We start from the raw sequence: 57221 nt of genomic DNA, 5'->3' as shown, positions 1-57221 counted from the left end.
CGGCGTGATCATCTCCCCGGTCACAGACGTGGAGCCCGAGCTGGCCCGGCTGCGGCGACGCGGCATGGCCAGCGTCCTGTGCGCCCACCGGGCCCGCAGCGCCGAACAGGCCTCGGTGTCGGTCGACCACGTCGCCGGCGGCAGGGTCGCCGCCGAGCACCTCCTGTCGACCGGGCGGCAGCGCCTGGCGTTCGTGACCGACACCCTCGAGCTGCCCCAGCTCGCCGACCGCTTCGAGGGCGCCACCCGCGCGGTGCGCGCGTGGCCCGGGGCGACGGTGGAGGTGGTGCGGGCGCCCGAGCGGTCGGTCGCCGGCGGGGAGGCCGCTGCCCGCCAGCTGCTGCGACGCCCGGCGTCCGATGTGCCGGACGGGCTCCTGGGCGCCAACGACCTGGTCGCGCTCGGGCTCTGCTCCGGACTGCGCGCCGACGTGCGGGTCCCGGACGACGTCGCGGTCATGGGCTACGACGACATCGAGTTCGCCCGGCTCGCAGCCGTCCCGCTCAGCACCATCAGGACACCGCAGGAGCAGCTGGGCGCAACGGCAGCCACCCTCCTCCTCGGCGAGATCGCCGCGACCGCGAGCGGCGGCCACGGCCAGCCCCGCCCGCAGGTCGAGCTGCAACCGCAGCTGGTGGTCCGGCACTCCACCGACGGCGCGGAGCCGGCATGATCCGCCCTGCAGGGCACGACCTGCCCCGTCGTCGGTCCCGGTGAGCGCCGGCGCCGGGGCCCCGCCGGTCGTCGCCGACGCCGGGGCCGCACGGCGTACGACGCGGCTCGCCCTGGTCGCGGGGATGGCCTCACTGCTCGACAGCGCGGCGATCGTCTCCGTCGGCTCCGCACTGCCGCTGTGGAGGTCGCACCTGGGGCTCGACGACTGGAGCGTGGGCCTCGTCAGCTCGTCGATGACCCTGTCGATCGCCGCCGGGGCCCTGCTCGGTGGGCGACTCGCCGACCGGCTCGGTCGGCGCCGGGTCTTCTCGGCCACCGTGGGCCTGTACGCCGTCGGGGCGGCGTGGGTGGCTGCCGCCCAGACGCTGGAGCAGCTGGTGGCCGGCGTGGTCGTGCTCGGAGCCGCGTCCGGTGCTGACCTCCCGGCCTCCATCGCGCTGGTCGCGGAGCGGACGCCCGCCGAGGTGCGCGGCCGGATGGTCGCGCTCACCCACGTCCTCTGGACCGTCGGCATCGTGACCGCGACCGCGATGGCCGTGGTGGCGTCCCCGGCCGGCCTGGCCGGTGCGAGAGCCGCGTTCGTCGTGCTCGCCCTCGGCGCGCTGGGAACCCTCGTGGCCAGGCGGCGCGCCGTGCTGGCGGCCCCGCGGAGCGAGAGGCTGGACAGCGGGCCGGCGCCGCCGGCGGCCGGCGGCCGCTCCGGCCTCAGCCGGCGGCTCCTGCTGATCGCGGCCTTCTACGTCGTCTACACCCTGGTCGCCAACACGTTCGGCAGCTTCCGCACCTACTTCCTCGTCGTCGAGGGCGGCGCGACGCAGACCGGTGCCACCGTCATCTCGTTCGCCGTGACGCTGCTCGGCCTCGCCGGCACGGTCGTGTTCAGCGCCATCGCCGACACCCGGTGGCGCCGGCGCGTCTACCCCGCGGCCGGGGCCCTGCTGGTGGGGGCCCAGGTGCTGGTCGCCGCATCCGGGGCGGGGTCGTTGGGGCTCGTCGTCGCCGCGCTCGTCGCCTACAGCCTCGCCTACCCCTACGCGGGGGAGGGGCTCTACAAGGTGTGGGCGCAGGAGTCCGTGCGACCCGACCTCCGGGCCACCTTCCAGGGCGCCACCATCGCCGCCGCAAGGGCGGCGGCAGCGCTCTTCGCCCTGGTCACGCCCTCCCTCATGTCCTGGAGCCCGGCCGGCCTGTTCTGGGTGCTCGCGGCCTGCGCAGCGACCGCGATGGCGATCGGCGCCCTCGTGCAGCGGCGCTGAAACGCTCCACAAACTGCCCCGGTCGGCCGCCGGCCCGGGCCTTCTGCGACAGGAGCCGTTGGCGTGTGACTCCCGCGGCTGGAGGCGGCGTACCGCTCCCGGCGTGGCCGATTTCGGTCACCTCCCCAACGAAGGTGGCGTGCCTCCCGATCCTTGTGAAACGGTTCAACCACGCCTGTGGCTGTCGTCACAGCGCGCCGATCCAGAGTCCGAGGAGCGATCGTGGGACGAAACACCGTGCGGGCAGGCACCGGGCTCGGCCTGGTCCTTGCCCTGCTTGCAACACCAGGGGAGGAGCGCCGCCGGCGGCGGCCGCGCCCGACCCGACGTTCGAGGTCGAGGTCGTCGACCTGAGCGTCAACGGCAGGTACGACGAGCCGCTCGACATCGGGGGACGCCACCCCGACGCTGTCGTGGCGGATGACCGGGGACAGCGACGGGGCGAACGCCTGCTACGACGCCTCCGTTCCTGGCGCCTGCCCGCTCGACGAGCAGACCGCCTACGAGATCGAGGCTGCATCCTCGGTGGACGCGCTCGAGGCGGGCGACCTGATCTGGGACAGCGGTCGGGTCCGCCGGTCGGCGAACCAGGCCGAGCTCGGGGTCGAGCTGGACTCCCGCGCCGCCGTCGTCTGGCGGGTCCGCGTGTGGGACGCGACGCAGCAGATCAGCGCCTGGAGCGAGCCGTCGACGTTCACCGTCGGGCTGCTCGACCAGGACGACTGGGGCGACGCGCAGTGGATCGACCAGCCCGGCCGCACCGAGGCCGACCCGCTGCCGATCTTCGCGCGGGCCTTCGAGGTGCCCGACGGCAAGGGAGCTCGCCGACGCGCGCCTCTACCTCTCCGGGGTCGGCCTGCACCACGCGACCGTGAACGGTGAGGAGATCACCGACGAGGTGCTGGCGCCCGGCAACACCAACTACCAGCTGTCGACCGAGTACCGCACCTACGACATCGACGAGGTGCTCGAGGCCGGCGACAACACCGTCGGCGTCGAGCTCGGCACCGGCACGGCGTACGTCCGCCGGTCGGTCCACAACCCGGCGGTCGGCCGCACGTCGCCGTACGCGTGGTGGCAGAGCCAGCTCAAGGGCAGCGGCACCCTCGCTGCCGACGTCGCCGCCGGCGCCACGACCGTCCGGGTCAGCGACGTCAGCAACTACCACGTCGGCGGCACGATCAACATCGACACCGGTGACGGCGGTGGCCGCCTCGAGTCGCGGGTGATCACCGAGATCGGAACCGCCGGCGCCGACGGGACGGGGATCTCCTTCGAGCCGGCCCTCGACGCCGACCACGCCGCAGGGGCGCTGGTCACCGGCTCGGGCAACAACATCGCGGCGAGCGACCCGAGTGCGGGTGCCGCGGTGACGCCGCGGATGATCGCGCGGATCGAGCTCGACTACACCGACGGCACGTCCGAGGCGATCGTCAGCGACCGCGAGTGGCGCGTCGCGTCCGGCCCCACCACCACGACCGCGTGGTACGCCGGGGGAGGACTACGACGCGCTCCGCGAGCAGGCCGGGTGGAACGAGCCGGGCGCGGACCTGACGGCGGAGGCCAAGCGCCGCGACGGGTCGGCGATGGACTGGACCGCGGCCGGCATCGCGCCGCCGCCGAACCTGGCGACGAGGCTGGTGTCCCGGGAGGCCGAGGTGATGCGCGAGATGCAGACCTTCGAGCCGGAGGCGGTCACCAACCCGGCTCCCGGCACCTGGGTCTTCGACTTCGGGCAGAACTTCGCCGGGTGGCCGGAGCTCCACCTCCCCGAGGTCCCCGCGGGCACCCTCGTGAAGATGTTCCCCGCCGAGGGCCTCAGGCCTGACGGCACCGTCGACCAGTCGTCGCTCGGACCGGGCGGTCGTGGCACCGACCTGTTCAACTCCTACATCGCGCGCGGTGCCGAGGGTGGTGAGACCTGGAAGCCGAAGTTCAACTACTTCGGCATGCAGTACGTCCAGGTCACCGGCCTCCCCGAGGGCTACACCCCCGACGCCTCGCTCGTCACCGGTCACGAGATCCACGCCGACATCCCGCACGTGACGGGTGCCTTCCGCACCTCGAACGCGCGGATGAACCGCATCCACCGGATGATCCGGTACTCGTTCACCTCGAACATGATGTCGACGTTCACCGACTGCCCGGGGCGGGAGAAGCAGTCGTACCCTGCCGACTACACGGCGCCGATGGGCGGGCTGCTGTCCAACTTCGACCTGCGGGCCTACCTGCGGACCGCGATGCACCACCTGGTGGAGGGACAGTCGCGGGCCGACACCCCGATGTTCGGCAACGTCGCGCTCAAGACCCCCGTGCACGACTGGGGCTACACGGGCCGCTTCGGCGACGAGATCAACTGGGGCAACGGGATCGTCCTCGTGCCGTGGTTCCTCTACAAGCACTACGGCGACGTCGAGACCATGGACCGCTACTGGGACAACATGGTCGACTTCGTGGACTACATCCGCCGCGAGAAGGCCGGGACCGGTGAGGACGAGCACATCGTCAACGCCGCCCTGTCGGACTGGGTGTCGGTCGACAACACCGACGGCCGCATCACCGGCACGTGGGGCTACTACCTCACGATCCACCACATGGCCGAGATGGCAGGACTGACCGGTCGCCCGGCCGCGGCGCGGGAGTACCGACGCCTCGCCGACGACATCCGGATCGCCTTCAACGAGCACTTCCTCAACGAGGAGGGCGGCTACTACAGCCCGGACGGCGAGACGGAGGCCGGAGCAACCCAGGCCGCGCAGGCGTTCGCGCTCGACGCCGACCTGGTGCCTGCCGAGCACCGCGACGCGGTGCTCGACCACCTGGTCGACCACATCTACGGGTTCGACCCGGCGGGTGAGGGCGGGCCGCACATCCAGGCGGGCCACATCGGCCTCGCTCCGGTCGTGCGGGTGCTCCGCGACGCCGACCGGGCGGACGTGCTGTGGGACCTCGTCCAGCAGGACAGCTACCCGAGCTATGGCCACTTCCTGGAGTCGACCCCCCGCAACCCCGAAGGCTTCACGACCATCGGGGAGCGCTGGGACCGAGGCAGCTCGAGCAACCACATGATCCTCGTGCAGATCGAGGAGTGGTTCCAGGGCGGCGTCGCGGGCCTGAAGGAGGCCGCGGACGCGGTCGGCGGCGACAAGCTGGTCTTCAAGCCGCAGCCGGTGGGCAACCTCCGGTACGCCGAGACCAGCCGCCTCCTGCCCAACGGCACCGCCACGGTGCACTGGGAGAAGACCGACCGCCGGTTCACGATGTCGGTCGAGGTCCCGGCGGGCACCACCGCCGAGGTCTGGGTGCCCACCGAGGGACGCCGGGCGCTGACCACCCCGACGCGCGCGACGTTCGAGCGGGTCGACGGCGACCACGCCGTCTACAGCGTCGGCGCCGGCTCGTTCGAGTTCACCTCCGCCCGGGTCTCCTACGAGGACGTCCTGGAGCAGGTCGGCTCCTACGAGGACAACGGGGCGTTGGGCTCCGACGCGGCCGCGGCGCTGCGCAACCACGTGGTGGCCGCGATGGAGTACGCCACCGACGGCTGGGTCGACCAGGCCCTGGAGTCGACGGAGGCGTACCTGGCTGCGGTCGACGAGCTCGGCGACGACGTGCCGCGCTACGTCCGCACCGACCTCGCCGAGCTGGGCGAGGCGCTCCGCGACGAGCTCGAGCGCGCCACCGGCGTCCCGAGCGAGGGCGAGGCACCGGCGAACACGGCCCCGCCGACCGTGCGCGGCACGGCGGCCGTCGGCCGGACGCTGACGGCGGACCCGGGCGAGTGGGACGCCGACGGGCTGGAGTTCGACTACCAGTGGAACCGCGACGGCACGCCGATCGCGGCCGCGACCGGGCCGACGTACCGGCCCACGGCCCGGGACGTCGGACACCAGCTCACCGTCACGGTGACCGCGACGGACGGTGACGCCCCGCCGGGCATCGCCACCTCCGAGCCCGTCGGACCGGTCGTCGCCGCCACGACGACCACCAGGGTGAAGGCGCCGGCCCGGACTGCGGCCCGGAAGCCGTTCGCGGTCGCGGTGCGGGTCACTGCACCCGGGGTGACGCCGGCCGGCCGGGTCGAGGTGCGGGTGGACGGCACGGTGCGCCGCCGCGCCAAGCTCACCGACGGCCGGGCGCAGGTCCGGCTGCGGCTGCCGGTCGGCAACCACCGCGTGCGCGTGGTGTACGTCGGGACGAAGGCCTTCGGGCGCTCGGCCGACGTAGCGCGAGTGAGGGTGGTGCGCTGACCACCGACTGAGCGGCACGACGGCGGCCCCGGAGCGGAAGCTCCGGGGCCGCTGGCGTCTGTCGGCGGTGCGGCGGAGACGCGGTGGGTCACGGCAGGCGCAGATTCATCAAGGTATGTCGCCGGATCGTCGCTTCCCACGGCGTGCCCGCCGTGGGGAGCGCGGGTTCGTCTGCATACCTTGATGAATCTGCGTCGGCTGTGGCGACCCCGCTGCCCCGCACATCGAGAAGGCATGCGTCACCACTCAGATGAGACCCCGTCGCACAGCGACGACGACCGCGGCGATGGTGCTCGCGGCGCCGAGCTGGGCCCGGATCGCGGAGATCCTCCGCTCCACGGTGCGTACCGAGATGCCGAGATCGGACGCGACGGTCTCGCTGCGTCGCCCCTCGGACAGGGAGCGCAGGATCTGGAGGTCGAGGTCGGCGAGGTCGTCCTCGCGGCGTCGCGTGATCATGGGGGAAGGGCCTCCCGCGCTGCTGTGTCCCTGCACGTCGGCCACAGCATCGCCAGCGCCACCGGCGAGCACATCGTGCGAGTGACGTGCATCGGCGTACGTCGTTCGACGTACGCCGGCGGTGGTGCGGGACGGGGCTCGCTCGCGGGGGATCGAGGCCGTCCGCCCGCGCGTCTGCTGCTGTCATCATGGAGCCGTGGTGGACGCGACCGAGCCGGCGAAGGACACGGCCGCCCGGTGGCTGTCGGCAGCGCCGAGCGTCGGCCTCGTCGCCGCCGTGTGGTGGATCAATTTCGTCGGACCGGACGTCGACCCGGTCACCTGGGCCGACGTCGTCGTGGCGTCGCTGACGTCGGCCGGTCTGCTGCTGCGGCACCGGAGCCCGCTGGCGGCTCTCCTCCTGTGCACCGGCTGCGACCTGGCGGCCTCGCTCCTGGCCCTGCAGGGGTTCGGCTACCACTTCGCCGCGTGGGTGGCGATCTACTTCTTCTCGGTGCGGCACCCGATCGGACGAGCGCTCACGTGGGTTCTGCCCACGATGGGCGCGGTGGTCGTCGCCGAGACCGCCGAGAAGGACTGGCGTTGGCTCGCCTTCGGCACGACGCTGGTCGCGGGAGGCGCGCTGGTAGCCCTGGCGTTCGGCCAGGTCACCCGGCTGCGGGAGCAGCTCCTCGTCGCCCTGCGCGAGCGGGCGGAGAGCGCGGAGCGCTCCCGGGAGTCCGAGGCGGCGTCGCGGATCGCCGACGACCGGCTCCGCACCGCGCGCGAGGTCCACGACGTGGTCGCGCACCGGATGGCGATCATCCACCTGCGCGCCGCGGTCTCGCTCCGCACCGACGCGGACATCTCGCCGGCAGGGCGGCAGGCACTGCAGGAGATCGACGACGCCGCCACGGCGGCGCTGGCCGACATCGACCAGCTGCTCGCCGACCTCAGGGCAGGGGACGCCCCCGGGCGGTCCGGTGCGGACGGTCTCGACCTGAGCGACCTCGTTGCGGAGTTCCGTGGCCACGGGCTCGACGTCGTCCTCACCCGCAGCGGTGACCTCTCGACCGTCACCACCCCCGTCGCCAAGGTCGTGCGGCGCGCCGCGCTCGAAGGGCTGACCAACGGGCTCAAGCACGGCGGGGGCGCGCCGGTCAGGGTCGCGCTCGACGTGTCCGACCGGACGGTCACGATGACCGTCCGCAACAGGTCGGCGGACGGCCCCGCCGAGGTCCGGAGCGGCTGGGGGGCTGCGCGGGGTGCGGGAACGCGTCGACGAGGTCGGCGGCGACGTGTGGTTCGGACGCGAAAGCGGCGACTTCGTGCTCGGCGTCTCCGCCCCCGTCGGAGGTGCCGGGTGATCAGAGTGGTCGTCGCGGACGACCACGACCTGATCCGCAAGGCGCTGCGGGACCTGATCGAGAGCGAGCCGGGGTTCGAGGTGGTCGGCGAGGCAGCGGACGGGCTCAGCGTCGAACGGCTCGCCCAGGACCTGATGCCGGACGTGGTCGTCATGGACGTCCGGATGCCCGGGGTCGACGGGGTCCAGGCGACGCGGCGGATCGTCGCGGACCCTCGCACCAGAGACGTCAAGGTGCTGGTCCTGACGACCTTCGAGCAGGACGAGAACGTGCTGCGGAGCATCCGGGCGGGGGCCAGCGGCTTCCTCGGGAAGGGAGCAGATGCCGACGCCCTCCTCGAGGCGATCCGCGTCGTCCACGACGGCGGCAGCCTCCTCTCGCCGAAGGCGACCAGGGCGCTGATCACCCACCTCGTCGAGCCGTCCGGGCCCGACGCCAGCTACCCCGGGCTCGAGACGTTGACGGCGCGCGAGCGGGAGGTGCTCGGGCTGATCGGGCAAGGCCTCTCCAACGACCAGGTCGCCGCGACGCTGCAGGTGTCTGTCGCTACCGCCCGGACGCACGTCGGCCGGCTGCTGGTCAAGCTCGGCGCCCACAGCCGGGCGCAGCTGGTCGTCGTGGCCTACGAGAGCGGGATCCGCGTACCAGGGGCGGTGCGTCCGGACTTCGGGTGACCGGTCAGCCGGTCGTCGTACGACGTCCCCGCACGGGTGGCGGATACCGGTCAGTCCTCTTGTGACGACCGCCACTCGCTCTTACGGTGCTCGCACTTGAAACGAATCAATCAAGGGGCTCACATGAGACACAAGAAGCTGTCCAGCCTGGCAGTGCTGGGCTTGGCGCTGGCAGTAGGGCCGACGGCCGGGTTCGTGCCGCCGGCATCGGCCTCGGCGCCGGCCGCGGTGGCTGCGGCACCGGACGCCGAGGCATCGGTCGTCGACCTCGACGTCAACCACCTGACCGAGCCGATGGGGATCGACGACGCCAGGCCCGTCTTCGCCTGGCGGATGGACTCCAACGTCGTCGGGGCGAAGCAGCACAGCTACCGGATCGAGGTCGCCCGGGACCGGGCCTTCGACAAGGTCGTCTGGGACAGCGGCACGGTCCCGTCCGACGAGTCGACGGACGTCCGTTACGGCAGCACCGGCGAGGCCGAGCGGTTGCGGCCGGAGACCGACTACTGGTGGCGCGTGACGGTGGTCGACGACCGCGAGGAGGAGTCGGTCTCGGACGTCGCCACGTTCTCGACCGGGTTGATGAGCGGCAAGATCGGCGCCTGGGACGGCGCGCAGTGGATCGGCAGCGACGACACGCGGCTGGACGCGGACTCCGCGCTGATGTTCGACATCAACGCGAAGTTCACCATCAACAGCGGTGACAACGTGTCCTTCGTCTTCGGCGCGAACGACCCGCGGTTCACCAGCGAGTTCCGCAACGTGTTCGGTGCTCCGGGCGGGGAGAACTTCATCCGCTTCGAGCTGGACCTGTCGGGGGTGACCGACGACGCCGACAACACCGGCGGTGTCGTCAACATCTACCGCAAGGGCTACCACGCGACCGACGACGCCGACGGCGACCCGAACGTCCACCCCTACAAGTCGGTCCGGCTCGTCGACAGCACGCAGGCCGCCGTACGGAACCTGTTCACGCCGGCGAACAAGAACCAGGAGCACACCCTCCGCATCGTCGGCAACGCCAGCGCGATGACCTACACCGTCGACGGCGTCAACCTGACCGGGTTCAACGCCGACACGATGACGGTGAGCCCCGACCGGCCGGCGGACACCCGCAACCTCAACGTCTCGCCGAACTCGACGATCGACGACGACGGCGTGCACTCGTTCGTCACCGGCAACAACTACAACACGTTCCCCCACCTCAACGAGGTCGGCTTCTCGGTCGCCGACGTGGGCGACGACGTCACGATCACCGACTACCGGATGGTCGACGTCGGACAGAGCGCCAAGCGCACGCTCTTCGACTCCACGACACCGGCGAACTACGGGATCTTCACCTCGCTGCCGAGCTCGGGCATCACGACCGACGGCGACCAGATCCGGGTGCACCCGACCTCCGCGGAGGAGCTGGGCCCGAAGTACGCCGACCCCAGCCACGGCGCGCAGACGCACCTGCGCACGGAGTTCCGCACCGACCCGGCCAAGGACATCGCCAAGGCCCGCATGTACGTCACGGCGCAGGGCGCGTACGAGATGTTCATCAACGGGGAGCGGATGAGCGACGACTACATGAACCCCGGCATGTCGACGTTCGCCAAGACGCTGACCTACCACACCTACGACGTCACCGACCTCCTGTCGAACGGGACCAATGCCGTGGGTGCGTTGCTCGGACCCGGGTTCTGGACCGGCAACATGACGTTCTCGCCCAACAACTACAACATGTTCGGCGACAACGAGGCGCTGCTCGCGAAGATGGTGATCACCTACGCCGACGGCAGCACGGAGACCGTGGTGACCGACCCCGCCTCCTGGAAGGCCTTCACCGACGGCCCCAACCGCTACGCCGACAACTTCCAGGGCGTCCGCTACGACGCGTCCAAGGAGCCGAGCATCGCGGGCTGGACCGAGCGCACCTACAAGAACGCGCTGCTCCGCAGGTGGACCACCCCTGACGTGATCACCATGAAGCCGGAGCTGGCCCCCGACTTCATGGCCCGCCAGGACGAGCCGGTCCGCGAGGTCGAGCGGCTGACAGCCCAGCGGGTGCTGCAGACGCACAGCGACGACGACCTGACCTGGACCTACGACATGGGCGTCAACATGGTCGGCGTCCCCAGCGTCACCATCCCCGCGGGCACCCTCGAGGCCGGTGACGAGGTCTACTTCCGGTTCGGCGAGGACATCTACCCGGGCAACAGCGACTCCCAGAACGAGACCTGGCCCGGTCCGGACCCGCGGGTCCACGAGCCCAAGCCGTACTCGGAGCTGTACGGACCCGAAGGGAGCTACCGCCCCGGCGTGGCCGGCAGGGTGCTGACCGACACCTACCGGGGCGCACTCGCGATGGACACCTACGTCGCGTCGGCCGCCGACGCGGACCGGGACGTGGTGATCACACCCGCCTTCACCTTCCGCGGCTACCGCTACATCGAGATCACGGTGCCCGGTCGGACGGAGCCGCTCGCCCTGGAGGACGTCGAGGGCATCGTCCTGTCCTCTATCGACATGCCCGAGGGCACCTACGAGGCGACCACGAGCGACGACAACTACACCGGTGAGCTGGCCACGCAGTTCTTCGAGAACGTCCAGCGCAGCCAGGTCGGCAACTTCTTCTCCCTGCCGACCGACTGCCCGCAGCGCAACGAGCGGATGGGCTGGACCGGTGACCTGCAGGCCTACGCCCGGTCGGCGACGTACAACTCCACCGACACGCAGGCGTTCCTCCGCCAGTGGATGGTCGCGCTGCGCGACGCCCAGGGCGCCAACGGCAGCGTCGGCACCACGGTGCCGATCATCAGCCTGACGGGTGACAGCGGCAACGCCATGCCACAGACGCCGACCTGGGAGGGCGCGGTGGCGCAGGCGCCGTGGCAGTTGTACCAGCAGTACGGCGACACGCAGGTCATCGAGGAGAACTTCGCGACCATCAGGAAGTGGCTCAAGGGGTACTTCGACCAGCCGCTCTCGGAGGATTACCCGGGCCTGACCGCGGGGACCGGCAGCCACGCCGACCACATCAGCATGGACGCCAACACCGGGCCGCACATGGTGAACCAGGCGATGCACCTGCACTTCGTCCAGGTGTCGGCACGGATGGCCCGCGTGATCGGTGAGGACGCCTACGCCGAGATGCTCGAGCAGCGCTTCGAGCAGGGCAGGGAGAGCTTCAACCGGCTCTACGTGGACCCGCAGACCGGCTTCACGCTGAACGCGACGCCGGGCGCGGACCTCGTCGAGGGCCGGACCCTGCAGGACTCGCAGGCCTCCTACGCCACCCCGCTCAACCTCGACCTGTTCAGCGACGAGATGACGGTCCAGGCCGGCCCGAACGAGGGGCTGACCTACCGGGACTTCGCCACCAAGCGGCTCCGCGAGCTGATCGAGGACCCGGCCCAGAGCAACAACGGGAACGGTCCGCGCGCCGGGTCGGGCTTGTTCTCCGGCGGCCAGGCGAGCAACAAGCCCTACACGATCACGACCGGGTTCAACGGCACGCCGAACATCCTGCCGGCGCTGACGAAGAACGGTGAGGTGGAGACGGCGTACAAGCTGTTCAGCAGCGACGAGTACACCAGCTGGCTCTACCCGGTCACCCTGGGCGCCACGTCGATGTGGGAGCTGTGGAACTCCTACGAGCGCGGCTTCGCCCAGGGCGGTCACAGCGCGATGAACTCGCAGAACCACTTCGCGCTCGGTGCCTCGCAGCAGTGGATGTACGAGTACCAGCTCGGCATCACCTCGGCCGGGGGCAAGGGCTACAAGGATTACGTCCTGCAGCCCGTCGCCGGCGGCGAGTTCACCTCCGTTGAGGGCAGCATGGAGTCCAGCTACGGCCTCATCGAGTCCGCCTGGGAGGCCACCGAGGGTGACATCACCTCCTACGCGACGACGGTCCCGGCCAACACGACGGCCACGCTCTATCTCCCGGTGAGCGAGGAGGTGGCGGAGTTCGAGGACGTCCCGGGCGTCTCGTTCGAAGGCATGGACGAGCGCAACGGACTGGACGTCGCGACCTTCGAGCTGGGCGCGGGTGCCTACGAGTTCGACGTCGACGGCGGCAGCGTGACGGCCGCCGTCGACGGCGACTACGTCGTCGACGAGGAGCCCGCCGAGGACACCGTCTCGGCCGACGACGCCACCGGGACCTACGGCCGACCCACCACCGTGGTCGCCACGGTGGAGGGCGAGGAGCCGACAGGCACCGTCAGCCTCACCGACGGCGGCACCGAGCTGGGCAGCGCCGAGGTCGTCGACGGGGTCGCGGAGATCGAAGTCGGCCGGACCGCGCTCGACGCGGGCAGGCACGACCTGGACCTGGCCTACAGCGGTGACGACGCCAACGCCGCCGCGACGGGCACCGTGCGCGTCCGCATCGCTAAGGCCGCGACCGCCGTCAGGGCGGTGGTGAGGCCGAGGAAGCCGAAGCACGGCACCCGCCCGCAGGTGGCGGTCGCCGTCACGGCACGGGGCGCGATCCCCGACGGCCTGGTGCGGATCCAGCGGGCCGGCAAGGTGCTCGGGAAGGGCGTCGTCAACGCCAAGGGCAAGGTCAGGATCAGGCTGACCAAGCAGAAGGCGGGCGTCCGCAGCCTGCGCGTCGTCTACGTCGGCAGCAGCAACTTCAAGAGGTCGGCCGAGGTGGTCACGCTGCGGGTCCGCCGCTGAACCAGAGATGAAGCGCTGAGGGGCCAGGCCGATCCGGTCTGGCCCCTTGGCTGTTTCCGGCGTCTCGCCGCGTGGTCGGCCCGCGAGCGGACGACCTGGCGCCGGCTACCAGTGCCACCGCCGACGGCCGGCCCGTCAGTCGTCCAGGTCCTCGCCGACGACCTCGCACGCGTCGTGGCCGTCGTCGGCGTGGGCGCAGGCGGCCTTGGACAGCAGGGCGCGGAGGTGGTCGCGCTCGCGCTGGTCGAGGCCGCCGAGCAGGTCGCACTCGGCCTGGTAGACCTGCTCGCACGCGGCGGCGACGAGCGCGCGGCCGCGGTCGGTGGCGACGACCCGGCGCTGCCGCCGGTCGCGCGGGTTGGGCCGGCGCTCGACCAGGCCGGCGTCGACCAGGTCGTCGACGAGGTAGGTCATGACGGTTCGGTCGATGCCGAGCCGGTTGGCCAGCGCCAGCTGGCTCGGCTGCCGGTCCCGGACCACCTCCTGCAGCACCTGGTAGCCGCGGGCGCCGTGGGGGGAGCTCCTCCAGGACCGGCCCGACCCGCTCGCGGTAGGCGCGCAGCAGCAGGCCGAGGGTCCAGCCGAGGTCCTCGGTGCCGGCGGTCTCCCCGGGGCGCGGTGCTCACGGGAACATCCTACCCACCTCCGTGGTTGCACCGATCGTCTGTAATCCATACGATCTGTGCGAACGACGAAAGTGAGAGAGATGAGCATCGAGCTCGGCATCGGCCTAGCCCTCGACGCCGCGGCCTCCGACGAGCTGGCCGCGCTCGCCCGGGAGGCGGAGGCGGGCGGCCTGGACCTCGTCGTCCTCTCCGCCGACCCGACGGCCGACGCAACCGCGGCCTCCCTGGACCCGTGGACGACGGCGACCTGGTTGGCCGGCCGCACCACCCGGATCCAGGTGGGCGTGGCCGAGGAACCGGCGCACGGCGCGGGTCCCGCGGACCCGGAGGCGCCCCTTCCCCGGGTCGCCGACAAGGCGGCCCCTGAGCCGGGACCTGCTGGCCCCGTCCCGGCTACTGCCCGCCGGCACCCGCTGGTCGACCACGTCCCCGAGCCCCACCGCCGAGCAGCTGCTGGCGCTCGCCGCGGCGGGGCAGCCGGTCGTGGTGCCCGTCGACTCGACGGACGCCGTCGCGCATGTGGTCGCGCTGGCGGCCGAGGTGCGGGCGGCGTACGCCGACCGGCCGCGGCGACCGCTCGCCGTACGTGCCCGGCGCCGCCCCGGCATCGCCTACGACGACCTGCCCAACTCGCTGGTCGACCGGGCCGTGGAGCCGGGCGACGCCGACTACCGCAGCGTCAGGTCGACGTACCTGCGCGGCGGTGCCCCCGGGCTGGTGCTGCGTCCGCGGACCCCGGCCGAGGTCGCCGACGCCGTCGCCTTCGCGCGCCGTCACCGGCACCTGCCGCTCGGCGTCCGCAGCGGCGGCCACGGCATCAGCGGCCGCTCGACCAACGACGGCGGCCTGGTGATCGACGTGGGGGCGATGAACGAGGTCGAGGTGCTCGACGAGGCGCGCCGGCTGGTGCGGATCGGGCCCGGAGCGACCTGGAAGCAGGTGGCCGCCGCCCTCGACAGCCGCGGGTGGGCGCTCGGGTCCGGTGACTACGGCGGCGTCGGGGTCGGTGGGCTCGCGACCGCCGGGGGCATTGGGTTCCTGTCGCGCGAGCACGGGCTGACGATCGACCACCTCCGCGCCGTCGAGCTGGTGCTCGCCGACGGCCGCCGGGTGCGAGCCTCGCGTGAGGAGCACCCGGACCTGTTCTGGGCCGTCCGCGGCGCGGGCGCCAACTTCGGGGTCGCGACCGCGTTCGAGTTCGAGGTCAGCGAGGTCGGCGACGTCGGCTGGGCACAGCTGGTCCTGGTCGTGCCCGACATCGAGGCCGCGCTGCAGCGGTACGCCGAGCTGGTCGCAGCCGCACCCCGCGACACGACGGTCTTCCTCGTCACCGGACGACCCCGCCAGGGGCAGTGGGTGGTGCAGCTCTACGCCATGGTCGACTCGCCCGACCCCGACGTGGTCGTCGAGCGGCTGACGCCGTTCGCCGGGCTCGGCGCGGTCGTGCAGCAGGAGGCAGTGCTCACCCGCTATGCGTCCGTGATGGCGCAGGCGGCCGACGTGGGGGCCCGACGGTCACCACGGCCTGGGGAGCCGGTCTCGCGGTCGGCGTTCCTGCCGGCGTTGACGGCCGGCACCGCCGCGGACCTCGCCGACCTGCTGCGCACGGGGCAGGTGTTCTTCTTCCAGCTGCGGGCCATGGGTGGTGCGATCGCCGACGTCCCGGCGGACGAGACTGCGTTCGCCCACCGGTCCGCGGCGTTCCAGGCCACGGCGATGAGCGCCGACCGTGCGTCTCTCGACGCCGCCTGGGACGACCTGGCGAAGCACTTCGAGGGGCTCTACCTCAGCTTCGACACCGACCCGCGTCCCGAGCGTGTCGGCGACGCGTTCCCGCCGGCGGTGCTGGCCAGGCTGCGCCGCCTCAAGCGCGCCTACGATCCCGAGAACCTGTTCCGCGACAACTTCAACATCGACCCCGGCGTCACCGACGCCGACGACACCGACGACACCGAAGGCACCGACCTCACAGGAGCGACCGCATGACCGACTACGGGCACGACCTGCTGTTCGGGACGTTCGTGACGCCCAGCGCCCAGGACGTCGCGCAGGTCCTCGACCTCACCGTGGCAGCCGACCGGGAGGGGCTCGACCTCGTCACCTTCCAGGACCACCCCTACCAGCCGGCGTACCTGGACACCTGGACGCTTCTCTCGTACGCCGCGGCGCGGACCGAGCGGGTGCGCCTGAGCGGCAACGTGCTGAGCCTGCCGCTGCGGCCGCCCGCCGTGCTGGCGCGGGCGGCGGCGTCGCTCGACGTGCTCAGCGGGGGACGGTTCGAGCTCGGCCTCGGCGCCGGCGCGTTCTGGGACGGGATCGCCGCGATGGGCGGCCGTCGCCTGACACCGGCGGAGGGCGTGGACGCGCTGCGCGAGGGCATCGCGATCATCCGCGGCCTGTGGGACACCGAGACCCGGGGCGGCCTCCGCTTCGACGGCACCTACTACCAGGCCGCCGGCGCGAAGCGAGGCCCCCGCCCGGCCCACGACATCGGCGTGTGGGTCGGCGCCTACAAGCCGCGGATGCTGGAGCTCACCGGCTCGGTGGCCGACGGCTGGCTGCCGACGGTCGAGTACCTGCCCCGCGGCGTCGGCTCCCTGCCGGGCCTCAACGCCCGGATCGACGACGCGGCCGTCGCCGCCGGGCGCTCGCCGGCCGACGTACGCCGCCTCCTCAACGTCATGAACGTCGACCTCGGCGGCCCGTCCCGCGGACTGCTGCAGGGACCGGCCGACCAGTGGACCGAGCAGCTCACCGACCTCGCGCTCACCCACGGCGTCACCGCTGTCCTGATCGGCGGCGACGACCTCACCACCACCGAGCGGTTCGCGGCCGAGGTCGCGCCCGCGGTGCGCGAGGCCGTCGCTCGCGAGCGGGGCCGGGTGCTGAGCGGCGGGTGACGGCGCCGGTCACCGCCTGGGGCGGCGGCGGACCAGCCACGGCACCCCGAACGCCGGCAGCGCGACCGCGCTGGTCGCCGCGAGCACCGTGAGGACCAGGAACCCCGTCCCGCCGCCGGTTCCGCGCTGCGCCCGGCCGGGGTCGTCGGCGTCGTAGGCGACCTCCACCTCCTCGCCCTCACTGACGTCGGAGCAGTGGTGCCGCCCCCGCCCGGGTGTCCAGCCGGTACTCCCGGCCATCGACGGTGTAGGCGATGTAGCGTCCGCAGTGCGGGTCGACGTCGACCCACCGGCCGGTGGTGACGGTGTCGACCCGCTCGGCGGTGAGGTACCGCGACGCGGCGCCCCACGCCGACTCGGCGAGGAGGCCGGTCCCCAGCAGGAGGCCCGCCACGAGGGCAGCCCAGTGGAGCCGGGAGGGAGTGGAGCGCGGGGCGGTCACGCAGGCATCATGTCCGCCCGCGTCGGCCGGCATGCGCCGACCTGCCCGCCACCGGTCAGGCGGCGGCGTCGAGCGCTCGGTGCGGCAGCCGGAAGGCCTGCTCGAGCCGCCGCAGGGCCTCGGCCCGCGGAGTGGTCCGCCCGGCCTCCCACGCCCGGACGGTGGTCGGACTGCAGCCGCAGACGGCCGCGAGCCGCCGCTGGGTGGTGCCGGTCCAGGCACGCAGGGTGCGCAGCACCTCCGGGAGGTCGCCGCCGCCCCAGCGGGCGGGGTCGAGCAGCGGCGGCGGCTCGACGCCGGCCGCACGAGCCAGGTCCGGGGAGCGGTACGCCGTAGGCGCGGGCCAGGCGACGAGCCGCAGCAAGGGTGGGGGGACGCGTCCCCGCGCTCCCATGCGCCGAGGGTGTGGCGGTGCACGCCGGCGGCGGTGGCCGCCTGCTGCTGGCTGAGCCGGCTCCGCTGTCGCAGCCGCCGGAGCGGGTGCACCGGTCCCGGTGGTCCCGCCGGACCCGCCGACCGCCCGGGCCCCGTCGAGCCGGCCTGCTGCGGGCGGCCGAGGGGAGCGTCCCGGAGCGCGGTCGACAGCCGTTGCACCTCGAGGCCGAGGAGCTCGGCGACCCTGGGCAGCACCGACGGGGGGATCCGGGCGCGCCCGGCCTCCCAGTTGTAGACCGTCGCGACGCCGACGCCCGCGTGCCGCGCGAGGGTCGCGGCCGACACCCCGCGGGCCTGGCGCAGCGGTCGCAGACCGTGGCCCCGGGAGCCGCCGGACGCGGGTTCCGCGACGGGGCGGGCCGCGTCGAAGAACCCGGCGACCGCGGCGGGGTCGAGCCCGAGCGCGGCTGCGAGGGAACGGATGTGCTGGGGGCCGGGAAGCCGCTCCCGCCGCTCCCACCGCCGGATCGACTCCGGGTGGACGCCGACCTCCCGCGCCACGTCGGCCGGCCGGAGAGCACGTCGGGTGCGCTCGGCGCGCAGCAACGTCTCCACGTGGTCTCCTCAGGATCGAGCGGCCGCCGATCAGTGGACAGCCAGAGCGGGAACCGTGGTCCGATGTTTAGTGCGACGCCCGAACAAAGTCAACGGCCCCCTCTGCTCGCCGGAGGCCGGTCTGAGCCGCTGTCGGCCGCTCTCGGCGCCGTACGAACGCGTTGCGACCGTGACAGCGTGGCCTGCGTCACATTCTGCGCCGATGGAGCGTGACCAGGCGCACAACTAAGGGTTGCCAAAGGCGACGGTCGTCACTTAGTTTGGGCGACCAACCAACAAACACGTGACGGCCGTCACACGGAGGCCACCGGCTCGGCCGAGAACACGCTGAAGGAGACCCGTTGACACCGCCCGCCGCTGTCGTCGCCGCGAACTCGCGGGTCGACCAGCACGACCTGCGCCGGACCAACCTGGGCCTGGTCCTCCGGTGGCTGCGGGACCAGGGGGCCCCGCTCACGGGCGACGCTGGCGACGGAGATGGGCATGACCCGGTCCACGGTCTCCAGCCTGGTCGGCGAGCTCGTCGAGCGCGGCCTGGTGCGGGCCGGCCACGTGCAGCGGGGCACCGTCGGACGGCCCGGCGTCACGGTCGAGCTCGACGGCCGGTCGATCTGCGGGATCGGGGGCCGAGGTCAACGTCAACCACGTGTCGACGCTCGCCCTCGACCTCTCCGGCCGGGTGCTCGCCGAGCACCGGCTCTCCCTCGATGCTCACGACGCGACGGTGGACGAGGTCGTCGACCGGCTCGCCCGCCTGGTCCGCCACACCATCGCCGACCTGCAGGACCAGGCGATCACCCCCGTCGGGCTGACGGTCGGAGTCGCCGGCCTCATCGACCGGGTCAACGACGTGCTCACCCACGGCCCCAACCTCGAGTGGCGCGACGTGCCGATCGGCCAGATGCTGCGCGACCGGCTCGACGAGGAGATCCCGATCGCGATCGACAACGAGGGCAACCTCGCCGCGATCGCCGAGGCCTCTCCCGGCGACGGCGACCGGCAGGACATCCTCGTCATCTTCGGTGAGATCGGCGTCGGCGGTGGCATCGTGGCCGGCGGACAGCTGCTCCGGGGCCGGCAGGGGTACGCCGGGGAGATCGGCCACATCACCGTCCAGCCGGGCGGCCGGGCCTGCGGCTGCGGTCGACAGGGCTGCTGGGAGACGGTGTGCGGTCTGGGGGCGCTCCTCGACCTCGCGGCAGACCCGGACGACCTGGTCCGCAACCCGGCGCTCGCGCTGGAGGAGCGGCTGGCCGAGCTCAACCGCCGGGCCGACCGCGGCGACGCCCGCACGGTCGAGGCGCTCGCCGCCGTCGGCCGGTGGGTGGGCGTCGGCGCCGCCGTGCTCACCAACGTGCTCAACCCGGCCGCGATCGTCCTCAGCGGCTACTTCGCCTTCGTCGGTCACCACATGCGGCCCGCGATCCACGCGGAGCTGCAAGCCGGCGTGCTCGCGCCCGACGCCGGCGGCACCAAGGTCGAGCTCTCGCGACTCGGCTTCGGTGCGGCGGTCCGGGGCGGTGCCCTGAGCGCGCTCGAAGTCGTCTTCAACGACCCGACCTGCGTCCGACCCCGACCCACGGAGGGGGCTGTTTCCTCATGACCAGCACCATCAGCGCCGACAACGGCGCCCTGCTCGAGATGCACGGCATCGTCAAGGAGTTCCCCCGGCGTGCGCGCTCTCGACGGCGTGGACCTCTCGGTCCGCGCCGGCGAGGTGCACTGCCTGCTCGGCCAGAACGGCGCCGGCAAGAGCACCCTCATCAAGGTCCTGGCGGCGGTGCACCGGCCCGACGGCGGGACGATCCGGTGGGAGGGCGAGGAGGTCACGCTCGCCTCGCCGATGGCCGCGCTCAAGGTCGGCATCGCGACGATCTACCAGGAGCTCGACCTGGTGCCCCACCTGACGGTGACCGAGAACATCTTCCTCGGCCACGAGAAGTCGCGCGGCGGGTTCCTGCAGCGCGGGCGCGCCAACAAGACCGCCCAGCAGCTGCTGCAGCGGCTCGGTCACGCCGAGATCCGGCCGACGGCGCTGGTGGGCGACCTCTCGCCGGCCAACCAGCAGATCGTGAGCATGGCCCGCGCCCTCTCCCACGACACCAAGCTGCTGATCCTCGACGAGCCGTCGGCCGTGCTCGACCAAGGCGAGGTCCACAACCTCTTCCGCGTGATCAGGAGCCTGACCTCGGAGGGCGTCGCGATCGTCTACATCTCCCACCGGCTCGAGGAGATCCGGGAGATCGGCGACCGGATCACCGTCCTCAAGGACGGCTCCACCGTGGCGACCGGCCTGCCCGTCGCCGAGACGCCGACCAGCCGCCTGATCGAGCTGATGACCGGCCGGTCGATCGAGTACGTCTTCCCACCCGCGGCCGAGCAGCCCCCCGGACCCGACGTCCTGGTCGTCGACGACCTCTCGGTCGACGACCTGGTGGCGGACGTGAGCTTCTCGGTCGGCGCCGGCGAGATCGTCGGGCTGGCCGGCCTCGTCGGGTCGGGGCGGTCGGAGATCCTCGAGGCGGTCTACGGCGCCCGGCGGGCGACCAGCGGCACGGTGACGGTCGACGGCAAGCGGCTCCCGCCCGGCCGGGTCACGTCCGCCGTCCGGGCCGGCGTCGGCCTGGCGCCGGAGGAGCGCAAGAGCCAGGGCCTGCTGCTCGACCACGCGGTCTACCAGAACATCACCATGTCGGTGATGGGCCGGTTCGCGAAGGTGGGGTTCCTCGACGCCGGCGCCGAGCGCAAGAAGGCGACCGAGCTCACCGAGGCCCTCGACGTCCGCCCGACCGGCGTCGAGCGGGCCGTGCGGACGCTGTCGGGCGGCAACCAGCAGAAGGTGGTGCTCGCCCGCTGGCTGCTCCGTGACTGCCGGGTGCTGCTCCTCGACGAGCCGACCCGTGGCGTCGACGTCGGCGCGCGATCGGAGATCTACCAGCTCGTGCGCCGGCTCGCGGACTCCGGGGTCGCGGTGGTCGTCGTCTCGAGCGAGATCGAGGAGGTGATCGGCCTCTCCGACCGGGTCCTGGTCGTGCGGGAGGGGCGGATCGTCCACGAAGCACCCGCAACCGAGATCAACGAAGCACAGGTCCTCGACCTCGTGATGGAAGGGAAAGTCGCATGACGGAGAGCCCCACCGGCCTCTCGAAGTCCTCGGGCGGTCCGGTCGTCCAGCCAGAGAGCTCCGGTCCCAAGCGTCGTGACGGCAACGCGGCGCTGGCCGTGATGCGCAGCAGCGTCGGCCGCAACGCCGGCCTGGTGGTCGCGCTCGCGCTGCTGTGCGCCATCGGCGCGATCACCGCCGGTGAGCGGTTCACCAACGTCGACAACGCGATGACGATCCTGCGCCTCGCCGCGACGATCGGCGTCGTGAGCATCGGCATGACGTTCGTCATCACGGGCGGCGGAATCGACCTGTCGGTGGGCGCCATCCTCGCGCTGTCGTCGGTGTGGTGCACGACCCTCGCCACCCAGCAGATGGCCCAGGACACCCACTGGATCGCGATGGTCGGCACCGCCCTGGCCGTCGGCGCCGGCTGCGGCCTGGTCAACGGGTTGCTGATCGCCTACGGCGGCGTGGTGCCGTTCATCGCCACCCTTGCCATGCTGGCCAGCGCGCGCGGCCTGGCGGAGGTGATCTCCAACCGGAAGACCCAGATCGTCACGGTCGAGGGCTTCGAGGAGTTCTTCGACGGGAAGGTGCTCGGCCTCCCGATGCAGGTCTGGCTGTTCGTCCTGGTGGCGGCCGTCGGCTGGATCCTGCTCAACCGCACGACGTTCGGCCGGCGCACCCTGGCCGTCGGCGGCAACCCCGAGGCCGCGCGCCTCGCCGGCATCAACGTCAAGCGCCACACCGTCATGCTCTACGTGCTGGTGGGGCTGTGCTGCGGCGCAGCCGCCCTCATGCTCGTGGCGCGGACGACCACGGGCAGCTCGACCCACGGCCAGCTCTACGAGCTCGACGCGATCGCTGCGGTCGTCATCGGCGGGACGCTGCTCTCCGGCGGCCGCGGCACCATCGTCGGCACCGTCTTCGGGGTGCTGATCTTCACGACGCTGACCAACGTGTTCACCCTCAACAACCGCTCGATCTCGGAGCAGTCGCTGCTCAAGGGCGCGGTCATCGTCGTCGCCGTCCTCCTGCAGCAGCGGTTCGCCTCGCGCTCCAACACCAGCTGACCACCACCCCGACCGACCACCGCAACCCGGCCCACCACCGCAACCGACTCGGAAACTCTCCGGAACGCCCACAGCACCGTTCTCGGTGGCGGGCGACAGCACACCCGACAACAGGCACACGCCGTCAACACCTCACCATCCCAACCGGAAGAACGGGAGCAGCACCATGAAGTCCTTGCCCATCAAGAAGGTCGGGGTCGGCATCGTCGCCGGCGTCGCGACCCTCGCCCTCGCCGCCTGCACTGGCAACGACTCCGACGAGGGCGCCGACCTGCGCGGCGGCACGTCGGAGGCAGACGACGGGTCCAACGACGAGGCCGGGGACACCGTGGTGATCGGGTTCTCCGCCCCGGCCGCCGACCACGGCTGGATGGGGTCGATCACCGAGTCCGCCCGGCGCATCGCCGAGCAGTACGAGGACATCGACCTGCGCGTCGCCGACGGCACCAACGACGTCAACCTGCAGATCAGCCAGGTGGAGACCTTCATCAACGAGGGCGTCGACGCGATCGTCCTGCTGCCGTTCGACGGCGCGGCGATGACGCCGGTCGCGCTCGAGGCCATGGAGGCCGGCATCCCGGTCATCAACGTCGACCGCGAGTTCAACGACCCCAACGCCGCCCGGGTGACCATCCTCGGCGACAACTACGGCATGGGGGTCTCCGCCGGCCAGTACATCTGCTCGCAGGTCGGGGACGACCCCGACGCCGTCGTGGCGGAGATCGCGGGCATCGACTCGCTGCCCCTGACCCAGGACCGCAGCGAGGGCTTCAAGGACGCGCTGTCGGAGTGCGGGCAGGACGTCGACAACCGGGTCGCCGCCGACTTCACGGTCGAGGGCGGCGAGGAGGCAGCCTCCAACCTGCTCCAGGCCGCGCCGAGGATCGACGCCGTCTGGAACCACGACGACGACCAGGGCGTCGGTGTGCTCGCGGCGATCGAGAACGCCGGCCGCGACGAGTTCATCATGGTCGGCGGCGCCGGCTCGGCCAACGCGATGCGCGAGATCCAGTCCGGTGACAGCGTCCTGAAGGCGACCGTCATCTACCCCTCCACCCAGGCCGCCGACGGCATCAAGATCGCCCGGCTGCTCGTGCAGGGCAAGGCGATGAGCGACCTGGTCGAGGTCGAGGTGCCGCGGACGATCCAGCTGTACGCCCCGGTCGTGACCGAGGAGAACGTCGACCAGTACCTCGAGACGGCGTTCGAGTCCTGATCCGCCGGCCGTCGTACTGACGACCCGAAGACGCCGGTGCGTCCGCCTCTGCCCGTGGCGGACGCACCGGCCACCAGCGACCTGCGAACGATGGGAGAACCTGGCATGACCACCCCGAGCAGCACCTCCAGCGGCACCAGACCGAGCCTCGCCGTCGCCATGGTCGGGCATGCGTTCATGGGCGCCGCCCACTCCCACGCGTGGCGCACGGCGCCGCGGTTCTTCGAGCTGCCGCTCGACGTCCGGATGTCGCTGGTCGTGGGCCGTGACGCCGCCCGCGCTGCCGAGGCCGCCGCTCGCCTGGGGTGGGCCGACAGCACCGACGACTGGCGCACCGCGCTCGACCGTGACGACATCGACCTCGTGGACGTGTGCACCCCCGGCCACACGCACGCAGAGATCGCGATCGCCGCCCTCGCGGCCGGCAAGCACGTGCTGTGCGAGAAGCCGCTGGCCAACACCGTCGAGGAGGCCGAGGCGATGGTCGCGGCCGCCGACGCCGCGGCCGAGCGCGGGGTCCGGGCGATGGTCGGCTTCACCTACCGCCGGGTCCCGGCCATCGCGCTGGCGCGACGCCTGGTCGAGGAGGGCCGGATCGGCGAGATCCGCCACGTCCGCGCGCAGTACCTCCAGGACTGGATCGCCGATCCCGAGGCTCCGCTCTCCTGGCGGCTCGACAAGGACAAGGCAGGCTCGGGGTCGCTCGGCGACATCGGCGCGCACATCATCGACCTCACCCAGTTCATCACCGGCGACCGGATCCGCTCCGTGGTGGGGGCACATCGAGACCTTCGTCAAGGAGCGTCCGCTCGCGACCGAGCACTCGGGTCTCTCCGGCACCGCGTCCTCGGAGCGCGGCCCCGTCACCGTCGACGACGCCGCCATGTTCCTCGCCCGGTTCGACGGCGGTGCCCTCGGCGTCTTCGAGGCCACCCGGTTCGCGACCGGCCGCAAGAACGCCATCCGGATCGAGATCAACGGCTCGGCCGGGAGCCTGGCCTTCGACTTCGAGGACATGAACGTCCTCGAGCTCTACGACGCCACCGAGCCGTCCGCGGTGGCCGGCTTCCGCCGGATCCTCGTGACCGAGCCGGAGCACCCCTACGTCGGCGCCTGGTGGCCACCCGGCCACGTCCTCGGCTACGAGCACGGCTTCACCCACCAGGTGGTCGACCTCGTCGAGGCGGTCGCCGCCGGCACCGACCCCCCACCCGTCCTTCTCCGACGGCCTCCAGGTCCAACGCGTCCTGGCCGCCGTCGAGACCAGCTCAGACACCCGCGCATGGCAGGAGATCCCCCAGTGACCGCCTACACCCCCACCTCCCAGGACAAGTTCTCGTTCGGCCTCTGGACCGTCGGCTGGGGAAGGCGTCGACGTCTTCGGCCCGGCCAGCCGGCCGGCGATGGACCCCGTCGAGGTGACCCACAAGCTCGCCGAGCTCGGGACCGCAGCGGTCTCCTTCCACGACGACGACCTGCTCCCCGACGACGCCCGGCGCCAGCAGACCCTCGACCGGTTCACCAAGGCGCTGGCCGACACCGGCATCCGGGTCGAGATGGTCACCACCAACCTGTTCAGCGACCCCGTCTTCAAGGAGGGGCGGGCTCACCGCGAACGACCGGCGCGTCCGACGCCACGCACTGGCGAAGGTGCTGCGCAACGTCGACCTCGCCGCCTCCCTCGGCGCCGACACCTTCGTGATGTGGGGCGGCCGCGAGGGCGCCGAGCACGGCGCCAGCAAGGACGTCGGCGCGGCGATGGACCGGATGAAGGAGTCGCTCGACATCCTCTGCGACTACGTGCTCGAGCAGGGCTACTCCCTCAAGTTCGCCCTCGAGCCGAAGCCCAACGAGCCGCGTGGAGACATCCTGCTGCCGACGATCGGCCACGCGCTCGCGTTCATCTCGGAGCTGGAGCACCCCGAGATGGTGGGCCTCAACCCCGAGGTCGGCCACGAGGAGATGGCGGGTCTCAACTTCGCGCAGGGCATCGCGCAGGCGCTGTGGCACGACAAGCTCTTCCACATCGACCTCAACGGCCAGCACGGGCCGCGCTTCGACCAGGACCTCCGGTTCGGCGCGGGCAACCTGCGCGGCGCGTTCTGGACCGTCGACGCCATCCTCGGCGCCGGGACCGACCGCACCTACGACGGCTACGTCCACTTCGACTACAAGCCGCCGCGCGCCGAGGACTTCGACGGGGTGTGGGAGTCCGCCCGGGCCTGCATGCGCAACTACCTGATCCTGCGCGAGCGGGTGCGGGCGTTCCGCGCCGACCCGGAGGTCGCCGCCGCGCTCGAGGCCGCCAAGGTCGCGGAGCTCGCGGAGCCCACGCTCGCCCCCGGGGAGTCGCTCGCCGACCTGCGGTCGGAGGAGCGCGACCTCGAGGCGCTCGCGCGCCGGAGCGTCGGAATGGAGGTGCTGGACCAGCTCGCCCTCGAGCACCTCCTCGGTGCTCGCTAGCAGACGACGAACTCACACCAGGGTGCCGACGCCCGGGGACCCGCCCCGGACCAGTGGAGCGCAAGCAAACCCATCCTGAAGGGAGTCGTGATGTCACCCATCACGAAATGGACGTCGGGAGCACGCCGCGTGCTCGCGACGTCGATAGCCGGCCTGGTGGTCCTGCCACTCGGCGCGACGGCTGTCTCCACTGCCCTGGCGCCCGCCGCCCAGGCACACGAGGACCACGGGGAGACCGAGCCGTTCGACGCGCTGGTCTTCTCCAAGACCGCTGCGTTCCGGCACGGCTCGATCCCGGCAGGCATCGCCGCGATCGAGCAGCTGGGTGCCGAGCACGGGTTCACCGTCGACACGACGGAGGACGGGGCTGACTTCACCGACGAGAACCTCGCGCAGTACGAGGTCGTGATCTGGCTGTCGACCACCGGCGACGTCCTGACCGACGAGCAGCAGGGGGCCTTCGAGCGCTACATCGAGGGCGGCGGCGGCTACGCCGGCATCCACGCCGCGTCCGACACCGAGTACGACTGGCCGTGGTACGGCGAGCTGGTGGGCGCCTACTTCCAGGGCCACCCGCCGGGCACGCCCGACGCGACGGTGAAGGTCGACGACCACGCGCACCCCTCGACCCACGACCTCCCGCCGCTCTGGGAGCGCACCGACGAGTGGTACAACTACCGCGACAACCCGCGTGGTGACGTGCACGTCCTCGCGTCGCTCGACGAGACGTCCTACAGCGGCGGCAACATGGGTGTGGAGCACCCGATCGCCTGGTGCCACGACTACGAGGGCGGTCGGTCCTGGTACACCGGCATGGGCCACACCGACGCGTCGTTCAGCGAGCCGGAGTTCCTCGACCACATCCTCGGCGGCATCCGCACCGCCGCGGGCGTCCTGGACGCCGACTGCTCGGCGAGCCTGCTCGACAGCTTCGAGAAGGTCACCCTCGACGACAACACCGCGAACCCGATGGAGCTGGCGATCGCACCCGACGGCCGGGTCGTCTACGTCGACCGCAACGGCGACGTCCGGGTGATCCGGACCGACGGCTCCGTCACGACGGCCGGCGAGATCGACGTCTACACCGGCCAGGAGTTCGGCCTCCTCGGCATCGCGCTCGACCCCGACTTCGCCGACAACGGCTGGGTCTACCTCTACTACTCGCCGGCCGGTGGGGAGTCGGAGGACCGGGTGGTGCGCTACACCATGGAGGGCGACACGCTCGACATGGACAGCGCGACGGAGATCATCGAGATCCCGACCCAGCGCCAGCAGTGCTGCCACGCCGGCGGTGCGCTGGAGTTCGACCTCGACGGCAACCTCTACATCGCCACCGGTGACAACACCAACCCGTTCGACTCGGGCGGGTACTCGCCGATCGACGAGCGCGAGGGCCGGTCGGCGTGGGACGCCCAGCGGACCTCGGGCAACACCAACAGCCTCAACGGCAAGGTGCTGCGCATCACCCCGCTCGACGAGGGCGGCTACGACGTCCCCGAGGGCAACCTGTTCCCCGAGGCCGACGACGCCGACGACAAGACCCGTCCCGAGGTGTTCGCGATGGGCTTCCGCAACCCGTTCCGGATCGGCCTCGACGAGCAGACCGGCAACCTCCTGGTCGCCGACTACGGGCCGGACGCCGGCTCGGAGAACGCGAACCGGGGTCCTGACGGCCGGGTGGAGTGGAACATCCTGTCCGAGCCCGGCAACTACGGCTGGCCCTACTGCCACGGCGCCAACGCGGCGTACAACGACTACAACTTCGCCACCCAGACCTCCGGCCCGAAGTACGACTGCGACGCCCCGGTCAACGACTCGCCCAACAACACGGGTCTGACCGAGCTGCCGCCGGCGATCCCCGCCGACATGTGGCAGGGCAAGTCGACCACCGGCAACCCGGAGATCGGCGGCAGCGGTGCGCCGATGACGTCGGGCACCTACGCCTTCGACCCCGACCTGGAGTCCGACCGCAAGTGGCCGGAGTACTTCGACGGCAAGGCGATCTGGGCCGACTGGAACGACAGCCGCCTGTTCGAGGTCCAGATGAACGAGGACCACGACGAGGTCGTCGACGTCAGCCGGCTCTTCGCCGGGATGTCGATGGTGCGTCCGCACGCCCTCCAGTTCGGGCCGGACGGCGCGCTCTACATGATCGAGTGGGGCAGCGGCTTCAACGGCAACAACGCCGACTCCGGCATCTACCGGATCGACTACGTGGAGGGCAACCGCGCTCCCGTCGCCAGGGCCGTCGCCGACCAGACGTCCGGGCCCGCGCCGCTGACCGTGCAGTTCGACGGCTCCGAGTCCCACGACCCGGACGGCTCCCCGCTCACCTTCGAGTGGGACGTCGACGGTGACGGCGAGGTCGACAGCACCGAGGAGACGGTGACCCACACCTACGAGGAGGAGGGCGACTACACCGCCCGGCTCACGGTGACCGACGAGGGCGGCCGGACGGCCGTCGCCAACGTCGAGATCGTCGTCGGCAACACGGCCCCGGTCGTGGAGCTGGTGGCTCCGGTGGACGGCGGGTTCTTCGACTTCGGCGACACCATGGACTACCGGGTGGAGGTCAGCGACGTCGAGGACGGCGAGATCGACTGCAACGACGTCATCGTGCAGCCGGCGCTCGGCCACGACGAGCACAACCACGGCTACGAGCAGTACCGCGGCTGTGAGGGCACCCTCCCGCTCCCCCGGTGACGAGGGCCACGTCGGTGCCAACATCTTCGGCACCATCACCGCCAAGTACACCGACAAGGGCGCCGAGGGCGTCTCCGAGCTGACCACCATGGACACGGTGGTGCTGCACACGAAGCACAAGGAGGCGGAGTTCTTCGACGAGACCGGGCGGCTGGCCGACTCGACGGCCACCGGTGACCCCGGTGTGACGACCGAGACCACCGGCGACAGCGCCGGCGGTGGCCAGAACATCGGCTTCATCGAGGCCGGCGACTGGATCGCCTGGGACGTCATGAACCTGACGAACATCGACTCGATCGGCCTGCGGGCCGCCTCGCCCAACGACGGCGGAGCGACCTGGGAGGTCCGGAAGGGTGCGGCGGACGGCCCGACGGTGGCGACCATCGAGGTGCCCGACACCGGTGCCTGGCAGACCTACCAGACGGTCACGGCCGACCTGGAGGGCGAGCACACCGAGAGCGGCCCGCTGTACTTCGTGCAGGTGGCCGGCGGGTCCAACGTCAACTGGATCGAGTTCAACGGGCGGGGTGTCACCGAGAACCAGCGCCCGGATCTCACGGCCGAGGCCGACGTGACGTCGGGCCCCGCTCCGCTCGAGGTCTCGTTCTCCGCGGAGGCGACCGACCCCGACGGTGACACGCCGATCGAGTTCGCGTGGGTGTTCGGCGACGGTGGGACGGCTCAGGGCGCCAACCCGAGCCACACCTACACGGCGCCGGGCGTCTACGACGCGCGGGTCACCGCGACCGACTCGCGTGGTGCGACGTCGACCCGGACGATCCGGATCACCGTGGCCGAGGACCTGCCGTCGTGCTTCAACGGCCGGTCCGACGACTTTCGTCGGCGACGCGCTCGACGTCGAGCGCTGGGACTCCTCGGTGCGGGTCAACCAGGAGCTGACCGTGTCCGACGGCCAGCTGCACATCCCGCTCACGGCGACCGACATCTACGGTTCCGGTGGCACGCCGACGCCGAACATCGTGCTGCAGCACCTCCCGGGTGGTGCGTTCACGATCACGACGAAGGTCACCATCGAGGCCGAGCGCGCCTACCAGCAGGCCGGCCTGATCCTCTACGGCGACGACGACAACTACATGAAGCTGTCCCTCCAGGGCCGGGCGAACTCCCCGGACCGGTCGGCCAACATCATCCAGTTCGCGTCGGAGCTCGCGGGGACCGCGACGGAGACCAACTCCAGCGGGCTCGGGGCCGACTACCCCAGCACGGTCTGGCTGCGGCTCTCCAGCGAGAACGGCCTCGACGTGAGCGCGTCCTACAGCCGTGACGGCCAGGACTACGTCCAGGTCGCCGGCACCCGCTCGCTGCAGGGGGATCAACGAGCCCCCGGATGGGTCTCTACGCCCTCGCCAACCAGGCGGCGGCCGTTCCGCTGACCGCGCACTTCGACTACTTCCTCGTCACCCCGGACGACACGGCGACCCCGTGCGAGCCCGGCGGTGAGGCGCCCGTGGTGGAGACCACCGTCTCTCCCGAGGCGCCGACGGGGAAGAACGGCTGGTACCGCGGCCCGGTCACCGTCCCCGCGACGGCGACCGGCGGCGTGGGCGACGTGGAGCTCGAGCACCGCGTCGACGGTGGCGACTGGGTCGCCTCCACCGAGCCGGTCGTGGTGGACGAGGACGGTGAGCACACCGTCGAGTTCCGCGCCACCGACTCCGAGGGAACCCAGTCGGAGCCGGCCGCGGTCACGGTGAAGATCGACGCGACCGCGCCGACGCTCGCAGTGAAGGGCGTCAAGAACGGCGACCAGCTCAGCGTCGCCGCTCAGCGTCGGCTCCGCCTCACCGTCGGTGACCAGGCCTCTGGCGTGGCCCGGCAGGTCGTGAAGGTCGACGGCAAGGCGCTGACCGCGCCGTACGTCGTGGACGCCGTCGCGCTGCTGTCCGGCCGCCACCGCGTGGTGGTCACCGTCACCGACGCGGCCGGCAACGTCACGACCCAGCGGATGACCTTCCGCGTGGTCCCGACCTACCGTGGCGCCCGTCAGCTGGTCGCGCGGTTGGACCAGGAAGACCGGTTGGCACCCAAGGTGGCGCGCAAGATGACCCGCCAGCTGGTCAACGCCGCACGGTTCGACCGGAAGAACAAGGTGCGCCAGGCCCGCAAGGCCCTGACCACCTACGCCCAGCTGGGCCGACGCGCCGACGACCGGTCGGCACGGGTGGCCCTGCGGGACGTGTCCCGACAGCTCAAGCGGAAGCTCTGAGCCAGGGATGAGTGAACGTCCGTGACCGATCGTGACCCTGCACCGGCCCCGCACGGGGTCGGAGCACCCGGCCCCCGGTGGTTCGGCTCCACCGGGGGGCGGGAGGGCGCGGTCGGTCGCGGGCAAGGGGGCGGCCGCCACGGCGCCTCCTGCGGTCGGCCGCCCGGGGCACATGCGCTCCGCCCCGGGCGCCGGCCGCACCTACCGACCCCCGCCCTGAACCGCCGACAACCTGGAGGACAAGATGCCACGACCGATCACGCTGTTCACCGGCCAGTGGGCCGACCTGCCGTTCGAGGAGGTCGCCCGCCTCGCTGCCGAGTGGGGGTACGACGGCCTCGAGATCGCGTGCTGGGGTGACCACCTCGACCCCTGGCAGGCGGCGGAGGACGACGGCTACGTGCAGGGCAAGCTCGACCTCTTGGAGAAGTACGGGCTGCAGTTGTTCACCATCTCCAACCACCTCAAGGGCCAGGCCGTCTGCGACGACCCGATCGACGCCCGGCACCAGGCGATCCTGCCGGCCCGGATCTGGGGGCGACGGCGACCCCGAGGGCGTCCGGCAGCGCGCCGCGGAGGAGATGAAGATGACCGCCCGGGCCGCGCAGCTTCTCGGCGTCAAGACCGTGGTGGGCTTCACCGGGTCCTCGATCTGGAAGTACGTCGCGATGTTCCCGCCCGCGTCGGAGGAGATGGTGGCCGCCGGCTACCGCGACTTCGCCGACCGGTGGAACCCGATCCTCGACGTCTTCGACGAGTGCGGCGTGCGCTTCGCCCACGAGGTGCACCCCTCGGAGATCGCCTACGACTACTGGACCACCCAGGCCGCGCTGGAGGCGATCGGCCACCGCCCGGCGTTCGGGCTCAACTGGGACCCCAGCCACTTCGTCTGGCAGGACCTCGACCCGGTCGGGTTCCTCTGGGACTTCCGCGACCGGATCTACCACGTCGACTGCAAGGACGCGAAGCGCCAGGTCGGCAACGGACGCAACGGGCGGCTCGGCTCGCACCTGCCGTGGGCCGACCCGCGCCGCGGCTGGGACTTCGTGTCGACCGGCCACGGCGACGTGCCCTGGGAGGCCTGCTTCCGGATGCTCAACACCATCGGCTACGACGGCCCGATCTCCGTGGAGTGGGAGGACGCCGGCATGGACCGGCTCGTCGGCGCGCCGGAGGCGCTGGAGTTCGTCCGGCGGCTGGCGTTCGACGCGCCCGAGGCGGCGTTCGACGCCGCGTTCGCGACCGAGGACTGAGGACCGGGCGGAGGTCGACGGCCGGCGAGCCCCGCGGCCGACTAAGCGATGAACGACCGGGTCGACCTCACCGTCTTCGGCGCCACGAGCCGGCAGTTCGTGCGGCGGCTGCTGCCCGCACTGACGGTGCTCGAGCAGGACGGCCTGCTCGAGCCCGCCGGCCGGGTGGTCGCGGTGTCGTCGCGGCCGCTCGACCGGTCGGCGTACCGCGCCGGACTGCGCCGGGCGGTGCAGGCCGCTCTCGGTGACAGCCTGGAGGACGGGGTCGTCGACCGGCTGCTGGCGCGGGTCGACCGGGTCGAGCTCGACCCGACCAACGAGGTGCACTGGAGCCGACTCGCCCGGACGCTGGAGCGGAACGGGTCGCTCGACGGCGGCGTCCACCTGTTCGGCCTGCCCCGGTCGCCGGTCGGCGCCCGGCTGGTGTGCGCCGGGCTCCGCCGGTGGGAGCTCCGTCGGCCCCGCTCCGGCGCGCTGCTCGAGGCGCCGGTCGGCCACAACCTGGGCTCGGCCCGGGGGATCGCGCGTGCGGTCACCGCCACGTTCGCGGAGGACCGGGCGTTCCGGCTGGACCCGGTGCTCGGCGAGGCGGACCGGCTGCGTTCCTCGGTGCTCGGCCGGGCCGGGCCGGTCGACCACGTCCAGGTCACGGTGGCCAGGGCGGAGGCGGCGGCGACCGACCCGGGGCACGGGGTGCTGCGGCACATGGTGCAGAGCCACGGCCTGAGCCTGGTGAGTGCGGTGGCGATGGCCCCGGCCACCCGTCCGGGGGCCGAGGCGGTGCGGGACGCGCGGCTCGAGGTGCTGCGCTCGCTCCGGCCGATGACCGAGGGCGACGTCGACCGCTGGACGGTGCGCGGGCGCGCGGTCCCGCCGCCGCGGCCCGGTCACCGCCCGCGCCGGCTGCGCGACACCGAGCGCCGGACGGAGACGTTCGTGGCGCTGCGGGCCGAGGTCGACGCGCCCGGGTGGGACGGCGTGCCGTTCTACCTCCGCACCGGCACCGGGCTGCGCAGTGACGCCTGCAGCGTCGTCGTGGCGTACGCCGACGGCGAGCGCGCCGTGTGGCACGCGGGGGCGTCGGAGGGTCAGGAGGGCTCGGGGCGGGCCGGGTCCGTGCGGGAGCACCCCGCCCCCGCCGCCGTGGTCGGTGCCCGGGCCCGCGCCCGCCTCCTGCTCGACGCGGTCGACGGCGACCTGACCCGGTTGGTGCGCGGCGACGAGGTGGAGGCCGCCTGGGAGTGGGTCGAGCCGATCGCCCGGCGGTGGGAGCGGTCGCCGGGGCGACCCGCGCCCTACGCAGGGGGTGGGATCGGTCCGCTCGACGCCGCCCACCTGCTCGGCCGCGAGGGCCGGGAGTGGCACGAGGTCGCGTGACCCGGCCGCTGCTACCCCGGCGGGTACCGCAGCTCGCCGTCGACGACGACCGCACCCTCGGCCACGGGGTGTGACGAGAGCCGGCCGTCGTGGCCGAGGTGGAGCACCGGGACGCCGTGGAGGAGGACGGTCGCGTCGCTGATCAGGCGGCGGTGGCAGCGCCACCACACGGTCTCGCTGCACATGACCGCGACCCGGGGGTCCGGACGCAGCTCGGCGAGGAGCTCGGTGAGGGCGGCCCGGAAGTCGGGCGTCCGGGTGTGGGCGGCGTAGGCACGGAAGGCCGCCACCCGCCACCAGGCGTCGACCGACGGGTCCTGGCCGTCGGGGACCCGCCGCCGCCCGCCGAGGCGCGGCTCCCAGCGGTAATCGATGCCCGCCGCCTCGAGCCGGGCGGCGAACGCCTCGCCGGCGACCTCCGGGTCGCGCCTGCTCCCCGGGGAAGCGCCGCACGTCGACGACCCGGCCGACCGACGCCTCCCGCAGCAGCCGGACGAGGTCGACGGCGGGCGTGGTGCCGTGACCGAACGTCAGCAGCACCCGGCCGCCGTACCCGGGTCCGGGGGCGGGGCCAGGATCGGGGGAGGCCACGCAGCAGCGTTGCCCGGCCCGCGCCGGCGCATACCCGCCACCGTGCCGTCACGTTGTCGCCGGAGCACAGTCCGCGGGCCGCGGAATGTGCTCGCGGGGCAACAGGCCCGGCCGGCTGCTCGCCGACCATGGAGACATGGACAACAACGTGCAGCGTCCGCAGCGGGTGGCCGTCCTGGGTGCCGGGATGGTGGGCCTGTCGACGGCGTGGTACCTCCAGGAGCACGGCGTCGACGTCACCGTGCTCGACCGCGACGACGTCGCCGCCGGCTCGAGCTGGGGCAACGCGGGCTGGCTGACGCCGAGCATCGCGGTGCCGCTCCCCGAGCCGTCGGTGCTCAAGTACGGCGTCCGCGCCGTGCTGAGCCCGTCGTCGCCGGTGTACGTGCCGCCGACCGCCGACCCGCGGCTGCTGCGGTTCCTGATCGCGTTCGCGCGCAACTGCACGCCGAAGCGGTGGCAGCAGGCGATGCGGACGCTGATCCCGCTCAACAACGGGGCGCTCGCCGCGTTCGCAGAGATGGAGGAGGGCGGCGTCACCGCCCGCACCAAGGCGGCCGAGCCGTTCACCGCCGCCTTCCGCACCGCCGAGGACAGCCGGGCGCTGCTGGAGGAGTTCGAGCACATCCGGGCCTGCGGCCAGGACGTCCGGTTCGACGTCGTCGACGGCGCCGACGCCCGCCGCGACGAGCCCGCGCTCGGAGACGACATCGGGGTCGCGATCCGGATCCGCGACGAGCGGTACGTCGACCCCGCCGCCTACGTGCGGGCGATCGCGGACTCCGTCCGGGCGCGCGGCGGCCGGATCCTCGGCGGCACCGAGGTCGAGGCCGTCGGCTCCACGACCGGCGGCGTCGTCGTCGCCGGGGAGACCTACGACGCCGTCGTCGTCGCGACCGGGGCCTGGCTGGGCAGGCTCGGGCGCAGCGTCGGCGTGCGTCGCGTCGTGCAGGCCGGCCGCGGCTACTCGTTCACGATCAAGATCGACGACCTGCCCCGGGGGCCGGTCTACTTCCCGAAGCAGCGGGTCGCCTGCACGCCGCTCGGCGACCGGCTGCGGATCGCCGGGATGATGGAGTTCCGCGACGCCGGAGCACCGCTCGACCCGCGGCGGATCCAGGCCCTGGTCACCGAGGCGAGCACGCTCCTCAAGGGCGCCCACCTCGACCAGCGCGAGGACGAGTGGGTGGGTGCCCGGCCGTGCACCGCCGACGGCCTGCCGCTGGTCGGCGCGACCAACGACCCGCGCGTCTTCGTCGCCGGCGGCCACGGCATGTGGGGCATCACCCTCGGTCCCGTCACCGGCAAGCTGCTCGCCGAGCAGGTCGCCACCGGGGTCACCCCGGACGCGCTGCGCGCGGTCGACCCGCTGCGCTGACCGGGAGTCCGGAGCCTGGGCAAGGGCGGGTCAGGGGGTGCCGAGCTCCCCGCCGCGGCGCAGCCGGGCCAGCTCGAGGCGTACCGCGAGTCGCTGGACCGGGTCGTCGAGGTCGACCGCGCACCGGGCGGTGATCCGCGCGGTCCGGTGCCGCACCGTGTTGGGGTGCACGCCCAGGACGTGGGCTGCCCGCTGCGGCTCGCCCCAGTAGTCGACGACGGCCTCGAGCGTCGCGAGCAGGAGCGCGCCGTCCTTCGCGCCGGCGAGCTCGGCGACGGGCGACACGAGCGGCCGGTGCGCCAGCCCGTCGACGGCCCGGGAGAGCACCAGGGCGCCCCAGGCCTCGTCCACCGACAGCACCGGGCGGTCCGGCGCGCCGAGCCCACCGAGCTCGGCCGCCTCCGCGCGCGACCGCTGCAGCTCGCCGACCGTGGCGGCCCGCCGGCCGACGTACATCCCGACGGCGGGGTCGCGCCGCCGCTCGGCGGCGACGACGTCGGCGAGCCAGTCGAGGCAGCCCGGACCGGTGCCGTCGTCCGCCACCACCGCGTAGAGCACGCCGTCGAGGTCGGCGACGGCCGGCTGGCGCCACCCGTGCTTGCGCGCGAGCCCGAGCCACAGCTCGCACCGCGCGTCGACGCCGAGGTTCGCGGGCCCGGCCACCGCGGCGACCCGCCACGGCCCGTCCTCCAGCCAGTCCGGCCGCTCGGTCGCGGCGCCCTGCAGCACCGACCGCACCTGGTCGCGCTGCACCTGGCGGTGCAGCTCGCTCTGCGACCGGAGCCGGAGCAGGAGGAGGGCCACCACCTCGGTGGCGGCGCCGAGCTCGCGCGCCCGGTCGGCTGCCACCGGCTCGTCGACGACCGCCCACACCGACCCCAGCCACTCGCCGCCGGCCCGCACCGGGACGACGTACCGCGCCCGCACGTCCTCCGCGCCCGCGGGCACGAAGAACGGCTCGTCGGACGTGGCCAGCCGGCGGAACACGCCGAGGGAGCGGAAGTGGTCGCGCACCTCCCGCGGCACCCGGCGGCCGACGATCGTCGACATCCGCGCCTGGTCGACGTCCACCTGCCCGGTCGAGTAGGCCAGCACCCGTGACGTGGCGTCCTCGATGGTCACCGGCGCACCGAGGAGCGCGCCGATCCGGTCGGCCATGTCGAACAGGTCGCCGTAGACCCGGTCGCCCGCGCGTCCCGGCCCGGTGGTCGCCGCCTCGAGCGCGCTGCGGAGCACCGTGAGGGCCGACGACCAGGCGGCGTCGTCGGCGACCGTGAGCAGCGGGAGCCCCGCGGCCGCGCACCGGCTGCGGACCCGCTCGTCGTCGGCCCAGGTACGCCGCAGCACCAGGCCGGCAGCCGGCGCGGCCGCGGCCACCACCTCGAGCACCTCGGTCACGTCGCGGGCGCCGACCCCGACGACGACGTCGCCGCGGTCGACCGTGGCGGGACCGCCCGCCTCCACGATCTCCACCCCCAGCACCGGCCGGTCCTCGCCGGGCTGCGCCAGCTCCACCACCGCGGGCGCCAGCGCGTCGGCCAGCCCGGCTGCGGTGATCACGTGGTCACTGTGCCACGTCGCCCACCCGCAGACGGGCAGTCGTCAGGGTGAGAGTGACCTATCGGCCACTCTCACCCTGACGACCTCGGGGACGATGGGGTCGTGGACCCGACGCCGGACACCCCGCCGAGCACGTGACAGCCGACGAGCTCCTGCGACGAGCGGGGCCGGGCGCGGTGGTGGTCGACCTCGGCGGGCCCGAGACGTTCGCGGTCGTGCGCGGCCTGCGGGCGTCGTACGGCGACCCGATCGGGCTGGTCGTGCGGCCGCCGGACCTGGCGGCGGTGGTGCTGCGCGGGGAGGTGGTCGCGCGGGACGGTCGGGCGCGGCGGGATCCGGGGCCCGGTGACGAGGCGGGGACGGCGCGGGCCGTCGGCGCCTGGCACGACGACGGCCACGCGCTCGTGCAGCACCTGCTGCCGGACGGCCGCTACACGGAGACCCGCAGTGGGCGGGCCGACGCCTACACCGGGCGGTACTGGGTCGCGGGCGACCAGGTCGTCTACCTCGACGACAGCGGCTTCTGGGCGTTCGGGCGCTGGGAGGGCGACCTGCTGCACCACGCGAGCTTCGTGATGGACCGCCGCCCGCCCGCAGACGGGCAGTCGTCAGGGTGAGAGTGACGTATAGGCCACTCTCACCCTGACGACCTCGTGGATCAGGACGCGCAGACCAGGTCGGCCACCGCGTCGCTGACGTCGGCCAGCATCGCCATCGACGTCGGCAGGCCGGTCACCGCGACCACCGCCCAGCGGCCGTCGGGCGTCACCAGGTTGCGGGTCTCGAAGCCCTGGATGTCGCCGCCGTGGCCCCAGCCGACGGTGTCGCAGGGGAGCCGGTGGCGGGCCACGCCGAGGCCGTAGCGCCAGCCGGGACGGGCGTCGAAGCCCGGCGCGCGGACGGTGCGCTTCATCGCCCGCAGCTGGGCCGGCGGCAGCAGCTCGCCGCCGAGCAGCGCCTCCATGAACCGACCGAGGTCGGCGGGCGTCGAGACCAGCTGGCCGGCCGCCCAGCCGAGCGACGGGTCGAGGCGCGTGATGTCCACCCACGGGGCGCCCGGTGCGTCGGCGAGGTAGCCACGGGGGTGCGGCCCGCGGATCCGCTGCTCGCCCTCACGCGGCCAGTACGTGTCGTCGAGACCGAGCGGCTCGATGATGCGGCGGTGCAGCACCTCGGCGACGGGCCGTCCGGTCACGCGCTGCACGATCAGGCCGAGCAGCACGTAGTTGGTGTTGCTGTACTCCCAACGCTTGCCGGGCCGGAAGTGCCGGCGCTCGGCGAGCGCGGCGTCGACGAGCTGGCGCGGCTCGAAGTAGGTGTGGGCGACCGCCCTCATCGAGCCACCCGCCTCGATGACCAGCCCGTCGTAGTCGGGCAGGCCGCTGGTCTGGCGGAGCAGCTGCCGGACGGTGATCCGCCGGCCGTCGTTGCCCCTTGCCTCGGACGACGCCGGGGAGGTACCGCTCGACCGGTGCGCCCAGCGAGACCTTCCCGTCGGCGACCAGCTGGAGCACGGCGGCGGCGGTGAACATCTTGGTGTTGCTGGCGATCCGGACCCGCGAGTCCTTGCGCACCGGCGCGCCGGTCCGCAGGTCGGAGGTGCCCGCGGTGTAGGTGCGGACCCGGCCCGAGGCGTCCCGCACCGACGCGACCACGCCCGGGAAGCCGGTGTCGGTGACCAGCCGGTCGAGCCGCCGCTGGATCCGGCGGGCCGCGCCGCGGTCCGGCTCGGTGGCGGTACTGGCGGCACTGGTGGCGCTGGTGGTGTCGGCGCCGGTGGCTGGCCGGTCGGCGGCCGGTGCCGCTGGGGCCGGTGCCCCCGCCGAGACCGAGGGCGAGCGAGGCCGCGAGCGCGGCCGCGGCCACCCGGCCGGGGAGGCGGGGACGGAGGTGGGGGAGGGACATCACGAGGTCCTTTCGTCGGTGGTTCGCTCGATGACTCGAGTCTCGTGACGCCGGCGCCGCCGATCGATCCCGCTGGCTGGCCGGTCGGTGGTACAGCAGGCACTACTCTTCGCCGCCGGTGCGTGGCATCCGGCGCCGGCCGCCGTACTGTCCTGACCCGGAAGGGACGGCACCGAGCACCGAGGTGAGGCACGTGGAAGGGTCGGCAGCCCCGCGCGCGACGACGCACGCGCCGCGCGCCGTGCTGCGCGCCCTCGAGCAGCTCATCGGCGGCCTGGGCACCGCGCTGCTCGGCCTGGGGCTGGCACTCCTGCTGGTGCCGGTGGCGGTGGCGACCCTCCTCGGCCTCGGCCGGTACGTCGGGCCGCCGGCGTTGCGGGCGCTGCACGCGCTGGCCGACCGCGAGCGGGCGCGGCTGGCGCGGTGGGGGCGCGGACGTGCCGGTGCCACCGGCGCGTCCCGAGCGGTTGCGGCCGGCGCTGCGCGACCCCGCCACCCGCCGCGAGCTGGTCTGGCTGCTGCGGCACGCGACCGGGGGGTTCGGCGTCGGCTTCCTGGCGGTGCTCGCGCCGTTCTCGGCGGTGCGCGACCTGACCTTCCCGCTGTGGTGGTGGGCGATCCCGCCGGGCTACGCGAGCCCGTCGCTGGGGTTCTGGGTGGTGCGGGAGTGGACGGGCGTGCCGGCCGTCGTGGCGCTCGGCCTGGCCTGGGCGGTCGTCACCGTGCTGCTCGGCCCGCCGGCCGCGCGACGCCAGCTGCGCGTCAACCGCCGGCTGCTGCTGGCCGCGGAGGCCGACCTGGCGCTGCGGGTCGCCGAGCTGACCCGCACCCGCGCCGCGGCCCTCGACGCGCACGCCGCGGAGCTGCGGCGGATCGAGCGCTCCCTGCACGACGGCGCCCAGAACCGGCTCGTCGCCACGACCGTGCTCCTCGGCGCCGCCCGCCGCAGCCTCGCGACCCGGGGACCCGACGCCGCCGACCGGCTGCTCGGCCAGGCGCAGGACGCCGCCGAGCTGGCGCTCGGCGAGCTCCGCGCCGTCGTCCGCAGCATCCTCCCGCCGGTGCTGGCCGACCGGGGGCTCGCGGGCGCCGTCCACGGCCTGGCGGCGGCGTCGCCGGTGCCGTGCACCACGGAGGTCGACGTCCCCGAGCGCAGCCCGGCGTCGGTCGAGGCGACGGTCTACTACGCCGTCGCCGAGGCGCTCACCAACGTGGCCCGCCACAGCGGCGCGACCCGCGTGCACGTCGTCGTGCGCCGCACCGGCGACCGGCTCCGCTTCCGGGTGGAGGACGACGGTGTCGGCGGCGCCGCCGAGCGCGCCGGCTCCGGCCTCGCCGGGATGCGCGGACGGATGGAGGCGATGGACGGGACGTGGGGGCTGACCAGCCCTGCTGGGGGACCGACGGTGGTGGAGGGAGAGGTGCCGTGCGGATCGTGATCGCGGAGGACGACCCGCTGCTGCGCGAGGGCATCGCCGCCGTGCTGACCGCCGAGGGCTACGACGTGGTGGCCGCGGTCGGCGACGGCGACGCGCTGCTCGCCGCGCTCGAGCAGCACGCGCCCGACGTCGCCGTCGTCGACGTCCGGATGCCGCCCACCCACACCGACGAGGGGATCCGTGCCGCCGTCCGGGCGCGGGACCGGTTCCCCGGGCTCGCGGTGCTGGTGCTGTCGGCGTACGTCGAGCAGGCGTTCGCCACCGACCTCCTCGCCCAGGGCAGCGACGGGCTCGGCTACCTGCTCAAGGAGCGGGTCGGCCGTGTCGAGACCTTCGTGCAGGCACTCGACCGGGTCGCCGCCGGCGGCACCGCCATCGACCCGGAGGTCGTCGGGCAGCTGGTCGCCCGGCCGGACCAGCGGATGGCCCGGCTCACCGCGCGGGAGCTGGAGGTGCTCGCGCTGATGGCCGAGGGCTGGGGCAACGCCGCGATCGCCGAGCGGCTGGTCGTCACCGACGGCGCGGTGCACAAGCACATCCGGTCGATCTTCGCCAAGCTCGACCTGCCGCCCTCCGACGCCAGCGACCGCCGGGTCACCGCGGTGCTGCGCTACCTCGACAGCGCCCGACGGTGACCCGACCGCCGGTTCAGCGCTGCGCGGCCGGCCGCACCACGACCTCGTTGACGTCGACGTCCGCCGGCTGGGAGACGGCGAAGGCGACCGCGCGGCCGACGGCGTCGGCGGGTATCGCGGCGGCGCGGTAGTCGACCATCACCTCGGCCGCGTGCGGGTCGGTGATGTGCTCGGCGAGCTCCGACTCGGTCACGCCCGGACTGATCGTCGTGACCCTGGTGCCCGGGTCGGACTCCTGGCGGAGACCCTCCGTGAGCGCCCAGGCGGCGTACTTGGTCGCGGAGTAGACCGCCGACGTCGGCACCACCTCGTGGGCGCCGACAGACGCGATCGTGACGACGTGCCCACTGCCCTGGATGCGGAAGTGGGGGCAGCACGGCCGCGACGCCGTGCAGGAGGCCCCGGACGTTGACGTCGACCATCCGGTCCCACTCGTCGACCAACAGCGCGTCGAGGCGGGAGAGCAGCATCACGCCGGCGTTGCCGACGAGCACGTCGATCCGGCCGTGGCGGCCGACGACGTCGTCGACGAGCGCGGTGAACGCCGTCCGGTCGGTCACGTCGAGGGAACGGCCCTCGGCGCTGAGCCCGGCCGCGACGAGCTCGCCGACCACCGTCTCGAGGCGGCCGATTCGCCGGGCGGTCAGCACGACGTGATGACCCTCCGCGGCCAGTCTCCGTGCGGTGGCCTCGCCGATGCCGCTCGAGGCGCCGGTGACGAGGACCACCTTGCGGGTGTCGTTGCTGCTCTGGTTGCGGGTCTCGCTGCTGGGGTGGTTGCTGGCTTCGTCGTTGGTCATGCCGCCGAACCTCCCGCGCCGGCGCGGGCCGCAGAAGGCCGAGCCGTTCCTGGGAGTCCCGCACCCAGGCACCGTGGTCGTGACCTGCCTAGCATGGCCGGGTGCCCGGCAACGCCCTCGGTGAGTTCCTCCGCGCCCGGCGCGCCCGGGTCAGCCCAGAGGCCGCCGGTGTGCCGACCATCGGCGCCCGCCGGGTCCCCGGGCTGCGCCGGGAGGAGGTCGCCACGATGGCGGGCGTCAGCGCCGACTACTACGTGCGCCTCGAGCAGGGGGCGCGAGCGGCACCCGTCCGCGCAGGTCCTCGGGGCGCTCGCCGACGTGCTGCAGCTCGACGACGACGCCCGCGGCCACCTGTTCCGGGTGGCGGGCCTGGCTCCCCGACGTGCGCCGCGCGCCGCCCGCCGAGCGGGTCGACCCGGAGCTGCTGCGGCTGATGGACATGTGGCCGGACAATCCTGCGATCGTCCTCGGCCGCGCCTACGACGTGCTCGCCGCCAACCAGCTCGCCGACGCGCTGTTCGGTGGTTTCGGCGAGGGGAGCCAACCTGCTCGAGAAGGTCTTCCTCGACCCGGCGGCGCGGTCGTTCTACGCCGACTGGGAGCGGGTCGCGGCCACCACGGTGGCCGGCTTCCGGGCGCTGCACGGCCGGCACCCGGACGACCCGCGGCTCGCCGAGGTGCTGCGCACCGTCCAGGCAGCGAGCGCCGCGTTCGCGGAGCTGTGGGAGCGGCACGACGTGCGTGGCAAGCGGCACGAGGTCAAACGGTTCCGGCACCCCGAGGTCGGCGAGCTGACCCTCCGTATGAACGCCTTCGACGTGCGGTCGGCGCCGGGGCAGGAGCTGGTCGTCTACCACGCCGAGGCGGGGTCGGCGAGCGCCGACGCTCTTCGGCTGCTCGGGACGCTCGCGGCCACCCGCGCCCGGGCGCGCTGACCGGGCTGGTCAGTCGCCCGCGACGCCGCGGACCAGGTACTGCAGCTGCACTTCGTGGTCGGGCGCGACGCCGTGCTCGCGGTCGAGCTCGAGCACCGAGGTGAGCGGGGTGACGGTGACGTCGCGGAAGCCGGCGGCGACCACGAGGTCGCGGGTCTCCTCGATCGAGCGTGCCGCCGCGAGCGGGAGCGCGGCGCGGACGGTGTCGTCGTACCACCGGACGAAGTCCTCGGACGTGTCGACGTGGAGGCCCTCGGGGAACCAGGTGGAGTCGACCAGCGCGAGCACGCCGCCGGGGCGGAGCACGCGCCGCCAGGCGGCGAGCGCCCGGTGCGGCTCCCGCAGCGTCCACATCAGGTAGCGGTTGGTGACCGCGTCGAAGCTCGCGTCGGGGAAGTCGGGGGCCACCGCGTCGCCGCGCAGGAACCGAGGGGCGCGGGCCGCCCGGGCCGCGTGGGCACGCGCCCGCTCGAGCATGCCGTCGGCGAGGTCGGTGGCGGTGACGTCGTGGCCGAGGTCGGCGAGCAGCAGGGCGACGTAGCCGCTGCCGGTGCCGACGTCGAGGACCTCCGCCGGCGCCGGCGGCAGCGCGGCGCTCCAGATCTCGCCCCACGCGGCGAGGTCGAGCGGGAGCCGCTCGGGGCGCTGCTGGTAGTCGTCGTACGACGCGGCGCGGCCGCTCCAGTAGCGGTCGATGTTGGCCTGGATGTCGGTCGGGACATCGGTCGGGACGTCGGTCGGGACATCGGTGCGCGGTTCGGCGGTCATGCGGGCAGTCTCCGGTCCTGGTGGGGGTGCGGTGCGTGGTGGGCGAGCGGGTGGAAGAGCAGCTGGAGGTGGCCGTCGAGGTGGGTGCGGGTGACGCCGATGCCGTAGACCCGCTCGAGCAGCTCCGGCTCGAGGACCTCGTCGGGGGAGCCGGCCCGCGCCACCCGGCCCCGGTCGAGCAGCACCAGGTCGTCGCAGTAGCGGGCGGCGAGGTTGAGGTCGTGCAGCACGACGACGGCGCTCGTCGCGACGTCGCGGACCAGCTGCAGCACCTCGTGCTGGTAGCGGATGTCGAGGTGGTTGGTCGGCTCGTCGAGCAGCAGGAAGCCGGCCTCCTGCGCGAGGGCACGGGCCACGAGGACCCGCTGCCGCTCGCCGCCGGACAGGTGGCTGAACGGCCGGTCGGCCAGGTGCCGCGCGCCGACCCGGGCGAGGGCCTCGTCGACCGCCCGCTCGTCGGCGGCCCCGGGACGCTGGAACGTCGCCAGCCGCGGCAGCCGCCCCAGCATCGTGGCGTCGCGCACCGACAGCATCGTCTCGCTCCCCGACTCCTGCACGACGACTGCGACCTGCTGGGCCACCTCCCGGGTCGACATGCCCGACAGCGGCCGGCCGGCGACCGTGACCCGGCCGGCGGCCGGGCGCAGCGCGCCGTACAGCATCCGCAGCAGCGTGGTCTTGCCGCTGCCGTTGGGCCCGAGCAGGCCGAGCACCCGGCCGGGCCGGGCCTCGAGCGTGACCCCGTCGACCGCGGGCCGGCCGGCGTAGGAGAACCGCAGCCCCTCGGCGGCGATCACGGCTGGTCCCCGAAGTGGTCGCGCAGCCGGGCCAGCCCCTCGACCGACAGCGGCGTCGGTGGCTCGACGTAGTTGAAGAGCAGCGGGAGCACCGCGTCGTCCCGCAGGGCGCTGAGGTCCTCGACACCGGGGAGGGAGGTGACCGCGTCGACCACGTCGGCCGGGTCGCCGGTGCTGTGGAGCAGCACGAGCACGTCGGGGTCGCGGCCGAGAAGCTCCTCGGAGGTCACCTCGAAGACCCGCTCGCCGGTGTCGCCGAAGACGTTGTCGAAGCCGGCCGCCTCCAGCAGCGGGTGGGCCATGCTGCGGTTGCCGTAGGCGTAGGTGACGCCGCCGCCGACGGTGGGGTAGAGCACGGCCGCCGTCCGGCGCTCCCCGGCCGGTGCCGCGGTGAGCGCGTCGACCTCCCGCTCCAGCTCCTCGACCGCGGCGGCGGCCTCGTCCTCGCGGTCGAACACCTCGCCGTAGAGCTCCAGCTGCGCGTAGACGTCGTCGAAGCCGGGCTCGTCGACCCCCTCCGCGCACATCGCGGGCTCCTCCAGCAGCGGGATGCCGACGCTGTCGAGCGTCGAGCGGCTCAGGTTGTCGACCTCGCCGAGCACCAGGTCGGGCTCCTCGCCGATCACGACCTCCTTCGAGATCTGGAGGTGGCCGGACGTGTCGGTCTCGCCGGTGAGGGCCGGCACCTGCTCGAGCTGCGCCCAAGTGGCGTCGTCGTAGTAGTCGCGGGGGTACTCGCCCGCCCGGGCGGTCACCCGGTCGAGCACGCCGAGCTGGGCGAGGAACGGCACGGCCGCGCTCTTGAGCAGCACCACCCGCTCCGGCGGGGCGGGGAACGTGACGTCGGCGCCGCAGTTCCGCACGGTCAGCGGGTAGCCCGCCGGGCCGTCCGCGGCGGCGTCGCCGGCGTCGCCGGTGTCGTCGGCGACCAGGCCGCACGACGTGAGGACGAGGGCCGTCGCGGCCGCGGCGAGGGCGGCTGCCGTCGTACGCCGGGTCATGCGGTCTCCTGTCGGGTCGGGGTGGTCACGAGGTCAGGTGGTCGCCTGCAGGCGGCGGACGAGGACGAGCAGGAACGGGGCGCCGAGGACGGCGGTGACGATGCCGATCGGCACCTCCTGCGGGGGCAAGGACGACCCGGGCGAGGACGTCGGCCCAGATCAGCAGCACCGCCCCCATCAGCGCCGCGACGGGGACCGCCCGTGTGTGGGCGGCGCCGACCGCGCGGCGGGCGAGGTGCGGCACGACCAGGCCCACGAAGCCGATGCTCCCGGCCGCCGAGACCACCACGGCCACGCACAGCGCGACGGCGACGAGCAGCAGCGACCGGAACCGCTCGGGGTGCACGCCGAGGGTGAGCGCGGTCTCGTCGCCGATGGAGAGCGCGTCGAGCCGGCGGCCGACGACGGTGAGCAGGGCGACGGTCGCGGTCACGACGACCGCCGCGACCGCCAGCGGCTGGCCCCACTCGGCCAGCGCGAGCGAGCCGAGCAGCCAGAACATCACCGAACGGGCGCCCTCGGCGGAGTCGGAGGCGAAGATGAGGAAGCTCGTGAGCGCCTGCAGGGCGTAGCCGACCGCGACACCGGCGAGGAGGAGCCGGGTCGAGGTGACCCGCCCGGCGGAACGCGCCACCGCGAAGACCAGCGCCGACGCGACCAGCGCGCCGAGGAACGCGCTCACCGGCAGGGCGTGCTCGCCGAGGCCGAGGGTGACGCCGAACAGGATCGCCGCGGCCGCGCCGGTCGAGGCGCCGGAGTTGACGCCGATCAGGTAGGGGTCGGCGAGGAGGTTGCGCACCATCGCCTGCAGCGCGATCCCGCACACGGCGAGCCCGGCGCCGACGAGAGCGGCGAGCAGGACACGGGGGAGCCGGACCTCCCAGACGATGGAGTCGCGCGACGCGCTCCAGTCGCGCTGCTCCGGCACCAGGAACAGGTGGTGCGAGACCACCTCGACCACGCTCGCGAACGGCACGTGCACCGCCCCGAGCGCGGTGCCGGCGACGACGGACACCAGCAGCGCGGCGACCAGGCCCGCGGTCCACCGGCGGGAGCGCCGGAGGTGGTCGACGGGGGACGGGTCGGTCGTCGGGGCCCCCCGCCCGGCGACCTCGGCTACGACCACGACTCCCCCTGTTGCAAATGACTTGCAACAGCGACGCTACCGCACCTCCCGCCCCTCGTGTCGAGTAGGTACTTCCGCGGTCGTCAGTGGGGGCCGTCTCGTCGTCGAGTGGGCACTTCCACGGTCGTCAGTGGGGGCCTTCCCGTCGTCGAGTGGGCACGTCCGTCGGCCGCGCCGGCGCCGAGGACCGCGGTCAGGCGTCCGGTCCCGCCGGCGCCGCGGCGTACACGTCGGGGCGGTGGATCTGCATGAACCGCTCGGGCGCGTCGAGCGGCGTGAAACCGAAGCGGGCGTAGAGGCCGTGCGCGTCCTCGGTGGCCAGCAGGAAGCGACGTACGCCGGCGACCGCGGGGTGTGCCGCCACGACCTCGACGAGCCACGCCCCGAGCCCCCGCCCGCGCAGCTCCTCGACGACGAAGACGTCGGCGAGGTAGGCGAACGTCGCCCGGTCGGTGACCACCCGCGCGAAGCCCACCTGCCGCCCGGTGTCGTCGTAGAGCCCGAAGCACAACGAGCCGCGGATCGACCGCTCGACCACGTCGCGGGTGATGCCCGCCGCCCAGTAGGAGCGGGTCAGGTTGGCGTGGACCGTGTCGATGTCGAGGTCGGCCGGGTCGGTCGACACCGGAACCCGTCGCCGTGGTGCTCGCTGCGTCGCACAGCCCGGCTCCTCCGTCCACTCGCTCGCGAGGACCGCAGGCTACCGGCGCCCGCTGCGCGCGCAGGCCGGATCTCAGCGGTGGCGGGAGCGGGTGGTACGCCGACCGGCCCCGGCCCGCGGTACAGATGCGTCACTACCCGGGGCGCTGGCGGGCGCGGCAGGCTGCTGCGCGGGTGCACCCCACCGCCGGCCGGCCCGACCGTGCCGGTGCCCCTCCGGGTGACCGCCGCCGGCTCCCCCCCACACCGGCGGCGGTCACCCTCCCCGGTCGAGTGGGCACTTCCTCGCTGTCGACTGGGGCCTTCCGCGGCGTCGAGTGGGCGTGCCCCGCGTCGAGTGGGGGCATGCCCTCGCGTCCAGCGGGGCATGTGCTCGGCCGATCGGGACGTGACGGGCAAAACCTCCACTTGTCCGGCGATATTTTGCCCAACATGTTGAGGTTTCCCCGGTCGGCCGGGGAAACCTCACGTGCCGAGCCCACCACGACCCCCGACTCAACCCACCACGACCCCCGACTCAACCCACCACAACCCCCGATTCGACGAGGGTTCAGTGGATGTGGCTGCGCCAGTCGGGGGCACCCGGCCGGCGGGGCCGGGCACGGGCTGGTCCTCCGGCCGCGACCGGGGTGGTGCCAGCTCGGGGCCGTCGAAGACCTGCTCGGTGACGTAGTCGTAGTACCAGTCCTCGCCCGGCTCGAAGCTCTGCATGAACCGGTGGCCGGTCGTCGTCGCGTGCCTGGTCGCGTGCTGGCCGGGGGAGGTGTCGCAGCAGCCGACGTGCCCGCAGGTGGCGCACCGGCGCAGGTGGACCCACCAGCCCTGCGCCTCGTCGCACTCGGCGCATCCCGCACCGCTGGGGGCTGCGGCGACGTCGATCTCGGCGTCCATGGGGGGAATGTACGCGCGTCCCCGCGGCTCGCGCGACGCCCGAGTCACGGGAGCCGGATGGACAGGCGCTGCTCGGTGTCGGCCACGAGCTCCGCCTGCAGCCCGGGGTCGAGCGACGCGGCCGACGGCGCGGCCGGGGTCGTCTCGTCGAGGTAGGTGCCGCCCGGCAGGTCGGCGGTCACGGCGGCCGCCAGGTTGCTGCCGCCGGTGCCGGCCGGCACCCCTCTGACGCCGAACATGGCGTGCAGCAGCTCGGTGGCCACCACACCCGGGTGCAGGCTGATCACGGTCTGCCCGACGCGGGCCGCGAGCCAGTTGCCGTAGGTGACCAGCGCGAGCTTGGACCGGGCGTACGCCGTCGCGGGCGCGTAGCGGTCGCGGGTGAAGGCGAGGTCACCGACGTCGAGCGTGGCGTCGAAGTGCGTGGCCGACACGACGTCGACGACGCGCCCGGTGGGGGCCAGGGCGGGCAGCAGGTGGTGGGTCAGGAGCACCGGCGCCAGGAAGTTCACCTGGTAGGCGATCTCGGTCCCGGCGGGGCCGGTGGTGAGGACCCGCGGGCCCGGGATCGCCGCGTTGTTGACCAGGACGTCGAGCCCGCCGGTCTCCTCGACGACGCGGTCGGCGAGGTCGCGCGGCGAGGCGAGGTCGGTGAAGTCCGCGGACACGTAGCTGACCCGCGCTCCGGGGTGGGCGTCGGCGGTGATGCGGGCGAGCGCCGCGCGGGCCTCGGGCTCGGGACCGTGGACGACCAGCCGGTGCGGAGCGGCGGCGAGGCGGGTCGCCGCCGCGAGCCCGATGCCGCTGGTGGCCCCGGTCAGCAGGATGCGCACACCGACCGCCAGGTCACGAGCCTCGTTGCTCGCCCTCGGGCGGGCCGACCCCGCCCGGCCGGAATTTCACTCATTTCGCCCATTCCCTCCCGGTCGCCCGCACTGACACGATGGTGGCGGCTCGGGCCCGATCGCGGAAGGCGGCCGATGAGAGTCCTCAAGCTCCTGCTGGCCGGCGCTCTGGGCGTCGGCCTCGCTGTCGGTGGGGTCGTGCAGGCGAGCCCGGCGGCGGCCGAGATGTACGTCGACGACGTACCCGTCGACGGGTGGGACGTCAACGGCCGGGTGCTGGCCACCGAGATCGTCGGCGACGTCGTCTACGTCGGCGGCAACTTCACGGCGGCGATCAGCCCGACCGGCGCCCGGGTGACCCGCAACCGGCTGGCCGCCTTCTCGATGATCACCGGGGAGCTGATCACCGGCTGGCGGGCCGACGCCGGCGCCGGCGTCACCTCGCTCGCCTCCGACGGCGAGGCGCTCTACGTCGGCGGCCACTTCGGGCGCATCAACAACGTCGTGCGCACCCGGCTGGCGAAGGTCAGCCTGGCCACCGGTGCCGTCGACCGGGCGTTCGTGGCGTCCGCGGACGCCGGCGTACGCGCGGTCGCCGTCCGCGGCGACGACCTCTACGTCGGCGGCGCCTTCCTCGCCGTCAACGGTGTGGCCAAGAACCGGGTGGCCAAGCTGGACGCCAGGACCGGGGCCCTCGCCACCGCCTTCCGCGCCTCGGCGAGCGGCCCGGTCTACTCGCTGGTCGCCCACCCACGGCAGGACGTCGTCTACGCCGCCGGCCCGTTCGCCCAGCTCAACGGCACCGCCCGCGCCGGCGTCGGCGGGCTCGACGGGACGACCGGCGCCACCACCGGCCCGGCGTTCGCCTCCTCGGCGCGGCCCACGCTCGCGCTCGACGTCGACGACGACGGCAGCCGGCTCTTCGGGGCCGGCGGCTCGGGCGCCAACGAGATCTCGGCGTGGAGCACCGCCACCGGCGCGCGGAGCTGGCGCGTCGCCTCGATGGGCGACAACCAGGCGATCGAGCACTTCCGCGGCACCGTGTTCGCCGGCTTCCACGACGGCTTCCGCAACGACAACTCCGTCAAGGTGGTCGCCATCGACGCGGCCACCGGCGCTGTCGACGCCGACTGGCGACCCCGGGTGAACGAGTTCTGGGGCGTGTTCGCGATCGACGCCAGCGACGCCGGGGTCGTCGTCGGCGGCGACTTCCGGAGCGTCAGCGGCGTCCCGACCGGCTACGTCGCCCGCTTCGGCGCCGCAGCGCCACCGCCCCCCGCCCCCTCCACCCCCACCCCCGCCACCGCCGCCGGGTGACGACGTCCAGCTGCTCGGCGCGAGCACCGCCTGGGCCTACTGGGACCGCGGCACGCGGCCGGCCGGCTGGCAGACGCAGGCGTACGACGACAGCGCGTGGCCGCGGGGTCGGCCCCAGCTGGGCTACGGCGACGGCGACGAGACCACCGTGATCGCGTTCGGCCCCCGGGCCGGCGCCAAGCACGTCACGTCGTACTTCCGGGCAACGTTCACCCAGGACCGGGTGCCGTCGGCCGTCCGGCTGTCGCTGCTCGCCGACGACGGTGCCGTCGTCTACGTCAACGGCGTCGAGGTGCTGCGCGACAACATGCCGGCCGGCACGATCACCGGCGACACCCGTGCGGCCGGCAACCGCTCGGGCCGTGCCGAGAACACCTTCCGCGACTTCACGGTCGACCCGGCCCTGCTGCGCACCGGCATCAACACGGTCGCGGTCGAGGTGCACCAGGACGTGCCGAACTCCAGTGACCTCGGGCTCGACCTGCGGCTCGAGGCGGACTACCCGACCCCCTGACCTCCTGACCGCCCGCGACCGGCACCACCGGCACCACCGGCCGGCATCACTGCCCGACGACCGCCGCCGCCACCGCCTGGTGCACGTCGGGGTGGAACACCGAGGGCATGATGAAGTTCGGGTTGAGCTCCTCGTCGTGCACGACGTGGGCGATCGCGTCGGCGGCCCGCAGCATCATCGCGGTGGTGATGTCGCGCGCGCGGGCGTCGAGCAGCCCGCGGAAGACGCCGGGGAACGCCAGCACGTTGTTGATCTGGTTGGGGAAGTCGGAGCGTCCCGACGCGACGACGGCGGCGTAGCGGGCGGCCTGTACCGGGTCGACCTCCGGGTCGGGGTTGGCCAGCGCGAAGACGACCGGGTCGGGTGCCATGTCGGCGATCCACTCCGCGGCGAGGACCCCGGGCCCGCTGACGCCGATGAACACGTCGGCGCCGGCGAGAGCGGCCCGCAGGTCGCCCCCGCACGGCGCGGGGGTTGGTCAGCCCGGCGAGCTCGGTGTGCGCGGGGGGACAGCGAGGCGTCCCCGGCCGTGAGCGCGCCGGCGCGGTCGCAGACCACGACGTCGCCCACGCCCGCCGCCAGCAGCAGCTTGACGATCGCCGTGCCGGCGGCGCCCGCGCCGGCGACCACGACCCGCACGGTCGCGAGGTCCTTCCCCACGACCCGCAGCGCGTTGGTCAGGGCGGCGAGCACCACGATCGCCGTACCGTGCTGGTCGTCGTGGAAGACCGGGATGTCGAGCCGCTCGCGCAGCCGGGCCTCGACCTCGAAGCAGCGCGGCGCGGCGATGTCCTCGAGGTTGACCCCGCCGAACCCGGGGGCGATCAGCTCGACCGCCCGGACGATCTCGTCGGTGTCCTGGGTGTCGAGGCAGATCGGCCAGGCGTCGATGTCGCCGAACCGCTTGAACAGCGCCGCCTTGCCCTCCATCACCGGGAGGGCGGCGCCGGGACCGATGTTGCCGAGCCCGAGCACCGCCGAGCCGTCCGTCACGACCGCCACCGTGTTGCCCTTCACCGTCAGCCGCGACACGTCCTCGGGGTGCTCGGCCAGCGCCAGGGACACCCGGCCGACGCCGGGGGTGTAGGCCAGCGAGAGGTCGTCGCGGGTCCGCAGCGGCACCTTCGACGCCACCTCGATCTTGCCGCCGAGGTGGATGAGGAAGGTCCGGTCGCTGACCTTGTGGACGTCGACCCCCTCGACCGCCGCCACCGCGACCTGCAGCTCGCCGGCGTGCTCGGCGTCGGCGGCCGAGCAGGTCACGTCGACGACGAGCCGGTCGTGGCGGGACTCGGTGACGTCGATCGCCGTGACCATCCCTCCCGCCCCGGCGATCGCGGTCGCGACCTCCCCGACGACGTCGTGGTCGGCGCTGGTGTGCAGGCGCATGGTGATGGAGTACGACGAGGCGGTGGCGGTCTTCTTCGGCACCCCAGCAGTCTCGCCGTGCCCCCGGGTTACTCGGAAGTCACCGCGCCCGGTCGCGGGTCGGTCCTCAGCGCGGAGGCCAGGCGTTCGACCACCGCGGTCAGCCGCTCCGGGCTGGTCGCGAAGTTGAGGCGCACGTGGCCGGGCAGCCCCGGGTGGTAGTCCCCGCCGGGCGCCAGCCGCACCCGGCCGCGGGCGAGGGCCACCGCCGCGGGATCGGCGTGGCCGTAGCCGCGCAGGTCGACCCACGCGAGGTAGGTCGCCTCCACCCGCCGCATCCGCGCCTCCGGCAGGTGCTCGGCGAGCAGCCGCTCCAGCAGGTCGCGCTGGTCGCCGAGGCGGGCGACGAGGGCGTCGAGCCAGGCGTCGCCGTGGGTGTACGCCGCCACGGCGCCCACCGCGCCGAGCGAGGACCAGGAGTCGTTGCGCGCCATCGGCGCGGCCCGCAGCCGCCGGCGCGCCTCAGGGTCGGGCACCACGACCTGGGCGCAGCGCAGGCCGGCGGTGTTGAACGCCTTCGACGCCGCCACCACGGCCACCGCGTGGTCGTGGGTGCCGTCGAGGGAGAGGTAGGGCACGTGCGGCGTGGGCGCACCCGGGAGCACCAGCGGGGCGTGGATCTCGTCGGCCACGACCCGCGCGCCGTGGCGGCGTACGACGTCGCGGACCCCTTCGAGCTCGGCCCGGGCGAACACCCGGCCCCACGGGTTGTGCGGCTGGGTGAGCAGCACGGTGCGGGCCCCGGCGGCGAGCAGCCGGTCGAGCTGGTCGAGGTCGAGCTCGGCGCGCTCCGCGTCCGGGTCGACGACCAGGTCGACCCGCGGCCGGCCGGTGATGTCCGGGAGGCTGATCAGCGGGGGGTACCCGGGCAGCGTCATCACGACCGGCGCCTGCTCCGACAGCACGTCGATCACGAACCGCGCCCCGGCGGTCACGTCGACGACCGGGAGCACCCACGACGGGTCCACCCGGTGGCCGAACCGCCGCGCGGCGAAGCCGGCGTACGCCGTCCCGAGCTCGCCGCCGTCGGCGGGCGCGGCGGGATAGCCGGTCACGCCCGCGGCGACCGCCTCGTGCAGCGCCTCGACGACCGGTGGCGCGACGGCGTAGTCCATCTCGGCCACCCAAGCCGGCAGCACGTCGGGCTCGACCTCGCCCCCACTTCATCGGCAGCGCTCGGCGTGCCTCCTCGTCGGTCAGGTCGCGGATCATGACCTCGACCGTACTGGCGGGCCGCCGACCGGTCGTTGACCTGTCAACCAATTGCTACGCTCGAGCGGTGACCGGATCGCCCTGGCTCGACGACGAGCAGCAGACGGCGTGGCGGGCCTGGCTCGAGGTCCACACCCGGCTGTCGGCCCGGATCAACCGGGAGCTGCAGGCGACCAGCGGCCTCTCCCTCGCCGACTACGAGGTGCTGGTCGCCCTGACCGACGTGGCGGAGGGCAGCATCCGCCTGCGCGACCTCGGCGACCAGCTCCAGTGGGAGAAGAGCCGGCTGTCCAAGCACCTGACCCGGATGCAGCGACGTGGCCTGGTCGCCCGCCGCGACTGCGCCGACGACCGCCGCGGCGCGTTCGTCGGGATCACCGACCAGGGCCGCACCGCGATCCGCTCCGCCGCACCCGCCCACGTCGACCTGGTCCGCCGGGTGTTCTTCGACGGGATCACCCCGGAGCAGGTGCGCCAGCTGACCGCCGTGCTCGATGCGGTGCGGGGGCGGCTGGGGGACTGAGGCGGCTCTTTACCGAGGTTTGGTCCCAAACCGCATCTCGGCGGGCTCTTTTACCGAGGTTTGGTCCCAAACCGCACCTCGGCGGCCGGTCTTGCTGCGGTTTGGTCCCAAACCGCAGCACCCACCCCCTCCCCGATGATGGTCCCCGACGAGAGGGGGCAGACGTGGCGCACGGGCACTCCCACCGGGCATCGGCGGGCATCGACGAGGAGGTGCCGGTCGGCCACCGCTCCCGGGTGGCGCTGCTGGCCGGGCTGGCGCTCGCGGCGGTCGCGACCGTGGTGGGGCTCGTGGTGTGGTGGCCGTCGGGCGACCACGACGTCGCGGCGCAGTTCGCGGCGCCCGGGGTGACCTTCGTCGACGGCACCGTCGTCGACGTGCGGGAGGAGTGCGAGGAGGGGGATGGAGGGCTCGCCGACCGGGTGCGGCGTCGTGACGGTCGAGGTGGGGGAGGAGCGGGTCGACGTCCCGGTGCCGCCGCAGGTGCTGGAGGCCGGGCTGGTCGAGGGGGACCCGGTCGAGCTGATGCGTACGCCGGCCGCGGACGGCGCCGACGGTGCAGGGCCGACGTACTCCTACGTCACGACCGACCGCGACCGCACCCTGCTCTGGCTGCTCGCCGCGTTCCTCCTCGCCGTGCTGGCGATCGCCCGGTGGCGGGGGCTGTTCGCCCTGGTCGGCCTGGCTTTCGGGGGCGCGGTGGTGTGGTGGTTCCTGCTGCCTGCCCTGCTCGACGGGGCGCCGGGCGTGGGGGTGGCGCTGACGTCGGCCGCGGCGATCATGTTCGTCGTCCTCTACACGACCCACGGCTTCTCGCTGCGCACCAGCACCGCGCTGGCCGGCACGCTTGTCGGGATCGGGCTCACCGCGCTGCTCGGCGTGGTGGCGGTCGCGGACGCCCGGTTGACCGGCATGTCGGACGACGCCGGCGGCATGCTCCGCTCCTTCGCCGGCGAGCTCGACTTCCAGTCCTTGCTCGGCTGCGCACTGGTGATCGCCGGGCTCGGCGTGCTCAACGACGTGACGATCACCCAGGCGTCCGCGGTGTGGGAGCTGCGCGCGGCCTCGCCGCACGCGCCGCGCCGCGAGGTCTACGCCGGGGCGATGCGGATCGGGCGCGACCACATCGCGTCGACCATCTACACGATCGTGTTCGCCTACGTCGGCACCGCGCTGGTCGTCCTCATGCTGCTCAGCATCTACGACCGGCCGCTGGTCGACCTGCGCTCGACCGAGCAGCTGGCCGAGGAGATCGTGCGCACCCTCGTCACGTCCATCGGGCTGGTGCTCGCCGTGCCGATCACCACCGCACTCGCGGCGCTGGTCGCCGCGCCGTCGCCGCGGCGGGAGCCGCAGGCCGACGCCCCCCGACCCGGCCGGCTGAGCCGGCCGCTGAGCCGGCCGCTGAGCAGCCCGGCCGACCCCGACCCGCCGCTCCGCCCGCTACTCGACGTGCGAGTGCCGACGCACCACGTGCCAGTAGTCGACGTACTTCTTCCACACGCTCCGGCCGCGGATGTTGACCGTGATCTCGTCGCCCCGGTTGAGCGACCCGGTCGCCCAGTTGGCGGTGCCGGTCCAGACGCCGTGGTAGCGCCGGTCGCCGCCGTAGGTGCCGCGGATCGCGAGGGTCTTCATGTGGGTGCGGGTGGTGACCTCGCCGGTCACCTCGGAGAACTGCCGGCTGTCGTAGAGCTCGATCAGGCCGGACCGGCGCGCGTCCCGCATCTGCGCGAGCAGGCCCCGGTCGACCGCACCGAAGATGATCCGCACCTTTGCAGCCGCTGCGGGCCAGGTCGCGCACCTTGTTCCAGATGTAGGTGCCGCGGTGCCCGTTCCACCAGAACTGCTGGATGTGGAGCAGCGTCGGGCCCAGCGCGCTCGAGCACCGGACCTTCCGCAGGTCCTCCATCAGCGGGTCCCGCTTCACGCCGACCCCCGTCATCGGGAACACACGGGTCGTGTAGGGGCCGTCCACCACCTCCACCAGCGCGCGGCCGGCGGGCTTCTCCTCCGTCATCAGCCGGTGCACCCGCTCCACGAACGCGAACGTCTTCGGCCGGTTGCGCATCACGAACAGCTCGTTCCAGCCGCTCAGGACGCCGCCGGCGTTGAGGTTCGTCGACGCGGTCATCACCACGTGGTCGGACCGGCCGGTGCTCGAGAACGCATAGATCTTCGAGTGCATGTTGGCCTTCGGCCCACCGCGGCAGCTGCCGCTGCACTGGATCACATAGCTGCGGTCCGGACCCCACTCCACGTCGCTGCCGAGCGGCTCCCGGATGCTGCGCAGCACCTCCCGACGCGACATCAGCGGCGCCGGCGCCTGCCGCGGAGCGCTCACGTTGCCGCGCAGCGGCGTGTTGCACCGGCCGTGGTGCGGCCCGCGGTCCCCGACCCCGTCGCGGTTGCGGTCGGGCACGTTGTCGGCGTTCAACGCCGTCACCAGCCGCCGGAACGGCTTCGACACCACGTCGGCGTCGATGATCACCCGCACCGACACCCCGCGCCGGCACGCCGCGATCAGGGCGTCCGCGCTCTGCTTCCGGTCGAACAGGTACGCCGCCACCAGCAGCGTCGGACGCGGGTCCCGGGCCGACGGCCTGATGTTGCGGAACGCCTCCTCCACCTTCGACACGATCCGCGCCGACTCCGCCGCCGAGCCCCACGGCCGCGGCACGTTGAACGTCGCGCCCTCCGGGGGCGACGTACGCCGCCCGGCCGGCCACCCCGGCCGACTGCTGCACCAGCAGCAGCGGCATCAGGACCGCCACGATCACGACCACGACTCGGCGCATCGCTTCCCCACTCCTCGATCTGGTGTTGCGCTGCTGCGCCGCCCGGCAGCACCAGAGGTGCGACCCGGAACAGCGGAACAGTAGGTGAACCGGGCGCACTCGCGTGGCGAAACGGCCAGGAGCGTCCCCCACACCGGGGACCGGCACCAGGAAGACGCACCCGGCCGCCGAGAGGTTGCGGCGGCGCCGGGCTCGCACCCGGCGCCGCCCGCCGGCGGAGGTAGCGGGATTCGAACCCGCGAGGGCGTTAACCCAACCCGCTTTCCAAGCGAGCGCCATAGGCCACTAGGCGATACCTCCGCGGAGGAGGCTACCGGGCAGGCGACCCGCCGATGAAATCGCCTTGGCCGCCATCAACTACAGTGGGGCCAACCCCCGTGCGGCGGCATCT

Annotated in this window: 49 protein-coding genes, 1 tRNA gene, 1 other RNA gene and 7 pseudogenes (2 of these 58 running past the window's edge); 35 read left to right on the top strand and 23 right to left on the bottom strand. The window is 73.3% G+C overall.

Features of this window, described 5'->3' with window-relative positions; all coding sequences use genetic code 11:
• The 5 genes and pseudogenes from MF408_RS07860 to MF408_RS07840 all read left to right on the top strand — a co-directional run.
• Positions 1–673 carry the 3' portion of a LacI family DNA-binding transcriptional regulator gene (locus MF408_RS07860; RefSeq protein WP_240250917.1) on the top strand. It extends 377 nt beyond the left edge of the window, so 673 of the gene's 1050 nt are visible here — the last part of the coding sequence; its start codon lies beyond the left edge, outside the window; its stop codon occupies positions 671–673.
• A gap of 40 nt (positions 674–713) precedes the next feature.
• A complete protein-coding gene (locus tag MF408_RS07855; protein ID WP_240250916.1) occupies positions 714–1931 on the top strand; it encodes an MFS transporter in 1218 nt (405 codons plus the stop codon).
• Between the two features lie 420 nt (positions 1932–2351).
• Positions 2352–2813 (top strand): hypothetical protein, encoded by a 462-nt coding sequence (locus tag MF408_RS07850; protein WP_240250915.1) that lies wholly within the window; start codon positions 2352–2354, stop codon positions 2811–2813.
• Positions 2803–3414, top strand: a pseudogene (locus tag MF408_RS07845) (alpha-L-rhamnosidase N-terminal domain-containing protein); the annotation flags it as partial. The gene MF408_RS07850 and the pseudogene MF408_RS07845, both read left to right, overlap by 11 nt.
• A 178-nt stretch (positions 3415–3592) precedes the next feature.
• Entirely contained in the window at positions 3593–6181 is a 2589-nt protein-coding gene (locus tag MF408_RS07840; protein ID WP_240250914.1) for a family 78 glycoside hydrolase catalytic domain, read from the top strand.
• A gap of 246 nt (positions 6182–6427) precedes the next feature.
• Here the strand turns inward: MF408_RS07840 and MF408_RS07835 are convergent, their stop codons facing one another.
• Positions 6428–6640, bottom strand: coding sequence for a LuxR C-terminal-related transcriptional regulator (locus MF408_RS07835; protein ID WP_240250913.1), 213 nt, complete (start codon positions 6638–6640; stop codon positions 6428–6430).
• Positions 6641–6839: 199 nt separating this feature from the next.
• Here MF408_RS07835 and MF408_RS26755 point away from each other — a divergent pair, with 199 nt between their 5' ends.
• Together MF408_RS26755 and MF408_RS07820 are read left to right on the top strand one after the other, a co-directional pair.
• Positions 6840–8660 (top strand): response regulator, encoded by a 1821-nt coding sequence (locus tag MF408_RS26755; protein ID WP_345893873.1) that lies wholly within the window; start codon positions 6840–6842, stop codon positions 8658–8660.
• Between the two features lie 123 nt (positions 8661–8783).
• Positions 8784–13331, top strand: coding sequence for a family 78 glycoside hydrolase catalytic domain (locus tag MF408_RS07820; protein WP_240250912.1), 4548 nt, complete (start codon positions 8784–8786; stop codon positions 13329–13331).
• 135 nt (positions 13332–13466) lie between these two features.
• Here the strand turns inward: MF408_RS07820 and MF408_RS25135 are convergent, their stop codons facing one another.
• Entirely contained in the window at positions 13467–14006 is a 540-nt protein-coding gene (locus tag MF408_RS25135; RefSeq protein ID WP_275693450.1) for a MarR family winged helix-turn-helix transcriptional regulator, read from the bottom strand.
• Between the two features lie 55 nt (positions 14007–14061).
• Entirely contained in the window at positions 14062–14397 is a 336-nt protein-coding gene (locus MF408_RS07810; RefSeq protein ID WP_240250910.1) for a hypothetical protein, read from the bottom strand.
• Between the two features lie 43 nt (positions 14398–14440).
• Here MF408_RS07810 and MF408_RS07805 point away from each other — a divergent pair, with 43 nt between their 5' ends.
• On the top strand, positions 14441–15943 hold the full coding sequence (locus MF408_RS07805; protein WP_240250909.1) for an FAD-binding oxidoreductase: 1503 nt from the start codon (positions 14441–14443) through the stop codon (positions 15941–15943).
• Positions 15940–16857 (top strand): LLM class flavin-dependent oxidoreductase, encoded by a 918-nt coding sequence (locus MF408_RS07800; RefSeq protein WP_240250908.1) that lies wholly within the window; start codon positions 15940–15942, stop codon positions 16855–16857. The genes MF408_RS07805 and MF408_RS07800 overlap by 4 nt, the downstream gene beginning before the upstream one ends.
• 9 nt (positions 16858–16866) lie before the next feature.
• Here the strand turns inward: MF408_RS07800 and MF408_RS07795 are convergent, their stop codons facing one another.
• The 4 genes from MF408_RS07795 to MF408_RS07780 all read right to left on the bottom strand — a co-directional run bounded on the left by MF408_RS07795 (position 16867) and on the right by MF408_RS07780 (position 18774).
• Positions 16867–17025 carry a hypothetical protein gene (locus MF408_RS07795; protein ID WP_240250907.1) on the bottom strand — a complete coding sequence of 53 codons (159 nt, stop codon included), beginning with the start codon at positions 17023–17025 and terminating at the stop codon, positions 16867–16869.
• A 10-nt stretch (positions 17026–17035) separates the two neighbouring features.
• Positions 17036–17332 (bottom strand): hypothetical protein, encoded by a 297-nt coding sequence (locus MF408_RS07790; RefSeq protein ID WP_240250906.1) that lies wholly within the window; start codon positions 17330–17332, stop codon positions 17036–17038.
• A 22-nt stretch (positions 17333–17354) separates the two neighbouring features.
• The gene (locus tag MF408_RS07785; RefSeq protein WP_240250905.1) at positions 17355–17663 is read right to left on the bottom strand and encodes a helix-turn-helix transcriptional regulator; all 309 of its coding nucleotides are present in this window, start codon (positions 17661–17663) and stop codon (positions 17355–17357) included.
• 919 nt (positions 17664–18582) lie between these two features.
• On the bottom strand, positions 18583–18774 hold the full coding sequence (locus tag MF408_RS07780; protein WP_240250904.1) for a hypothetical protein: 192 nt from the start codon (positions 18772–18774) through the stop codon (positions 18583–18585).
• Between the two features lie 161 nt (positions 18775–18935).
• On the opposite strand from MF408_RS07780, the gene MF408_RS07770 reads away from it, so the two are divergent.
• The 12 genes and pseudogenes from MF408_RS07770 (at position 18936) to MF408_RS07715 (ending at position 33707) form a co-directional block, all read left to right on the top strand.
• On the top strand, positions 18936–19892 hold the full coding sequence (locus tag MF408_RS07770) for an ROK family protein (RefSeq protein ID WP_240250903.1): 957 nt from the start codon (positions 18936–18938) through the stop codon (positions 19890–19892).
• A gap of 69 nt (positions 19893–19961) precedes the next feature.
• Positions 19962–21413 (top strand): sugar ABC transporter ATP-binding protein, encoded by a 1452-nt coding sequence (locus MF408_RS07765; protein WP_240250902.1) that lies wholly within the window; start codon positions 19962–19964, stop codon positions 21411–21413.
• Positions 21410–22468 (top strand): ABC transporter permease, encoded by a 1059-nt coding sequence (locus MF408_RS07760; protein WP_240250901.1) that lies wholly within the window; start codon positions 21410–21412, stop codon positions 22466–22468. Before MF408_RS07765 ends, MF408_RS07760 begins: the two co-directional genes overlap by 4 nt.
• A 166-nt stretch (positions 22469–22634) precedes the next feature.
• Positions 22635–23684, top strand: coding sequence for a substrate-binding domain-containing protein (locus MF408_RS07755; protein ID WP_240250900.1), 1050 nt, complete (start codon positions 22635–22637; stop codon positions 23682–23684).
• Between the two features lie 105 nt (positions 23685–23789).
• A complete protein-coding gene (locus tag MF408_RS26750; protein WP_345893872.1) occupies positions 23790–25106 on the top strand; it encodes a Gfo/Idh/MocA family oxidoreductase in 1317 nt (438 codons plus the stop codon).
• Between the two features lie 219 nt (positions 25107–25325).
• Entirely contained in the window at positions 25326–26147 is an 822-nt protein-coding gene (locus MF408_RS07745; protein WP_345893926.1) for a TIM barrel protein, read from the top strand.
• A 90-nt stretch (positions 26148–26237) separates the two neighbouring features.
• The gene (locus MF408_RS07740) at positions 26238–28850 is read left to right on the top strand and encodes a ThuA domain-containing protein (protein WP_240250899.1); all 2613 of its coding nucleotides are present in this window, start codon (positions 26238–26240) and stop codon (positions 28848–28850) included.
• 88 nt (positions 28851–28938) lie between these two features.
• A pseudogene (locus tag MF408_RS07735) lies at positions 28939–29583 on the top strand (carbohydrate-binding protein); the annotation flags it as partial.
• On the top strand, positions 29483–30244 hold the full coding sequence (locus tag MF408_RS26745) for a DUF1349 domain-containing protein (protein WP_345893925.1): 762 nt from the start codon (positions 29483–29485) through the stop codon (positions 30242–30244). The pseudogene MF408_RS07735 and the gene MF408_RS26745, both read left to right, overlap by 101 nt.
• On the top strand, positions 30199–31077 hold the full coding sequence (locus MF408_RS07725) for a hypothetical protein (RefSeq protein ID WP_240250898.1): 879 nt from the start codon (positions 30199–30201) through the stop codon (positions 31075–31077). Before MF408_RS26745 ends, MF408_RS07725 begins: the two co-directional genes overlap by 46 nt.
• Positions 31078–31664: 587 nt before the next feature.
• The gene (locus MF408_RS07720; protein WP_240250897.1) at positions 31665–32330 is read left to right on the top strand and encodes a sugar phosphate isomerase/epimerase family protein; all 666 of its coding nucleotides are present in this window, start codon (positions 31665–31667) and stop codon (positions 32328–32330) included.
• 48 nt (positions 32331–32378) lie between these two features.
• On the top strand, positions 32379–33707 hold the full coding sequence (locus MF408_RS07715) for a hypothetical protein (RefSeq protein ID WP_240250896.1): 1329 nt from the start codon (positions 32379–32381) through the stop codon (positions 33705–33707).
• A gap of 11 nt (positions 33708–33718) precedes the next feature.
• Here MF408_RS07715 and MF408_RS07710 read toward each other — a convergent pair.
• Positions 33719–34090: pseudogene (locus MF408_RS07710) on the bottom strand (DUF488 domain-containing protein); the annotation flags it as partial.
• Between the two features lie 344 nt (positions 34091–34434).
• On the opposite strand from MF408_RS07710, the gene MF408_RS07705 reads away from it, so the two are divergent.
• Positions 34435–35676 carry an FAD-dependent oxidoreductase gene (locus MF408_RS07705; RefSeq protein WP_240250895.1) on the top strand — a complete coding sequence of 414 codons (1242 nt, stop codon included), beginning with the start codon at positions 34435–34437 and terminating at the stop codon, positions 35674–35676.
• Between the two features lie 30 nt (positions 35677–35706).
• Here the strand turns inward: MF408_RS07705 and MF408_RS07700 are convergent, their stop codons facing one another.
• Positions 35707–37236, bottom strand: coding sequence for a helix-turn-helix domain-containing protein (locus MF408_RS07700; protein WP_240250894.1), 1530 nt, complete (start codon positions 37234–37236; stop codon positions 35707–35709).
• A 134-nt stretch (positions 37237–37370) separates the two neighbouring features.
• Between MF408_RS07700 and MF408_RS07695 the strand changes: the two genes are divergently transcribed.
• Positions 37371–37853 (top strand): Atu4866 domain-containing protein, encoded by a 483-nt coding sequence (locus MF408_RS07695; protein ID WP_240250893.1) that lies wholly within the window; start codon positions 37371–37373, stop codon positions 37851–37853.
• Positions 37854–37894: 41 nt separating this feature from the next.
• On the opposite strand, the pseudogene MF408_RS07690 reads toward MF408_RS07695, so the two are convergent.
• A pseudogene (locus tag MF408_RS07690) lies at positions 37895–38879 on the bottom strand (serine hydrolase domain-containing protein).
• On the opposite strand from MF408_RS07690, the gene MF408_RS07685 reads away from it, so the two are divergent.
• The 3 genes from MF408_RS07685 (at position 38851) to MF408_RS07675 (ending at position 41215) form a co-directional block, all read left to right on the top strand.
• A complete protein-coding gene (locus MF408_RS07685; protein ID WP_240252219.1) occupies positions 38851–39189 on the top strand; it encodes a hypothetical protein in 339 nt (112 codons plus the stop codon). The pseudogene MF408_RS07690 and the gene MF408_RS07685 overlap by 29 nt on opposite strands.
• A gap of 389 nt (positions 39190–39578) precedes the next feature.
• The gene (locus tag MF408_RS07680; RefSeq protein ID WP_345893871.1) at positions 39579–40580 is read left to right on the top strand and encodes a sensor domain-containing protein; all 1002 of its coding nucleotides are present in this window, start codon (positions 39579–39581) and stop codon (positions 40578–40580) included.
• Entirely contained in the window at positions 40568–41215 is a 648-nt protein-coding gene (locus MF408_RS07675; protein WP_240250891.1) for a response regulator transcription factor, read from the top strand. Before MF408_RS07680 ends, MF408_RS07675 begins: the two co-directional genes overlap by 13 nt.
• Before the next feature lie 13 nt (positions 41216–41228).
• Here the strand turns inward: MF408_RS07675 and MF408_RS26740 are convergent, their stop codons facing one another.
• Positions 41229–41546, bottom strand: coding sequence for an SDR family oxidoreductase (locus tag MF408_RS26740; RefSeq protein WP_345893924.1), 318 nt, complete (start codon positions 41544–41546; stop codon positions 41229–41231).
• Between the two features lie 112 nt (positions 41547–41658).
• Positions 41659–42015: pseudogene (locus MF408_RS26735) on the bottom strand (SDR family NAD(P)-dependent oxidoreductase); the annotation flags it as partial.
• Between the two features lie 101 nt (positions 42016–42116).
• Between MF408_RS26735 and MF408_RS07665 the strand changes: the two are divergent.
• The 3 genes and pseudogenes from MF408_RS07665 (at position 42117) to MF408_RS07655 (ending at position 42950) form a co-directional block, all read left to right on the top strand.
• Entirely contained in the window at positions 42117–42449 is a 333-nt protein-coding gene (locus MF408_RS07665; RefSeq protein ID WP_240250889.1) for a helix-turn-helix transcriptional regulator, read from the top strand.
• Positions 42449–42508: pseudogene (locus tag MF408_RS07660) on the top strand (hypothetical protein); the annotation flags it as partial. The gene MF408_RS07665 and the pseudogene MF408_RS07660, both read left to right, overlap by 1 nt.
• A gap of 28 nt (positions 42509–42536) precedes the next feature.
• Complete coding sequence (locus tag MF408_RS07655; RefSeq protein WP_240250888.1) at positions 42537–42950, top strand: hypothetical protein; 414 nt, start codon at positions 42537–42539, stop codon at positions 42948–42950.
• Between the two features lie 9 nt (positions 42951–42959).
• On the opposite strand, the gene MF408_RS07650 is transcribed toward MF408_RS07655, so the two are convergent.
• The 7 genes from MF408_RS07650 to MF408_RS07620 all read right to left on the bottom strand — a co-directional run bounded on the left by MF408_RS07650 (position 42960) and on the right by MF408_RS07620 (position 49026).
• Entirely contained in the window at positions 42960–43718 is a 759-nt protein-coding gene (locus MF408_RS07650; RefSeq protein WP_240250887.1) for a class I SAM-dependent methyltransferase, read from the bottom strand.
• Positions 43715–44515, bottom strand: coding sequence for an ABC transporter ATP-binding protein (locus MF408_RS07645; protein ID WP_240250886.1), 801 nt, complete (start codon positions 44513–44515; stop codon positions 43715–43717). The genes MF408_RS07650 and MF408_RS07645 overlap by 4 nt, the downstream gene beginning before the upstream one ends.
• Positions 44512–45516 carry an ABC transporter substrate-binding protein gene (locus tag MF408_RS07640; RefSeq protein WP_240250885.1) on the bottom strand — a complete coding sequence of 335 codons (1005 nt, stop codon included), beginning with the start codon at positions 45514–45516 and terminating at the stop codon, positions 44512–44514. Before MF408_RS07640 ends, MF408_RS07645 begins: the two co-directional genes overlap by 4 nt.
• Before the next feature lie 25 nt (positions 45517–45541).
• On the bottom strand, positions 45542–46642 hold the full coding sequence (locus MF408_RS07635; protein ID WP_240250884.1) for an iron ABC transporter permease: 1101 nt from the start codon (positions 46640–46642) through the stop codon (positions 45542–45544).
• Between the two features lie 193 nt (positions 46643–46835).
• Positions 46836–47267, bottom strand: a complete 432-nt coding sequence (locus MF408_RS07630) for a GNAT family N-acetyltransferase (protein WP_240250883.1) — start codon at positions 47265–47267, stop codon at positions 46836–46838.
• A gap of 530 nt (positions 47268–47797) precedes the next feature.
• On the bottom strand, positions 47798–48193 hold the full coding sequence (locus tag MF408_RS07625) for a UBP-type zinc finger domain-containing protein (RefSeq protein WP_240250882.1): 396 nt from the start codon (positions 48191–48193) through the stop codon (positions 47798–47800).
• A 44-nt stretch (positions 48194–48237) separates the two neighbouring features.
• Positions 48238–49026, bottom strand: coding sequence for an SDR family NAD(P)-dependent oxidoreductase (locus MF408_RS07620; protein ID WP_240250881.1), 789 nt, complete (start codon positions 49024–49026; stop codon positions 48238–48240).
• Positions 49027–49173: 147 nt separating this feature from the next.
• Here MF408_RS07620 and MF408_RS07615 point away from each other — a divergent pair, with 147 nt between their 5' ends.
• Complete coding sequence (locus MF408_RS07615; RefSeq protein ID WP_240250880.1) at positions 49174–50355, top strand: hypothetical protein; 1182 nt, start codon at positions 49174–49176, stop codon at positions 50353–50355.
• Positions 50356–50503: 148 nt separating this feature from the next.
• Complete coding sequence (locus MF408_RS07610; RefSeq protein WP_240250879.1) at positions 50504–50869, top strand: hypothetical protein; 366 nt, start codon at positions 50504–50506, stop codon at positions 50867–50869.
• Positions 50870–50915: 46 nt separating this feature from the next.
• Here the strand turns inward: MF408_RS07610 and MF408_RS26730 are convergent, their stop codons facing one another.
• From MF408_RS26730 to MF408_RS07600, 3 genes and pseudogenes are all read right to left on the bottom strand, one after another.
• Positions 50916–51239 carry a malic enzyme-like NAD(P)-binding protein gene (locus tag MF408_RS26730; protein WP_345893870.1) on the bottom strand — a complete coding sequence of 108 codons (324 nt, stop codon included), beginning with the start codon at positions 51237–51239 and terminating at the stop codon, positions 50916–50918.
• Between the two features lie 257 nt (positions 51240–51496).
• A pseudogene (locus tag MF408_RS26725) lies at positions 51497–52186 on the bottom strand (NAD-dependent malic enzyme); the annotation flags it as partial.
• Between the two features lie 140 nt (positions 52187–52326).
• Positions 52327–53412, bottom strand: a complete 1086-nt coding sequence (locus MF408_RS07600) for an aminotransferase class I/II-fold pyridoxal phosphate-dependent enzyme (protein ID WP_240251732.1) — start codon at positions 53410–53412, stop codon at positions 52327–52329.
• A 164-nt stretch (positions 53413–53576) separates the two neighbouring features.
• Between MF408_RS07600 and MF408_RS07595 the strand changes: the two genes are divergently transcribed.
• The 3 genes from MF408_RS07595 (at position 53577) to MF408_RS07585 (ending at position 56914) form a co-directional block, all read left to right on the top strand.
• A complete protein-coding gene (locus tag MF408_RS07595) occupies positions 53577–54032 on the top strand; it encodes a MarR family transcriptional regulator (RefSeq protein ID WP_240250878.1) in 456 nt (151 codons plus the stop codon).
• 402 nt (positions 54033–54434) lie between these two features.
• Positions 54435–56147: a YibE/F family protein gene (locus MF408_RS07590; RefSeq protein ID WP_240250877.1), complete on the top strand. Its 1713-nt coding sequence runs from the start codon at positions 54435–54437 to the stop codon at positions 56145–56147.
• Between the two features lie 293 nt (positions 56148–56440).
• The gene (locus MF408_RS07585) at positions 56441–56914 is read left to right on the top strand and encodes a hypothetical protein (RefSeq protein WP_240250876.1); all 474 of its coding nucleotides are present in this window, start codon (positions 56441–56443) and stop codon (positions 56912–56914) included.
• Positions 56915–57045: 131 nt separating this feature from the next.
• Here MF408_RS07585 and MF408_RS07580 read toward each other — a convergent pair.
• Positions 57046–57130: transfer RNA gene (locus MF408_RS07580), tRNA-Ser, on the bottom strand.
• 69 nt (positions 57131–57199) lie between these two features.
• Here MF408_RS07580 and ffs point away from each other — a divergent pair.
• An RNA gene (gene ffs, locus MF408_RS07575) (signal recognition particle sRNA small type) lies at positions 57200–57221 on the top strand (it continues 70 nt past the right edge of the window).

This window comes from Nocardioides sp. TF02-7 (genome assembly GCF_022437945.1).
In the GTDB taxonomy this organism is placed as follows: Bacteria; Actinomycetota; Actinomycetes; order Propionibacteriales; family Nocardioidaceae; genus Nocardioides.
The sequence above is the reverse complement of the archived record's forward strand: the minus strand, read 5'-3'. Positions and strand labels throughout refer to the sequence as shown.

Coding starts and splice junctions, on each gene's coding strand:
- MF408_RS07850 (WP_240250915.1), top strand. CDS start 2,352: ATGACCGGGGACAGCGACGGGGCGAACGCCTGCTACGACGCCTCCGTT.
- MF408_RS07840 (WP_240250914.1), top strand. CDS start 3,593: ATGCGCGAGATGCAGACCTTCGAGCCGGAGGCGGTCACCAACCCGGCT.
- MF408_RS07835 (WP_240250913.1), bottom strand. CDS start 6,640: ATGATCACGCGACGCCGCGAGGACGACCTCGCCGACCTCGACCTCCAG.
- MF408_RS07820 (WP_240250912.1), top strand. CDS start 8,784: ATGAGACACAAGAAGCTGTCCAGCCTGGCAGTGCTGGGCTTGGCGCTG.
- MF408_RS25135 (WP_275693450.1), bottom strand. CDS start 14,006: ATGGATTACAGACGATCGGTGCAACCACGGAGGTGGGTAGGATGTTCC.
- MF408_RS07800 (WP_240250908.1), top strand. CDS start 15,940: ATGACCGACTACGGGCACGACCTGCTGTTCGGGACGTTCGTGACGCCC.
- MF408_RS07790 (WP_240250906.1), bottom strand. CDS start 17,332: ATGCCGGCCGACGCGGGCGGACATGATGCCTGCGTGACCGCCCCGCGC.
- MF408_RS07780 (WP_240250904.1), bottom strand. CDS start 18,774: ATGCCCATCTCCGTCGCCAGCGTCGCCCGTGAGCGGGGCCCCCTGGTC.
- MF408_RS07760 (WP_240250901.1), top strand. CDS start 21,410: ATGACGGAGAGCCCCACCGGCCTCTCGAAGTCCTCGGGCGGTCCGGTC.
- MF408_RS07755 (WP_240250900.1), top strand. CDS start 22,635: ATGAAGTCCTTGCCCATCAAGAAGGTCGGGGTCGGCATCGTCGCCGGC.
- MF408_RS26750 (WP_345893872.1), top strand. CDS start 23,790: ATGACCACCCCGAGCAGCACCTCCAGCGGCACCAGACCGAGCCTCGCC.
- MF408_RS07740 (WP_240250899.1), top strand. CDS start 26,238: ATGTCACCCATCACGAAATGGACGTCGGGAGCACGCCGCGTGCTCGCG.
- MF408_RS07725 (WP_240250898.1), top strand. CDS start 30,199: ATGGGTCTCTACGCCCTCGCCAACCAGGCGGCGGCCGTTCCGCTGACC.
- MF408_RS07720 (WP_240250897.1), top strand. CDS start 31,665: ATGACCGCCCGGGCCGCGCAGCTTCTCGGCGTCAAGACCGTGGTGGGC.
- MF408_RS07715 (WP_240250896.1), top strand. CDS start 32,379: ATGAACGACCGGGTCGACCTCACCGTCTTCGGCGCCACGAGCCGGCAG.
- MF408_RS07705 (WP_240250895.1), top strand. CDS start 34,435: ATGGACAACAACGTGCAGCGTCCGCAGCGGGTGGCCGTCCTGGGTGCC.
- MF408_RS07650 (WP_240250887.1), bottom strand. CDS start 43,718: ATGACCGCCGAACCGCGCACCGATGTCCCGACCGACGTCCCGACCGAT.
- MF408_RS07640 (WP_240250885.1), bottom strand. CDS start 45,516: ATGACCCGGCGTACGACGGCAGCCGCCCTCGCCGCGGCCGCGACGGCC.
- MF408_RS07625 (WP_240250882.1), bottom strand. CDS start 48,193: ATGGACGCCGAGATCGACGTCGCCGCAGCCCCCAGCGGTGCGGGATGC.
- MF408_RS07615 (WP_240250880.1), top strand. CDS start 49,174: ATGAGAGTCCTCAAGCTCCTGCTGGCCGGCGCTCTGGGCGTCGGCCTC.
- MF408_RS26730 (WP_345893870.1), bottom strand. CDS start 51,239: ATGGCACCCGACCCGGTCGTCTTCGCGCTGGCCAACCCCGACCCGGAG.
- MF408_RS07600 (WP_240251732.1), bottom strand. CDS start 53,412: ATGGACTACGCCGTCGCGCCACCGGTCGTCGAGGCGCTGCACGAGGCG.
- MF408_RS07590 (WP_240250877.1), top strand. CDS start 54,435: ATGGAGGGCTCGCCGACCGGGTGCGGCGTCGTGACGGTCGAGGTGGGG.